At 64.3% G+C, this 56487-nt stretch carries 54 protein-coding genes and 2 tRNA genes (1 of these 56 only partly in view); 30 read left to right on the top strand and 26 right to left on the bottom strand.

What is annotated here, in order from left to right; all coding sequences use genetic code 11:
* Nucleotides 1-535 precede the first annotated feature (535 nt).
* A tRNA-Lys gene (locus LDH74_RS04330) sits at nucleotides 536-609 on the bottom strand.
* A gap of 167 nt (nucleotides 610-776) precedes the next feature.
* Here LDH74_RS04330 and LDH74_RS04325 point away from each other — a divergent pair.
* Nucleotides 777-2237 carry a DHH family phosphoesterase gene (locus LDH74_RS04325; RefSeq protein WP_226041305.1) on the top strand — a complete coding sequence of 487 codons (1461 nt, stop codon included), beginning with the start codon at nucleotides 777-779 and terminating at the stop codon, nucleotides 2235-2237.
* A gap of 18 nt (nucleotides 2238-2255) precedes the next feature.
* Here LDH74_RS04325 and LDH74_RS04320 read toward each other — a convergent pair whose 3' ends face one another.
* The 14 genes from LDH74_RS04320 to LDH74_RS04255 all read right to left on the bottom strand — a co-directional run bounded on the left by LDH74_RS04320 (nucleotide 2256) and on the right by LDH74_RS04255 (nucleotide 18629).
* Nucleotides 2256-2549, bottom strand: coding sequence for a PRC-barrel domain-containing protein (locus LDH74_RS04320; protein WP_226041304.1), 294 nt, complete (start codon nucleotides 2547-2549; stop codon nucleotides 2256-2258).
* A 117-nt stretch (nucleotides 2550-2666) separates the two neighbouring features.
* Nucleotides 2667-3815 carry a phosphotransacetylase family protein gene (locus LDH74_RS04315; protein ID WP_226041303.1) on the bottom strand — a complete coding sequence of 383 codons (1149 nt, stop codon included), beginning with the start codon at nucleotides 3813-3815 and terminating at the stop codon, nucleotides 2667-2669.
* On the bottom strand, nucleotides 3812-5938 hold the full coding sequence (locus LDH74_RS04310) for an acetate--CoA ligase (RefSeq protein ID WP_226041302.1): 2127 nt from the start codon (nucleotides 5936-5938) through the stop codon (nucleotides 3812-3814). Before LDH74_RS04310 ends, LDH74_RS04315 begins: the two co-directional genes overlap by 4 nt.
* A 57-nt stretch (nucleotides 5939-5995) precedes the next feature.
* Entirely contained in the window at nucleotides 5996-6631 is a 636-nt protein-coding gene (locus LDH74_RS04305) for an IS6 family transposase (RefSeq protein ID WP_226040268.1), read from the bottom strand.
* Nucleotides 6632-6868: 237 nt separating this feature from the next.
* Complete coding sequence (locus LDH74_RS04300; protein WP_226041301.1) at nucleotides 6869-8506, bottom strand: polysaccharide biosynthesis C-terminal domain-containing protein; 1638 nt, start codon at nucleotides 8504-8506, stop codon at nucleotides 6869-6871.
* 260 nt (nucleotides 8507-8766) lie between these two features.
* On the bottom strand, nucleotides 8767-10275 hold the full coding sequence (locus tag LDH74_RS04295) for a right-handed parallel beta-helix repeat-containing protein (RefSeq protein ID WP_226041300.1): 1509 nt from the start codon (nucleotides 10273-10275) through the stop codon (nucleotides 8767-8769).
* A 434-nt stretch (nucleotides 10276-10709) separates the two neighbouring features.
* Nucleotides 10710-11372 (bottom strand): helix-turn-helix domain-containing protein, encoded by a 663-nt coding sequence (locus tag LDH74_RS04290; RefSeq protein ID WP_226042498.1) that lies wholly within the window; start codon nucleotides 11370-11372, stop codon nucleotides 10710-10712.
* Between the two features lie 286 nt (nucleotides 11373-11658).
* Nucleotides 11659-13344: an alkaline phosphatase family protein gene (locus LDH74_RS04285; RefSeq protein ID WP_226041299.1), complete on the bottom strand. Its 1686-nt coding sequence runs from the start codon at nucleotides 13342-13344 to the stop codon at nucleotides 11659-11661.
* 186 nt (nucleotides 13345-13530) lie between these two features.
* Complete coding sequence (glmM, locus tag LDH74_RS04280) at nucleotides 13531-14868, bottom strand: phosphoglucosamine mutase (RefSeq protein ID WP_226041298.1); 1338 nt, start codon at nucleotides 14866-14868, stop codon at nucleotides 13531-13533.
* A gap of 203 nt (nucleotides 14869-15071) precedes the next feature.
* Nucleotides 15072-15174, bottom strand: a tRNA-Gln gene (locus tag LDH74_RS04275).
* Nucleotides 15175-15210: 36 nt separating this feature from the next.
* Complete coding sequence (locus LDH74_RS04270) at nucleotides 15211-15960, bottom strand: HNH endonuclease (protein WP_226041297.1); 750 nt, start codon at nucleotides 15958-15960, stop codon at nucleotides 15211-15213.
* 124 nt (nucleotides 15961-16084) lie between these two features.
* Entirely contained in the window at nucleotides 16085-17230 is a 1146-nt protein-coding gene (locus LDH74_RS04265; RefSeq protein ID WP_226041296.1) for a pyridoxal phosphate-dependent aminotransferase, read from the bottom strand.
* Nucleotides 17231-17237: 7 nt separating this feature from the next.
* Nucleotides 17238-17669, bottom strand: a complete 432-nt coding sequence (gene ribH / locus LDH74_RS04260; protein WP_226041295.1) for a 6,7-dimethyl-8-ribityllumazine synthase — start codon at nucleotides 17667-17669, stop codon at nucleotides 17238-17240.
* 132 nt (nucleotides 17670-17801) lie between these two features.
* Nucleotides 17802-18629: a DUF4097 family beta strand repeat-containing protein gene (locus LDH74_RS04255; RefSeq protein ID WP_226041294.1), complete on the bottom strand. Its 828-nt coding sequence runs from the start codon at nucleotides 18627-18629 to the stop codon at nucleotides 17802-17804.
* A 230-nt stretch (nucleotides 18630-18859) separates the two neighbouring features.
* On the opposite strand from LDH74_RS04255, the gene LDH74_RS04250 reads away from it, so the two are divergent.
* From LDH74_RS04250 to LDH74_RS04185, 14 genes are all read left to right on the top strand, one after another.
* Nucleotides 18860-20023, top strand: coding sequence for a 5-(carboxyamino)imidazole ribonucleotide synthase (locus LDH74_RS04250; protein ID WP_255680932.1), 1164 nt, complete (start codon nucleotides 18860-18862; stop codon nucleotides 20021-20023).
* Nucleotides 20024-20100: 77 nt separating this feature from the next.
* A complete protein-coding gene (locus LDH74_RS04245) occupies nucleotides 20101-20739 on the top strand; it encodes an AIR carboxylase family protein (protein ID WP_226041292.1) in 639 nt (212 codons plus the stop codon).
* A 362-nt stretch (nucleotides 20740-21101) separates the two neighbouring features.
* On the top strand, nucleotides 21102-21509 hold the full coding sequence (locus tag LDH74_RS04240) for an NADH-quinone oxidoreductase subunit A (RefSeq protein ID WP_226041291.1): 408 nt from the start codon (nucleotides 21102-21104) through the stop codon (nucleotides 21507-21509).
* Nucleotides 21506-22213: an NADH-quinone oxidoreductase subunit B gene (locus LDH74_RS04235; RefSeq protein WP_226041290.1), complete on the top strand. Its 708-nt coding sequence runs from the start codon at nucleotides 21506-21508 to the stop codon at nucleotides 22211-22213. Before LDH74_RS04240 ends, LDH74_RS04235 begins: the two co-directional genes overlap by 4 nt.
* Entirely contained in the window at nucleotides 22210-23871 is a 1662-nt protein-coding gene (locus LDH74_RS04230) for an NADH-quinone oxidoreductase subunit D (RefSeq protein ID WP_226041289.1), read from the top strand. The genes LDH74_RS04235 and LDH74_RS04230 overlap by 4 nt, the downstream gene beginning before the upstream one ends.
* A 1-nt stretch (nucleotide 23872) precedes the next feature.
* On the top strand, nucleotides 23873-24955 hold the full coding sequence (locus tag LDH74_RS04225) for a complex I subunit 1 family protein (RefSeq protein ID WP_226041288.1): 1083 nt from the start codon (nucleotides 23873-23875) through the stop codon (nucleotides 24953-24955).
* The gene (locus LDH74_RS04220; RefSeq protein WP_226041287.1) at nucleotides 24952-25413 is read left to right on the top strand and encodes an NADH-quinone oxidoreductase subunit I; all 462 of its coding nucleotides are present in this window, start codon (nucleotides 24952-24954) and stop codon (nucleotides 25411-25413) included. Before LDH74_RS04225 ends, LDH74_RS04220 begins: the two co-directional genes overlap by 4 nt.
* 39 nt (nucleotides 25414-25452) lie before the next feature.
* On the top strand, nucleotides 25453-25725 hold the full coding sequence (locus LDH74_RS04215; RefSeq protein ID WP_226041286.1) for an NADH-quinone oxidoreductase subunit J: 273 nt from the start codon (nucleotides 25453-25455) through the stop codon (nucleotides 25723-25725).
* Nucleotides 25722-26153: a hypothetical protein gene (locus tag LDH74_RS04210; protein ID WP_226041285.1), complete on the top strand. Its 432-nt coding sequence runs from the start codon at nucleotides 25722-25724 to the stop codon at nucleotides 26151-26153. Before LDH74_RS04215 ends, LDH74_RS04210 begins: the two co-directional genes overlap by 4 nt.
* Nucleotides 26150-26455, top strand: coding sequence for an NADH-quinone oxidoreductase subunit NuoK (nuoK, locus tag LDH74_RS04205; RefSeq protein ID WP_006181260.1), 306 nt, complete (start codon nucleotides 26150-26152; stop codon nucleotides 26453-26455). The genes LDH74_RS04210 and nuoK overlap by 4 nt, the downstream gene beginning before the upstream one ends.
* A 2-nt stretch (nucleotides 26456-26457) precedes the next feature.
* Nucleotides 26458-28506, top strand: coding sequence for an NADH-quinone oxidoreductase subunit L (nuoL, locus tag LDH74_RS04200; RefSeq protein ID WP_226041284.1), 2049 nt, complete (start codon nucleotides 26458-26460; stop codon nucleotides 28504-28506).
* Nucleotides 28503-30029, top strand: coding sequence for a NuoM family protein (locus tag LDH74_RS04195; protein ID WP_226041283.1), 1527 nt, complete (start codon nucleotides 28503-28505; stop codon nucleotides 30027-30029). Before nuoL ends, LDH74_RS04195 begins: the two co-directional genes overlap by 4 nt.
* Nucleotides 30029-31555, top strand: a complete 1527-nt coding sequence (locus tag LDH74_RS04190; RefSeq protein WP_226041282.1) for an NADH-quinone oxidoreductase subunit N — start codon at nucleotides 30029-30031, stop codon at nucleotides 31553-31555. The genes LDH74_RS04195 and LDH74_RS04190 overlap by 1 nt, the downstream gene beginning before the upstream one ends.
* Before the next feature lie 55 nt (nucleotides 31556-31610).
* Complete coding sequence (locus LDH74_RS04185) at nucleotides 31611-33107, top strand: DHH family phosphoesterase (protein ID WP_226041281.1); 1497 nt, start codon at nucleotides 31611-31613, stop codon at nucleotides 33105-33107.
* A gap of 89 nt (nucleotides 33108-33196) precedes the next feature.
* Here LDH74_RS04185 and LDH74_RS04180 read toward each other — a convergent pair whose 3' ends face one another.
* Nucleotides 33197-33973 carry a YihY/virulence factor BrkB family protein gene (locus tag LDH74_RS04180; RefSeq protein WP_226041280.1) on the bottom strand — a complete coding sequence of 259 codons (777 nt, stop codon included), beginning with the start codon at nucleotides 33971-33973 and terminating at the stop codon, nucleotides 33197-33199.
* 317 nt (nucleotides 33974-34290) lie between these two features.
* Between LDH74_RS04180 and LDH74_RS04175 the strand changes: the two genes are divergently transcribed.
* Nucleotides 34291-35118, top strand: coding sequence for a CBS domain-containing protein (locus tag LDH74_RS04175; RefSeq protein WP_226041279.1), 828 nt, complete (start codon nucleotides 34291-34293; stop codon nucleotides 35116-35118).
* 195 nt (nucleotides 35119-35313) lie between these two features.
* On the top strand, nucleotides 35314-37014 hold the full coding sequence (locus tag LDH74_RS04170; protein ID WP_226041278.1) for a methylmalonyl-CoA mutase family protein: 1701 nt from the start codon (nucleotides 35314-35316) through the stop codon (nucleotides 37012-37014).
* An 18-nt stretch (nucleotides 37015-37032) separates the two neighbouring features.
* Here the strand turns inward: LDH74_RS04170 and LDH74_RS04165 are convergent, their stop codons facing one another.
* Entirely contained in the window at nucleotides 37033-37299 is a 267-nt protein-coding gene (locus LDH74_RS04165) for a hypothetical protein (protein ID WP_226041277.1), read from the bottom strand.
* A gap of 669 nt (nucleotides 37300-37968) precedes the next feature.
* On the opposite strand from LDH74_RS04165, the gene LDH74_RS26425 reads away from it, so the two are divergent.
* Nucleotides 37969-38103 carry a hypothetical protein gene (locus tag LDH74_RS26425; RefSeq protein WP_255680931.1) on the top strand — a complete coding sequence of 45 codons (135 nt, stop codon included), beginning with the start codon at nucleotides 37969-37971 and terminating at the stop codon, nucleotides 38101-38103.
* A gap of 29 nt (nucleotides 38104-38132) precedes the next feature.
* Here the strand turns inward: LDH74_RS26425 and LDH74_RS04160 are convergent, their stop codons facing one another.
* The 3 genes from LDH74_RS04160 to LDH74_RS04150 form a co-directional block, all read right to left on the bottom strand.
* Nucleotides 38133-38381, bottom strand: coding sequence for a DUF6684 family protein (locus LDH74_RS04160; protein ID WP_226041276.1), 249 nt, complete (start codon nucleotides 38379-38381; stop codon nucleotides 38133-38135).
* 55 nt (nucleotides 38382-38436) lie between these two features.
* Nucleotides 38437-38856: a hypothetical protein gene (locus LDH74_RS04155; protein ID WP_226041275.1), complete on the bottom strand. Its 420-nt coding sequence runs from the start codon at nucleotides 38854-38856 to the stop codon at nucleotides 38437-38439.
* Nucleotides 38857-38993: 137 nt separating this feature from the next.
* Nucleotides 38994-40058 (bottom strand): polyprenyl synthetase family protein, encoded by a 1065-nt coding sequence (locus LDH74_RS04150; RefSeq protein WP_226041274.1) that lies wholly within the window; start codon nucleotides 40056-40058, stop codon nucleotides 38994-38996.
* 137 nt (nucleotides 40059-40195) lie between these two features.
* Between LDH74_RS04150 and LDH74_RS04145 the strand changes: the two genes are divergently transcribed.
* Nucleotides 40196-41518 carry a M28 family metallopeptidase gene (locus LDH74_RS04145; protein WP_226041273.1) on the top strand — a complete coding sequence of 441 codons (1323 nt, stop codon included), beginning with the start codon at nucleotides 40196-40198 and terminating at the stop codon, nucleotides 41516-41518.
* Nucleotides 41519-41720: 202 nt separating this feature from the next.
* The gene (locus LDH74_RS04140) at nucleotides 41721-42581 is read left to right on the top strand and encodes an NAD(+)/NADH kinase (RefSeq protein WP_226041272.1); all 861 of its coding nucleotides are present in this window, start codon (nucleotides 41721-41723) and stop codon (nucleotides 42579-42581) included.
* A gap of 103 nt (nucleotides 42582-42684) precedes the next feature.
* On the opposite strand, the gene LDH74_RS04135 is transcribed toward LDH74_RS04140, so the two are convergent.
* Together LDH74_RS04135 and nth are read right to left on the bottom strand one after the other, a co-directional pair.
* Nucleotides 42685-42945, bottom strand: coding sequence for a hypothetical protein (locus LDH74_RS04135; RefSeq protein WP_226041271.1), 261 nt, complete (start codon nucleotides 42943-42945; stop codon nucleotides 42685-42687).
* Nucleotides 42946-43034: 89 nt separating this feature from the next.
* Entirely contained in the window at nucleotides 43035-43718 is a 684-nt protein-coding gene (gene nth, locus LDH74_RS04130) for an endonuclease III (protein WP_226041270.1), read from the bottom strand.
* A 220-nt stretch (nucleotides 43719-43938) separates the two neighbouring features.
* Here nth and LDH74_RS04125 point away from each other — a divergent pair, with 220 nt between their 5' ends.
* Both LDH74_RS04125 and mvaD read left to right on the top strand, forming a co-directional pair.
* Entirely contained in the window at nucleotides 43939-44568 is a 630-nt protein-coding gene (locus LDH74_RS04125) for a hypothetical protein (protein ID WP_226041269.1), read from the top strand.
* 306 nt (nucleotides 44569-44874) lie between these two features.
* Nucleotides 44875-45858 carry a phosphomevalonate decarboxylase MvaD gene (gene mvaD, locus LDH74_RS04120; RefSeq protein WP_226041268.1) on the top strand — a complete coding sequence of 328 codons (984 nt, stop codon included), beginning with the start codon at nucleotides 44875-44877 and terminating at the stop codon, nucleotides 45856-45858.
* 280 nt (nucleotides 45859-46138) lie between these two features.
* On the opposite strand, the gene fen is transcribed toward mvaD, so the two are convergent.
* Nucleotides 46139-47116, bottom strand: coding sequence for a flap endonuclease-1 (gene fen, locus LDH74_RS04115; protein ID WP_226041267.1), 978 nt, complete (start codon nucleotides 47114-47116; stop codon nucleotides 46139-46141).
* 124 nt (nucleotides 47117-47240) lie between these two features.
* Here fen and LDH74_RS04110 point away from each other — a divergent pair, with 124 nt between their 5' ends.
* Nucleotides 47241-48614, top strand: coding sequence for a PQQ-binding-like beta-propeller repeat protein (locus LDH74_RS04110; RefSeq protein WP_226041266.1), 1374 nt, complete (start codon nucleotides 47241-47243; stop codon nucleotides 48612-48614).
* 1 nt (nucleotide 48615) lies between these two features.
* Nucleotides 48616-49473 (top strand): hypothetical protein, encoded by an 858-nt coding sequence (locus LDH74_RS04105; RefSeq protein ID WP_226041265.1) that lies wholly within the window; start codon nucleotides 48616-48618, stop codon nucleotides 49471-49473.
* A 16-nt stretch (nucleotides 49474-49489) separates the two neighbouring features.
* Here the strand turns inward: LDH74_RS04105 and LDH74_RS04100 are convergent, their stop codons facing one another.
* Nucleotides 49490-50044, bottom strand: coding sequence for a GNAT family N-acetyltransferase (locus LDH74_RS04100; RefSeq protein ID WP_226041264.1), 555 nt, complete (start codon nucleotides 50042-50044; stop codon nucleotides 49490-49492).
* 120 nt (nucleotides 50045-50164) lie between these two features.
* Here LDH74_RS04100 and LDH74_RS04095 point away from each other — a divergent pair, with 120 nt between their 5' ends.
* The 3 genes from LDH74_RS04095 (at nucleotide 50165) to LDH74_RS04085 (ending at nucleotide 52866) form a co-directional block, all read left to right on the top strand.
* Nucleotides 50165-50707 (top strand): hypothetical protein, encoded by a 543-nt coding sequence (locus LDH74_RS04095; protein WP_226041263.1) that lies wholly within the window; start codon nucleotides 50165-50167, stop codon nucleotides 50705-50707.
* A 231-nt stretch (nucleotides 50708-50938) separates the two neighbouring features.
* Nucleotides 50939-52099, top strand: coding sequence for an ATP-binding cassette domain-containing protein (locus LDH74_RS04090; protein ID WP_226041262.1), 1161 nt, complete (start codon nucleotides 50939-50941; stop codon nucleotides 52097-52099).
* On the top strand, nucleotides 52096-52866 hold the full coding sequence (locus tag LDH74_RS04085; RefSeq protein ID WP_226041261.1) for an ABC transporter permease: 771 nt from the start codon (nucleotides 52096-52098) through the stop codon (nucleotides 52864-52866). The genes LDH74_RS04090 and LDH74_RS04085 overlap by 4 nt, the downstream gene beginning before the upstream one ends.
* A 54-nt stretch (nucleotides 52867-52920) precedes the next feature.
* On the opposite strand, the gene LDH74_RS04080 is transcribed toward LDH74_RS04085, so the two are convergent.
* Entirely contained in the window at nucleotides 52921-54168 is a 1248-nt protein-coding gene (locus tag LDH74_RS04080; protein WP_226041260.1) for a sulfatase-like hydrolase/transferase, read from the bottom strand.
* 109 nt (nucleotides 54169-54277) lie between these two features.
* Between LDH74_RS04080 and LDH74_RS04075 the strand changes: the two genes are divergently transcribed.
* On the top strand, nucleotides 54278-54529 hold the full coding sequence (locus LDH74_RS04075; protein WP_226041259.1) for a hypothetical protein: 252 nt from the start codon (nucleotides 54278-54280) through the stop codon (nucleotides 54527-54529).
* Nucleotides 54530-54882: 353 nt separating this feature from the next.
* On the opposite strand, the gene LDH74_RS04070 is transcribed toward LDH74_RS04075, so the two are convergent.
* Nucleotides 54883-55224 (bottom strand): arsenic metallochaperone ArsD family protein, encoded by a 342-nt coding sequence (locus LDH74_RS04070; RefSeq protein ID WP_226041258.1) that lies wholly within the window; start codon nucleotides 55222-55224, stop codon nucleotides 54883-54885.
* A 229-nt stretch (nucleotides 55225-55453) separates the two neighbouring features.
* Here LDH74_RS04070 and LDH74_RS04065 point away from each other — a divergent pair, with 229 nt between their 5' ends.
* Entirely contained in the window at nucleotides 55454-55855 is a 402-nt protein-coding gene (locus tag LDH74_RS04065) for a metalloregulator ArsR/SmtB family transcription factor (RefSeq protein ID WP_226041257.1), read from the top strand.
* On the top strand, nucleotides 55848-56487 hold the 5' portion of the coding sequence (gene arsB, locus LDH74_RS04060) for an ACR3 family arsenite efflux transporter (protein ID WP_226041256.1). Its footprint extends 521 nt past the window's final position; 640 of the gene's 1161 nt are visible here — the first part of the coding sequence; its start codon is at nucleotides 55848-55850; its stop codon lies beyond the right edge, outside the window. The genes LDH74_RS04065 and arsB overlap by 8 nt, the downstream gene beginning before the upstream one ends.

Below are 56487 nucleotides of genomic sequence, written 5' to 3'. Positions count from 1 at the left end.
CACTGAGGGTACGGAGATATCTCCGAGATCTGCGTTCCCGACTGTTATTGCTGTAGGTCTTTTTATAATAAGATAATGGGCCCCTTTGATCAGAAGTGGGGTGCTCACGCGCGCGGAATTTAACCATTATTGAGACTAGCATAAGGGACTTGCATCAGAGTTATAAATATACCCTGACTTTGGATATTCTAATTCAAAGTTATGTAGTTGAGACCAGCTCAAATACCAAAGCTGGGCTTCCCTCTTGTTGCGCCTTATTGTCTGCGGTGACAGTACAACTACTCAAAAATAGACATCTCTGAGTAGGGCGGAATTTTGTCTATTGTCTGTTCGGAGGATCGATTGATCGCCTCAGAGAATAGAATGATAACGACCAACAGGGTGAAGTGGTGTGCGCGCGAACTATTGATAGATGCCAGGCGTGACGGGGCGTCGTTCACTGAATGACTCAACTCAACGGGGAGAATTGCTATTTTGGAGACAGACACGACGCAGTCTACCGATTAGCGTAACTCACAATCCAGAAGAAAGGAAGCGGGCCGGGCGCGATTTGAACACGCGACCGTCTGATTAAGAGTCAGACGCTCTGCCGAACTGAGCTACCGGCCCTGTACCTGCGACTTTCCCTCGGTCGTTCAAATACGTTTCCCTTGGCGGGCAGCGTGGCAGTGATCCACGGGCGAAACAGCCATCGCCCTCGAGTCATCCGAACTGAACCATCACTTTGTGCCACTCTTCGGGAGCGTTAAGTGCGGCCGGTCCGACCACTCGGGCATATGAGCACGGGGGTTACGATTTCGTCGATCTCTGACTACGCTATCTTGGGGTGTGGGAGCGTGGGCTACGCCGTCGCGGAGGAACTCGTCGAACAGGGGAAAGACGTCTTTATCGTCGATCAGGACGAGAGCCGCGTCGAATCGCTCCGCGACCAGGACCTGGACGCCCGGACGGCCGACATCCGGGAATCCGGCGTCGCCGACCTCGTGGCCGACCGCGATGTCATCCTCATCCTCGCCTCGGACGTCGAGTCCAACAAGCGCGCCGTCGAACACATCCGCGAGAGCGACGGCGACCAGTTCATCGTCGCCCGCGCGAGCGATCCCGTCTCCGGCGACGAGCTCTCCGAACTCGGGGCGGACATCGTCATCAACCCCTCCACGGTCATCGCTGAATCCGCCCTGCGCGCCCTCGAGTCGGGCGAACTCGAGTACAACGCGGGGAAGCTCGCCGAAATCGTCGAGCAGACGTCGACGCGGCTGGCGATCGTCACCCAGGACAGCCCGGATCCGGACTCGATCGCCAGCGCGGCGGCGCTGCAGGCGATCGCCGACCATCTCGGCATCGAATCCGACATCATCTATCTCGGGGACGTCGGCCACCAGGAGAACCGAGCGTTCGTCAATCTGCTCGGGATAGACCTCGTCCAGTGGGACGAGATCGAAGACCACTCGATCTACGACACCGTAGCCCTGGTCGATCACGCGACCTCGGGCGAGATGGACCTCCCGATCGACATCGTCATCGATCACCACGAATCCGAGACCGATGACGGGGTCGAACCCGAGTTCGTCGACATCCGACCGAACATGTCCTCGACGTCGACGATCATGACGAAGTACATCCAGGAGTTCGACATGAACGTCTCCGAGGAGGTCGCCACGGCCTTACTCTACGGTATCCGCGCGGAGACGCTGGATTTCAAACGCGACACCACCCCCGCCGATCTGACCGCCGCCGCCTACCTCTATCCGTTCGCGAACCACGACACCCTCGAGCAAGTGGAGTCGCCGTCGATGTCCCCCGAGACGCTGGACGTGCTCGCGGAGGCCATCACCAATCGCGACGTCCAGGGGAGTCACCTCGTCTCCAACGCGGGCTTCGTCCGCGACCGCGAGGCGCTCACCCAGGCCGCCAGCCACCTGCTCAATCTCGAGGGGGTCACCACGACCGCCGTCTTCGGGATCGCCGACGAGACGATCTTCCTCGCCGGTCGCTCGAAGGATATCCGCATCAATATCGGCAAGGTGCTCGACGACGCCTACGGGGAGATCGGCGAGACGGCCGGCCACTCCACGCAAGCCAGCGCGGAGATCCCGCTGGGGATCTTCACCGGGATCGAGATCTCGGAGGACACGCGGGAGACGCTACTCGAGTTGACCGAAGAAGCGGTCAAGCGGACGCTGTTCGACGCGATGGGCGTCGAAGGAGGGGGCAGCGAGGGCTCGAACGGGAGCTGAGAGGACCGTAGAATCGAGTTACGCTACCAGTTCGTCTTCTTCCTCGTCGGGTTCGCGAACGCGTTCGACGACGTCGTTGATGAGAATGACGTCGCCGACGGAGCGGACCCAGCGGTAGGGGACGATGATTCCCTGTCCGCTTCGGGCTTCGTCCGCGAACAGTTCGCTGTTCAGGTTCGCGAGCGCGAGACCGGAGACGGCCTCGCCGTCGATGCTCAGCCTGAGATCCTCGACTTCGCCGACGAAGACGCCGTTGTTCGAGTAAACCTCGCGGCCGACGAGTGACGTGATTTCTTGGGGAGTGTCGTCCATGTCTGGGCTCATGCGCGGCGGACTCTTAACTTTTAGTCAGACAGGATAGTCCTTGTTGTCGGATCCGACAGTCGTCGATCCGAGGACGAGCACGATCCCGAATCCCCACACTCGAGCCTACCCCAGAATCGAGTCGACGGCGGCGTGATCGGACAGCAGCCGTTGCATCCGGTCGACGGTATCAGCGTCTCGAGTCCGGCCGCTTCGGACGACGTCCTCTGCGCGCTCGACCGTCGTGAGCGTGTCCGTCTGCACCGCGAGGATCGGGACGCCCTTCTCGCTGGCCTGCCCGACGATCGCTCTCGGGGGCCGGTGGCCGCCGGTGAGGATGAGACAGCGGACGCCGGGAGCCTCGAGCGCGGCGGTGTGAATCTCGGCGCGGTCGCCGCCGGTGATGACGGCGGCGTCTCTCGTCCGGCGGAAGTGTCGCAGGGCGCTGTCCGGCCCCATCGCGCCGACGGTAAAGCGTTCGACGTAGCCGTCCTGTCCGTCATCGACGAGCACCGACGCGCCGAGTTCGTCCGCGAGTTCGGCGACCGTCACGCCCGACAGCTCCCGTTCGCTCGGGAGCACCCCGTGGACCGGAATCCCGCGCCCCTCGAGGAACGGGACGACGTCCGTCTCGAGCCCGTCGTAGGCCGCGTCGGGAACGTCGTTGAAGACGACGCCGGCGAGTCGGTCGCCGAACGCCTCGGCGGCGGCGATGACGTCGTCGACGTCCGCGGGGATCTCGTAGGGCGCGACCAGCAGCACGCGCGCGTCGAGGAGGTCGGCGATATCGGGGTCCGCGATGTCGACGATTCCGCCGACATCGTACCGGCCGCCGCCCTCGACGAACATCCGGTCGTGATCGGTTGCGAGCGTCTCGAACGCCTCTCGGACGCGCTCGCGCAGTTCGTCCGGATCCTCGCGCCCGCGGATCGCCTGCTCGATAAACGTCGGCGAGTAGACGACGGGCTCGAGGTCGTGCATCTCGGCCTCGAGCCCGAGCAGTTCGCGGGCGAGCAGCGGGTCCTCGTCGAGGGTCTTCCCGACGTTGCTCTGCAGCCGGGTGCCCTTCGGTTTCATGTAGCCGACGCTGTCCCCTTCGTCCCGCGCGAGACGAGCGAGCGCCAGCGTGATGGCCGTCTTGCCGGTGCTCTCCTCGAGCGAGCTGACGAGCAGCGTCTCGACGGGGGTGTCGCCGGACGTGCTATCGGTGCCGCTTTCGGTGTCAGTATCGGTTTCGATGTCCGTGGATTCGGGTTCTGGATCGGTGTCGGTCATGGTTCCTCCGTGTCGGGTTCGTCCGCGTCGAGTTCGTCCGGATCGACGGTCAGTCGAAGATCGATCGCCTGTACGCCCTCCGGGCCGGCCACGAGCGGGTTGATGTCGAGTTCGAGGATCGACGGGAAGTCCGTCACCAGCTGGGAGAGCCGCTGGATCGTCTCGACGACGCGCTCGACGTCCGCGGGTTCGCGGCCGCGAGCGCCGCGCAACAGCGGTGCCGCCCGAATCTCGTCGACCATGTCGCGGGCCTCGCCCTCGCCGATCGGCGCGACGCGGACCGACGTATCCTCGAGGATTTCGACGAAGATGCCGCCGAGTCCGAACAGCAGCAATGGCCCGAACTGCGGGTCGCGGTTCATCCCGACGATGGTCTCGGTCGCGGACTCGAGGTCGAGCAGCTCCTGGATCTGCACGCCGACGATCGTGGCGCCGGGCTGGTAGTTTCGCGCTCGAGCGACCACGTCCTCGTAGGCGTCGTAAACGTCCTCGTCCGCTACGCCGACTTTGACGCCACCGATGTCGGACTTGTGTGAGATGTCGGGGCTGACGATCTTCAGGACGACGTCGCCCGCGATCGATTCGGCGACCTCGCGGGCGCGGTCGGGATCGTCGACGATCTCCCCCCGCGGGGTCGGGATGCCGTAGGCCTCGAGCAAGTCCATCGACTCCACGCCGAGGCGGTTGTCGTCCCGACGCCGGACGCGCTCTAGAATCTCGCGGGCGCGTTCGCGATCGACGTCGAACGGTGCGGGCTCGTCGACCGTTCGCTCGCGAATATCGCGGAAGCGAGCGAGCGCGTCGAGTCCCGAGACCGCTCGAGCGGGATCGAAGTAGTTCGGAACGCCCGACTCGCGCAGCGTTTCCTCGGCGTCGCGAGCCCGTTTCCCGCCCATGAGACACGTGACGACGGGCGTTTCGTGGACCTCGAGCGTCTCGATCACCCGGTTGGCGAGGTCGTCGTACGACAGGACCGCGGTCGGCGCGGCGACGACCACGGCGCTGCCGACGTTCGGATCGTCGAGCGCGATCTCGAGGGCCTCGCCGAACCGATCGACGTCGGCGTCGCCGATGGCGTCGATCGGGTTGTAGACGTTGGCTTCGTCGGGCATCGCCTCGGCAAGTGCGTCGATCGTTTCGTCGGTAAAGGAGGCCATCTCGAGCGACGAGTCGCCGACGGCGTCGGTCGTCAGGACGCCGGGACCGCCAGCGTTAGTCACGACCGCGACGCCGTCGGTTTCGGGTTCGGGCAGCCCCGAAAGCGCCCGCGCGTAGTCGAACAGTTCCTGGACCGAGCGGGCGCGCAGGACCCCGGCCTGCTCGAGACCGGCCTCGTACGCCCGTTCGCTGCCGGCGATCGCGCCGGTGTGCGAGGAAGCGGCCTGCGCGCCGGCGGCCGTCCGGCCGGACTTGACGAGCACGATCGGGGTGTCCGCGGTCACCTCGCGGGCCGCTTCGATGAAGCCCCGACCGTCACCGATATCCTCTAAGTAGCCGATGATGACGTCGGTGTCCGGGTCGTCGCCCCACTCGCGGACGAAGTCCGTCTCGTCCAGAACGGTCTTGTTCCCCAGCGAAACCACGTCTCGAAACCCGATTCCCTGTTCGTTGGCCCAGTCGAGGACGGCGGTGATGAACGCGCCCGACTGGCTCATGAAAGAGATCGAGCCCTCGAGCGCGCTTTCGGGACCGAACGTGGCGTTCATGCCGTTCGACGTGGCCATGATCCCCAGACTGTTCGGTCCGACGACGTTGAGGTCGTGTTCGCCGGCGACGGCGCGGAGTTGCCGTTCGCGCTTGGCACCTTCGCCGCCGGTCTCCGCGAAGCCCGCGGTGATGACGACGACGTTCTCGGTGCCCGCCTCGGCGAGGTCGCGGGTCGACTCGATCACGATCTCGGGCGGAACCACGACCACCGCCAGATCGATCGGCGGCGCACTCGACGCGTCCGGATAACACTCGAGCCCGAGTACCTCGTCGCGCGACGGGTTGATCGGCACGACCTCGCCCGCGAACTCGTCGCGCAGGTTCTCGAGGATCGCCCGGCCGACCGCGCCCTCGCGGTCGGTCGCGCCGACCACGGCGACGGTCTCGGGATCGAAGAGTGCGGATAACCGTCCCATCGCTCGCAGGTTAGCGAAGTAGCGTGTTAAGCGTGTGGCGTGTTCCAGCGGTCGTGTTTAGTTTGTAGCATTGTGCCAGACGGCGAAGGCTTGGAGCCACGATTCGGCTGTTGATGGTTGTGCGTGACTGAAACAGTTTGAGAATGAGGAGGTACGTCGCTTTATCTCGCGGAAGACACGTTCCGCCGCGTTCCGATTTCCATGTTTTTCGTATCGAAAACGGAGCCCAGATCGACGGAGTGCAGTCTGGAGATGTTTCGCTCCATCAACGAGAAACACGGCATCATCAAGATCATGTTTCTCAGTGAGTTCGTGCAGGAACCGTTCTGTCAACGCAGTCGTAGTCGTCGAATACAGCCGTATATGGAGTATGTTGTTCGTTTCTGGATCGACAGCGGTGTACAGCCAATAGCGATGTTCGTTAAGTTGAATCACCGTCTCGTCAAGTGCGACGTGATTCGGTTCCTCGTCAACTGTCGGCTGTATATCGCATTTGTGAACCCAATCATGGACTGCTTTGCGACTGCGCTCGACACCGAACCTCTCTAATTCTCGAACGGTATTCGAAAGCGATAATCCAGCAAGATGGAGTCGAATACCGAGCTCCATCAGCCGACGCGGTGTCCGTTCTCGCTCCACAAAATCCAAATCAATCCAGTCGCTACTACCGCTGAGGCGTGCGATTTCTGCCATGAACCAGCTGAAAATCAGCACGCCTCACTTTTCACGATTAACTAAACACGGCCCGGTCGGGGATGCGCCGACGATGTCAGCCTCGAGAGGCCCGTGTGTGTCGATCGAGCGTCGGATCCGCGGGTTTCCAGCGCGCTGTAGTTAGCCGTTTCGTTCGGCTCTCAGCCCTTTTCTGTATTTCGTCCGTCGTCGCGACCGGCGGTCGACTCGAGCGGCAGCGTCGGATGACGGGCCGCGTCAGGGAGCGACGTTCTGCAATCCGGGATCGAGCATCCCGAATGCGAGTCCCGCGACGAGCAGGGACAGTCCGCCGACGAACAGGAACAGCTGCAACCAGTTCCGAGTCGCCCCCTCGCTCTCGCCGTTCGTGATCCGGTCGTGGATCGTACCCGCCGTTCCCCCGATCGGCTCGGGGAACAACGTCAGCAACTCGAACGGCTCGGCCGGATCCAGTGCGCCGACGAGCAGCGCGAACGTAATGAAGAGGAGGAATCCGACGGGCGGGACGACCGCGAGCGCGAGCCACGGGTTCGAGATCGCCGCCGAGAGGGCGACGATGGGGACGGCTGCGAGGACGGTAGTCAGTGCCGCTCGACCGAGCCGTGCGTCCTGGAGCGGATCGAAACCGACACGCCGAGCACTCAGACAGTGGAAGACGAACATCGATCCGTATCCGACGCTGGTCGCGACGGCCGCACCCCCCATTCCGAAACGGGGGATGAGCGTGACGTTAAGCACGACGTTAATCACGGCCGCGGCGCCGGTTGCCGCGACCGGATACCGGAGCGTTCCCTCGCCCTGCGATATCGCGAGGATCGGCCGTGCGAGCGCGAAGCCGAGAGCGCCGGGGAGCAACAGCAACAGCGGCGTGATCGCTGGCTCGGCCTCGGCACCGAAGTAAATCGGCACGGCGACGTTCGCCAGCGCTGCGAGTCCGACTGCCATAACTGCCGTCAGCAGAAATGAGTATCGCGTCGTCCGAGATGCGAGGGCCGAAATCTTTCGATAGCGGTTCTGCGACCACAGCTCCGACGTCGAGTGGACGAACACCGTCTGGATCGCCATCGGGACGAACCAGAGGAACTCGGCGAGCGTCAGCGCCGCCTTGTAGTTACCGACCGCCGCGTCCGACCGAAACCGGTTGAGCATGATGATGTCGATATGATAGAGCGACATCAGCAGGAAGATCAGCGCGATGCTCATCGAGTTAAACGTGAGCATCTCAGTCCGCGGGAACCGCTCCGTCGGACTGGAGAATACGGACGACAGGGAAATCCGTCGGTGAACGAGGAGGAGTCCGATCACACCGACGAGGAGGCTCGCAAACAGGTGACCTGCGAGCGCTCCCATCACGCCGAGGCCGACGTAGGTCAGCGGGAGTGCGACCGCGACGAAGCCGACCTTGTCGAGAACCTTGAGCGGCTCCGAGTACCGCTCGAGGCCGAATCCCATGAGCGTCTTCCGCGTGAAGTCCCGGAACTGCGCCGTAATAACGAGCGCCGCGAGGACGTAGAAGTAGATCGTCATCTCGGATCCGAAGGCGAGGCCGACGAGCCCGACTCTGGACGCGAGTACCAGCAGGAGCGCCCCGAGACCGGCCAGCAAGATCGCCAGCCGGAAGTAAAAGCCGACGACGTGTTCGCTCCAGTTCGCCGCGGAGCGATCCTCCGCGAGGAACTTTCGGACACCGTCCGTGATCCCCGAACTGACGAAGATCATATAGATCGCGAAGATAGACAGCAAAAACGCGTACTCGCCGAACGCCGATGCACCGAGAAATCGGTACAGCAGCGGCGTCGAAAGCGCAGTGACGACGAGGACGACGAGTTTCGCACTGACGACCGATACGATGCCGCTCGTAATACTCCTGTTCACGGTTTCCCCCTGGTTTCTTCGAGCTGCCAATCGACAGCTACCCCCGCCGACGATCGGTCACGATCCGACGTACTCACTGTAGCAAGATGGTTGCCACAGCGTGGCGTTATTATACGGGGGTTAAACGGGCTCGAGAGCCGAATTTGCGGCGATATAGAACGGTGAACGAATCGACGAAAAGTGACGAGAGACGGCGATGACGAAACGGAGCAACGGTGAGACGAAGCGATGAACTAGCGATGGCGGCCGTGTATCGCAGACTACTGGTACGTGTTCTCCCAGGTCGTAACCCCGCTCGCACCGAAGTCACGAATTCCGTCGACCAGCTCGTTCTTCTTGAACGTCGGATCTGAGGACGACGAGTAGAGGCAGACGGCCTCATCGTCTCCCGACGACTCGAGGGTCGAGTCGCGAACGAGCGCGTCGGAGCCGATGTCGACGAACGGGTATTGACTGGCGCGCAGCTCGCTCTGGTAGACCGTCAGGTCCGCGGCCGTGTTGACGAGTGCGTTTCGGTCCGCTCCGTTGCGTCCGCGCTGCGTGACATCGACGTTGTTGAAGCGACAGTTGTCGCGCTCACAGCGAATCCCGTCACGGAAACCGCTGGCATCGCCCGACTGTCCCGTGATCGTGACTGATTCGGCGAGTATTTGCTCCGACCTGTCGCTGTTCTGAATCCAGAGCGGATAGCCACCCGCGGTTTCGTGGGTAATCGACGTATCGACGATCGTTGCGTCCCCGCAGTTAGGAGAGAGAACGATTCCGTGATTCACCTCCGACCCGCGTATCTCCACGCGAGTGTTGTCGATCCGGGCGCTTTCGCAGGTGTTCATCACCGAAATCGCGTGACTGGTCGGTTTGGGCGACGTGATCTCGACGGCAGCACCGTAGATCTCCATGTTTCGACCGTTCTCGATCCGGATGCCGCGCTGAGTCCTGTCCTCCGGCCGCGTCGAGTCGACTTCGACGGTCGGCCACCGAATCTCGCTGTCTCGGCCACCGACGCGTATGTTCGCGCCGTTGCTGTTCCGGTACAGTCCGCCGTGGACGACGATCTTTCCGCTGTCGCTCGCCGCGTACAGTCCGTTGTTCGGGAACCCGCCGAGCTGGCAGTGTTTGAACTCGAGCGTCCCCTCGGTTTCGTTCGCTTCGATGCCGATCGGGCCGCGCCATCGATTGCCCGCATTCGGCGTGTTATCCACCCACGCAGCCCCGTCCGGCGCTCGAAACTGTTCGACGATCCCGTAGCCATCGGGGTCGGTGACGTTGAACAGTCCCGGGCCCCACGTCCCGCTGTCGTGGTGGCCGCGAACGGTGATATCGCGTACCTCGAGCCGGTCGGACGCGTAGGCCTCGATCGCCCTGATCCCCGTATCGGGGGCCGACTGATCGACGTCGAACCCCTCGAAGCGGAGACGCCGTCCGGGGCTGTACGAGACGCCGAGCCGGAACAGTCGGTACCGCGGTCCGTCGAACTCGTAGAAGTTCGCCGGAATCAGCGTCGCGTTCTCGCCGACGACGCCGAAGTTATCGAAGCCGGTGAATCTGAACTGCTCGTCCATGAAGTACTCCCCTTCGGGAAATACGAGCAGTGTATCGTCATCTCGGAGTCTCTCGAGCACGGGCGTGATCGATTCCGTGCCGGTATCGTCCGCTCCGGCCTCGGTCACGTCCACGACGGTTGCGTAGTCATCGTAGTAGTGTCCGTACCGATCTGTGGACGCACTGGCTGTCGACGTCAGTCCGATTCCGGCGGCACATGCCGCCACTGTTCCTCCCAGAAACCGACGTCTCGACTGTGTCTTTGAAATTCCTCCCTCGAGAGACGGCTGACCGTCATCCCCCTCGACCGACCGAGAGCCACGAGAAACGTCACGATTCGAGCACTGTGTACCACTTCTATCCGACATTGAAAGTCACTTCTTTGTGAGTGATGACGGGGTCCAGTATCTATGGATTCGGATAGAAAGCTTTTAAGTGATAAGTGCGGTTCCCGTTATCGATAAGGGCATACAAGTCCTATTTTTGAAATGGTTGCTCAACATACAGTTAGAGACGAAAACCGTCAGGGTGTAGACGGCTCTTCAGCGTTATATGGTTTTTAATACCTCTCTAAGCGCCACTAACGGGCTCGGCCCTTGTGCTGGATTTCTGTTATATATCGTGAATTACCAAATAATAGTATTGATGATGTCGACCAATGTTATCCGTATTCGTCTGACGCGCGGTCGTTCTCGAGCGTCGCGGCGATCAGTTCGGAAACGGCGCGCCGTATCCGCTGTGACACCGCCGAATCCGAGATATCGAGCCGACCGGCGAGATCATCCTGCGTGGCCTCGCGCGGTACCTCGAAGTAGCCGGCGTAGTAGGCCATCGTGAGGATCTCGTGTTGTCGTTCGGTCAGTAAGTAGGTCTGCTCATCGGACACCGACGAGTCGTACAGATGGTTCACGTGAAACGAGATGCCCCGATCGAGACACTGGTTCCGGAACGCCGACAGCACGTCGCGATCGGGGAGATGAACCCGTGCGCACCAGCCACCCTCCGCGCTCGTGATTCTGAAGGCGAACAGGCCGGCTTCGGCACAGCGATTGGGAACGATCTCGAGATCGGTCTCGACGACGACGCGATAGATTGACCGGTTCTCGAACGTCGCGACGCACGTCGCGTTCGCGACGGTCGGATCCGCAGCCATCACTTCCTCGAGAGCCTCGTGCTCGTCGCCGAACGCGGAGACGAACTGGAGGCGTTGCTCGCCGGTCGTCGCTCCGTACTCGTACCGGAGCGTCACGCCCGACCGTTCCTTGATCGTCGGCACTAACGGAAGTTCGTCGTGGACGAGGCGAACCGCTGCGATAAATCCCATTGAGAGATCGATGTCGTACACCGGTATCGGTCCCAATGACCCATACTTATAGCGCGGATAAGAGGGTTGTCGTAAGCAAAACCGACCCGCTCGATTCGGGAGGGCGGACGGACTCCTGTCAGTCAGCTCCGGCACACCCGCGACCCATACGGGTGCGCCAAGGACACAGTTCCAGTGGCCCGTCTCAGTGGGAGTCTCGGAGACGTTCAGAGCGTTGGAATACAGGACCGAGAGACGCGACCGAGTCGAGAATCACGAACCGTCCGGGTGGCGACGATACTCCCTCTCAATTCATGTACCCGAGATCGGCCAGCCGGTCCGTCACGTCTCCGTCCGCTGCCGGTCGGTTCGTCTCCTCCCCCTCCTCGTACTCCGGATAGGACGTCGACTCTCCCGAATCGACGACGGGGACGACGTTGCCGTCCATACGGTCGCTGTAGGGGACCCCCATTGCAGCCATGATCGTCGGCGCGACGTCGAAGAGGTGTGCCCGCTCGAGCGCGGCGTTTTCGTCGATTCCCTCGCCCGCCGCGACGAAGACACCGTCGAGCTTGTGGTTCCAGGGTTCGGCCGGGCTGAAGTAATCTCCCTCGCCCAGCTGCTCGGAGAGCATGTGTTCGAAATCCGCGGGGATCGTGACGACGTCGACCGTCTCGTCGATTTCGTCACCGTGGAAGTACTGCTCACGTGGCGCGACCGTCTCGAAGAACGGCTCACCATCGGGCGTCTCGACGGCCTGTAGCATTCGGATGAGGCTCTCGCGGAGTTCTTCATACTCCTCCTGTGGAACGACGCCGTTTGGCTCCCGGCCCTCGAGATTGATCCGGACGCCGAGTTCGGTCCGGGCGCGAACGTAGGCCTCCGATTCGGCGAAGTCGACCTGTTCGTTCGCCGTCCGAGTGACCCCGCCCGGCGCGTACTCGATGGCGACGTCCGCCAGCCCGACCCGCTCGAGCGCGGTCCTGACCCGTCGGGCGGTAACGCCGAATCGCGCGGCGACAGACGCCGCACGTGCGACCGTTCCCGGCTCCCACGTGTCGTACTCCTCGCCCTCGCGCAGGCGTCTGCGCATCGGGGTCCACGACGGCATTCCCTTGCCACCGGTCGTCGTCTCGAGGAAGCCCACGTCGCGGAGATACTCGTTGATCCGGAACTCGTAGCCATCGTACGTCCCCATCCCGTGGTCGCTCACGAGGAAGACGCGATCCGGGTCGCAGGCCTCGAGGATCGACGCGATCTGTTCGTCAGCCGCCTCGTAGACGGGATCGATGTGTCGTTTCTCGCCGCTGAGCTCGTGGAAGACCGTGTCCGTCTTCTGGAACTGGACGAAGCCGAAGTCCGGGTCGAACTCGTCGGCGAGATAGCGAAACGCCTCGCCGCGCATCCGGATGAGATTCTGATATTCCTCGATCTTCGCGCCGTCCGAGAGCGAGTCGTCGTCGCGCGTATAGTTCGGATAGACGCGATACTCTCCGATCGCGTCGCGGACCTCGTCTAGGAGCCCGTCGGGATGGCACGGCGGATCCTCGGGGCCGAGGAATCCCGGGATGACCGCGCCGTCGAACTCGTCCGGCGGGTGGGTGACCGGAGCGTTGACGACGACGCTCGAGCGGTCGTGTCGATCCAGCAGCGTCCACAGCGGATGCTCATGGACGTCGTCGTTGCTCGTCACGTGCCAGTCGTAGCCGTCGTACCCGACGAAGCCGACCACGCCGTGTTTGCCGGGATTAACGCCGGTATAGATCGACGGCCAGGCGCTCGGCGTCCACGGCGGGATCTGCGACTCGAGGGGCGCGGTCACTCCCGTCGAGCAGAGCCCCTCGATGGCCGGAATCCGATCGTCTTCGAACAGCCGCTCGAACACTGGCAGACAGCCCGCATCGATGCCGATGAGCAGCGTGTCCAGTCCGCTCGATTCGTTCGCAGTACTCCCCGTCGATGTCGCGTCATCACGACGAAACGCCCGAGTCATCGTTTCTGTTGTCTGTTTATAACCAATAGTTTCGTTCGACCGCTGCCGTCGTCCCACGGCAGCAGTGTTGTTCGTTGCACCACGTATCTACTCCCCACATAGGATACAGCACACTTCATTATCGATGCGTTAAACCCGACATAGAGGCCTGAACGCCGTGTATTTGACAACTGAACCGACCGATGGTCACGATCGGATTCCGGCCATGGTTGCGATCGCGGTCTCGAGAATGCCGACGGCATCGGCTTCCAGTCGTTCGGCCGTGGACTCGTCCCGTGCTTCGACCGTGAGCCGGACGACCGGTTCGGTGCCGCTCGCGCGCAGGAGGATCCAGCCGTCGTCGACGTCGACGTAGACGCCGTCGAGCGTGTCGACGTCGTCGTATCGTTCGCTAACGCGGTCGCGAACCTGGTTCATCACCGCGACTTTCTCTTCGACCGAGACCGACGCGCGACGGATCGGGTACGTCTCGATGCCGTCGACAAGTGACGAGAGCGGCCCGCGATCGGCGACGAGTTCCACGAGCTTACACGCAGCGAGCGGGCCGTCCGGACACAGCGTTTCGTCCGGCCAGATCCACGCGCCGCTCGGTTCGCCACCGAAGACCACGTCCGGCTGTGTCGCGCGGTCGGCAACGAACGTGTCGCCGACCCGCGTTCGGCTCACCGACGCGCCGACGGCAGCCAGCGCGTCGTCGACCGCCATGCTCGTATCGACCGGCGCAGCGACCACGTCGCCGTCCGTCGCGCTCTCGCGTGCGAACAGGGCCAGGAGCACGTCTTTCGGAACGAACGAGCCGGTCTCGTCGACGGCCAGCATCCGATCGGCATCGCCGTCGTGGGCGATTCCGACGCTGGCGTCCGTCGCTTCGACGAGCGCGGAGAGGTCGCCGAGGGTTTCTCGAGTCGGCTCGCTCGGTCTCCCGGGGAAACGTCCGTCCCGCTGTCCGTTCAGCGTGACGACGTCACAGCCCAGCTCCGAGAGCACGCGCGCGGTTATCCCCCCGGTCCCGTTCCCGATGTCGACGGCGACGCTCGGCGGGTCGTCGATCGACACGGACTCGGTTATCGCCGTCGCGTGTCGATCGGTCGAATCCTCGAGCGACTCGAGCGAGCCGTGTCCATCCCAGGGCCGTAGATCGTAGTCGTCCGCGTCGACTCGCGTCGCGATCGCGTCCCGCTGGTCGGAATCGAACGCCTTGCCCGACGCGGCCCAGAGCTTGATCCCGTTGTCCGGCGCGGGATTGTGCGAAGCCGTAACGACGATTCCCGCGTCCGCGTTCTCCCGCGGGACCGCCCTCGCGATCGTCGGCGTCGGCGCGACCCCCACCTCGAGCACGTCCGCACCACACTCGCGCAATCCAGCGGTCAATGCATCGGTCAGGACCCTGCCGCTCTCTCGAGCGTCTCGCCCGACGACGACGCGGTCGTAGCCGTCGGACGCGACGGCTCGACCGACCGAGAGCGCAAGCTCGGCCGTTACCTCCTCACCGACGGTTCCGCGGATACCACTCGTTCCGAACATAGTGACTATCCTCGAGACAGGAGGGATTACTATAGAGGTGTTAGACGAGTACGGGGTGTTCCCGTAAACGTTCTTGAACAGTGCCGTCTCTCGGTATACTACCGACGCGATGTCTGCGATGACGGCGATATACTGTCAATCGTGTGGTGGGCTGAGAAGGTATCTATGTGACTCCCGGTCAACTTAATATAAAATATTTGCCATAGTCCCGGGCGGATTCGAACCGCCGTCATGGGCTCGCTTCCGTGACGGAGCGTACCGGACACGTCCAAAGGCCCATATGATTGGCCACTACACCACGGGACTCCTCACTCCGAGATAGCAGACGGCATCACAATAGTGTTACTTTTCGGCGTGAGGGGAAACGGCTATCTGTCCCTCCTCGGCTCGTCGATGACAGCTCCGGCAGAGCGTAATGACGTTTTCCATCGTATGTGCGTCCTCGGGGTTGTCGTACGACCGAACTGGCTGAAGATGATGAACATCTGGATTCCGATCGAGTTCCGCCTTCTCTGCGCCACAATACTGGCACGTGTATCCATCTCGCTCGAGTGCTCGCCGGCGAATACGCCACCACGTACGGCCGTATTCGATCGTACCGCCCTCCCACTGATGGTGGTCCGGGCCGACGACGTTCTCCGAAAGCCAGTCGCCATAACAGTCCAACGTACAGAAGAAGCCCCGTTTCTGTTCGTCGACCTTCGCCGGACGAACCTCGAGGTCGTTCCCACACGACTGGCACCGTACCGTTATTCTGTCGCCTTTTACAGCGTAATTGTCCGGGAGCAGTCCCTCGGCAGCTTCGACACACTTCGAACAGTAGACGCCTTTCTTGGACGACGGATAGTACGAGAACGTCGATTCACAGCGTTTACAGGCCGCGGTTTCCGTGGCATCGCTCCAGTTTCCGTTGTGTTCGGCACCGTTCGGATTGCAGCTCTCGCAGTATTCTCGCCGTGCTTTCGGATCGTAGAACTCGGTTTCACAACCGCTACAGGTTCGGTTCGGAAGCGGATCGCCGTGCACCTTCGTGTGATGCTGGCGCATTCCTTGTGTCGTCCGGAGCGATTTCCCACACGACGGACAATCCATGCAGTGGGGTGGCCTCGGTATCGCATATAAACCTGCGGCTGATCGTGATTGTGACGACGCGCCGCGGCCAATGAAAACACGGTATACCCGAGTGGGGATACTGCCGATAACTGCCGGAAAGAGGTTACAGGTAGCCTTCCTCGGCCAATCGCTCGACCCCTTCCTCGAGCCGTTCCTCACTCGCCGCGTACGAGATTCGCGCGTAGCCAGGCGTGCCGAACGCACTCCCCGGGACGGTCGCGACGTGGGCGTCCTCGATAGCGCCCTCACACCAGGCTTGATCGTCGTCATCGACGGGAAGCATCATGTAGAAGGCCCCCTCCGGAACCGCCACGTCGACGTCGTACTCGGCGAGCAGGTCGACAACTAGATCGCGGCGCTCCTCGAACGCGTCGGTCATCTCCGTGACGGCGTCTTCGGTCTCGAGCGCCTCGAGACCGGCGTGCTGGACGAAGTTCACCGCGGAGGAGACCGAGTGGCTGTGAAGCTTCCCGGCCTGGTCGATCAGCCCTTCGGGGCCGGCGAAGTAGCCCAGACGCCAGCCGGTCATCGAGTACGCTTTCGAGAAGCCGTTGACCGTGATCGTGCGATCGGCCATCCCCTCGAGCGTGCCGAGACTCGTCGGTTCGACGCCGTAGGTGATCTCCTTGTAGATCTCGTCGGAGATGACGGTGATGTCGTGTTCGACGGCGAGGTCGCGGACGCCCTCGAGTGCGGCGTCGGAGTAGACTGCACCGGTCGGGTTCGACGGCGAGTTGACGATCAACAGCTTCGTTTCGTCGGAGACCGCGGCCGCGAGGTCGTCGAGTGCGGGCTCGAGCCGGAAGTCGGAGTTCGAAAGGTCGACGCGGGTGAGGTCGCCGCCGGCCATCTTGACCATCGCCTCGTAGGAGACCCAGGCGGGATCGAGCAGGGCGACTTCGTCGCCGTCCTGGATGAGCGCCTGCACGATCTCGTAGAGCGCCTGCTTCGCACCGGGCGTGACGATGATCTCGTCCGAGTCGTGATCGAGCCCGTCGTCGGCCAGCTTGTCAGCGATCGCCTCGCGCAGTTCGAGGATGCCGGCGGAGGTGGTGTAGCCGGTGTGGCCGGCGTCCATCGCGTCCTTGCCGGCCTCGACGATGTTTTCGGGCGTGGGGAAGTCGGGTTCGCCGACGCTCAGGTCGACGACGTCTGCGCCCTCGGCCTCGAGTTCGGTGGCGAGCGCGGAGATGGCAAGCGTTGCGGACGGTTCGACTCGGCTGACGCGGTCGGTAAATTCCATCGTCATTGTGGATCTAGTCTGAATCGGGAGCGGGACTGGGGTCGGGGAGTTCGTCGACGAGATCGAGCGCGCCGTCGACGGCTTTCGCCGCGTTTTCGATGCGTTCGCGCGCCTCGGCGGCGGACATTCCGGGGCCGGTCACGCCGAGGGTCACGGGCGTATCGCGCTCGAGACTCACGTCGGAGAGTCGCTGGGCGGTGGCGTCGGTGATCACCTGGTCGTGGTCGGTATCGCCAGTGATGACGGTGCCGATTACGGCGACTGCGTCGACTTCGTCGCGGCGAGCGAGCCGGTCGGCCGCCAGCGGCGCGTCGTAGACACCCGGGACGCGGACCGTCTCGTACACCTCGGCGCCCGCGGCGGTGGCCGCCTCGAGCGCTTCCTGCTCCATCTGCTCGGTGATCGGACGGTTGAATTCCGCGACCACCAATCCGAGCGTGGTCATAGGCGAGCGGTGGAGAGGGCGGGTAAAAGAGGTACCGTTCTCGGGTGACCGCGTCCCGACAGCGTGCCGACCGTCCGGGGCTCGGCGATCGACCGCAGCAATCGGTCCCGATCCACCGCCGGCCCAGCGGCGTTACGCCGCGTCATCGCTTCGAACCGTTACGTCGCCGTTCTCCGTCTCGAGACGGATGCGCCGCGTTCCGTCGCCGACCGTCAGCTCGAGTCCCCCGTCGCTCGAACCGTCCGAACCGTCGAATCCTTCGACTCCCACCTCGCCGTTCGTCGTCTCGATGCTGACGGTCGCATCGATCGATGCGGGTGCTCGAACGGTGATCTCGCCGTTGGTGCTCTCCGCGGTCACGTCGCCGTCCCCGTCCGTGAGCGTAACGTCGATATCCCCGTTCGTCGTCTCCGCGCGGACATCACCACTGACGTCGGCGACGCGAACGATGCCGTTGGTGCTCTCGGCACTCGCTCCGCCGTCGACGCCCTCGACATCGACGCGGCCGTTCGTTGTCTCGGCCGTCAGTTCACCGGTCGCGTTTCGAACGTCGACGTTGCCGTTCGTCGTCTCCGCCCGAGCGAGCCGAACTCCCGCTGGAACCGTCACTTCGAGGTCCACCTTCGGATCCGGGCCGAACAGGAACGGCGTCTCGTCCCGGTGCGTTTCGATCGTGAGATGCCCGTCGCTTCGCTCGGTTTCGAGCGTCAGCGACTCGAGGGAACCCTCGGTCGGTGCCGCTTTGTGGGCGCGTACTTCGATCGCGTCCGCCCGATTCCCGTCCACGGAGACCGAACCGTTTACACCTTCCAGCGAGAGTGCACTGAGTCCGTCGACGTCGTACGTTTTCGTCTCGGTTTCCGTTGCTCCCCTGCCGGTCGCGATACAGCCGGCGAGCGCGCTGAGAATCCCGAGACTTCCCCCAGCGAGTAGCCGCCGCCGCGAGATGGCCGTTCTCATGTTCGTGTCCGTGTGTTGCCATCGGTTTATGTACTACCACTGAGTTTCCGACGCGGGTATCCGCCACGAAGGTTTTTATACGAAAACGATTCGTCTCGGATCGAGACGGCTGGGAACCGGCGGCGGGCAGCCGATCCCAAGTGCAACGCATGCGAGGTGTTCAGCGGTCGATCGCGTCCCGAGCGGTCCGTTTGAGAATTCTTAAGCGCGGGCGACGAGAACCGGCGCGCATGACGACGCTACGGACGCCGGGACCGACGATCGGCGTAGTTGGCGGGGGACAGCTCGGGCGGATGCTCGCCGAAGCGGCCGCGCCGCTGGGCGTCGAGGTGGTCGTGCTCGATCCGACGCCGGACTGCCCCGCCGCACCGGTGGCTCGCGACCAGATCGTCGCCGGGTTCGACGACGAGGCGGGAATCCGCGAACTCGCCTCGCGCGCGGACATACTCACCTTCGAGATCGAACTCGCGGATCAGGACGTGATGGAGCGGGTGAGCGACGACACGGGCACGCCCGTTCACCCGAAGCCGTCGACGCTCGAGACGATCCACGACAAACTCGTTCAAAAGCGCGAACTCGAGGACGCCGGCGTTCCGGTGCCGCCGTTCCGCGCGGTCGAGGACGCCGACGACATACGCGGGGCGATCGACGACTACGGCGCGCCGGTGATGCTCAAGGCCCGCACCGGGGGGTACGACGGGCGCGGGAACGTCCCCGTCGAGTCGAAAGCCGACGCTGCGGACGCCCTCGAGTCGGTCGCCGGCCCCGCGATGGTCGAGTCGTTCGTCGACTTCGAGCGCGAGGTGTCCGTCATCGCGGTCAAAGGCGAGGACGAAATCGCGACCTTCCCGATCGGGGAAAACGTCCACGAGGACGAGATTCTCCGGGAGACCGTCGTTCCGGCGCGCTCGAGCGAGGACATCACCGAGCGCGCTCATGCTGTCGCGCGCGACGTGCTCGAGGTGATGGACGGACGGGGCGTGTACGGAATTGAGTTGTTCGAAACGCGCGAGGGGGAAATCCTGCTCAACGAGATCGCGCCGCGCCCGCACAATTCGGGTCACTGGACGATCGAGGGCGCCCAGAGCTCGCAGTTCGAACAGCACGCGCGGGCGGTGCTGGGTTGGCCGCTCGGTTCGACTAAGCTGCGTTCGCCGACCGTTCTGACGAACCTGCTGGCTGACGTCGACGAGGAAGGGCGCGCGGAGTTGAGCGACATCGACCGCATCCTCGAGACACCCGCCGCGCATCTCCACTGGTATGGCAAGCGGCAAGCCCGACCGCTACGCAAGATGGGCCACGTCACCGTCTCGGGCGAGACCGAGGACGCCGACGTCGAAGCGTTACTGGAGACCGCGCGCGACCTCGAGGAGCGCGTGACGTTCCGGACGTAGCCAGCCGACTGCGGGTCGTCCCGGTCGCTCGGTCCGTTTGCCACTGTTTCAAGTCACTCGCCCGACCACCACCAGCCATGAGCGACAGCGTCAGCGAACTGATCGAGCGCCTGCGCAGCGAGGCCGAACAGCATCGCCCGTCCGAGGAAACCCCGGACGTGGGGATCGTCATGGGCAGCGACTCCGACCTCGAGACGATGATGACCGGCGGGACGCGCCGAGGTGCCTACGACGCGTTCGTCGACGAACTCGGCTTCGCCGAGCAGACTGACTTCGAGAACCCGCCCGCGGAACGGTTCACGTTCGAGACCTACGTGACCTCGGCTCACCGAACGCCGGACTTAATGACGACTTACGCGGAGACGGCCGAAGAGCGGGGCCTCGACGTAATCATCGCCGGGGCGGGCGGGAAATCCGCGGATCTCCCGAACATGACCGCGTCGATCGCGTATCCGCTGCCGGTCATCGGCGTTCCGGTCCAGGAGAAGTCCGTCGACAGCGTCATCGGGATGCCAACGGGGGCGCCGCTGGTCGCGGTCGACGCCGGCAAGTCCTTTAACGCCGCGCTGTCGGCCGCCCAGATCCTCGCGCGCCAGTACGACGACGTTCGCGACCGACTCGTCGCGTATCACGAGGACCTGCGCGAGGGCGTCGGCGCCGTCTCTCGAGAACTCCACGACTCCGGGACGCCGGCGTTCCGGGACCGAGATCGGTAAGCCCCGGAACCGGGATCGGTAAGCGCTGGTATCGGGATCAGTACCGTCGCCTCGTACGGACGTGGAGGATGCCCCGCGTGTCTCCGAAACTGTGATCGGTGATCCCGGTCGCGCTTCCGGTCGGGCGACAGACTCGCGTGCGTGGCAGAAATTACCGCCACACGTGACGCGTCGCGGTCGATTTCGCCCTCGAGTAATCCCGTATTACCGATCCGTTCACTCTACACACAGCTATATATAGTATAAGGTGATTATTCACGAGGATCTATTCGCGTCGAACCTTCTCTCTGGCCCGTGTTCCCCCGGAAAACGAAGAATCAACCCTTATGTGCGTGCGGTTTGAAGCCTCGAACGTTACCGAGATGAATGATTGGATCGCTATCGGGGCGCTGGCACTCGTCGGGGTGTTGATACCGTTCGGGATGATGGCGGTATCGTATCTCCTGCGACCCACCGTGCCCGAAACGAGCAAACGCGCCACCTACGAGAGTGGCGAGATTCCGACCGGCGGAACGCGCATCCGGTTCAATATTCAGTACTACATGGTTGCGCTTCTGTTCGTCATCTTCGATATCGAGACCGTCCTCCTGTTCCCGTGGGCGGTCGCCTACCAGGATGCGCTCGCTGAACCGGAAATCTCACTCGTCGGTGCGCTCGGGCCGATGCTGTTGTTCGTCGCCATCCTGCTCGTCGGACTCGCGTGGGCGTGGCGCAACGGCGCAGTACAGTGGGCACAGACCACTCGCCAGCTGGAAACTGACAGACAATGAGTAGCGAACAACCACGCCAGCAAATCTACGACAGCACCGCACCGTCGTCGGACACCCGCGACTCGCGGATCGGTGAGGGTGCCGACGACCGCTTCAACTCTAGGCTTCGCGAGGCCTTCGGGTCGACCCCGTTCATCCTCACGAAGTTCGACAAGTTCATGAACTGGGTGCGGGGCAACTCGATGTTCATGCTCCAGTTCGGGATCGCGTGCTGCAGCATCGAGATGATGCACACGTACGCGATCAAACACGATCTGGACCGGTTCGGGGCCGGCGTTCCGCGCGCCTCGCCCCGACAGGCCGACGTGATGATCGTTCCGGGGACGATCGTCTCGAAGTTCGGGCCCCGCATGAAGCGGGTCTACGATCAGATGCCCGAACCCAAGTTCGTGGTCGGCATGGGCTCGTGTACCATCTCCGGCGGCCCCTTCCAGGAGGGCTACAACGTCGTCAAGGGTGCCGAGGAGATAATCCCCATCGACATCCACGTTCCTGGCTGCCCACCGCGACCGGAGGCACTCGTCTACGGCATCGCCAAACTGCAAGAGCGGATCCGCAACGGCGAGTCGACTCCGGTCGTCGTCAAGCCATACGAACTCGAGGAGTTCGGCGACCTGCCGCAGGACGAACTCGTCCAGAAACTCGCCGACGATATCGACGAGGAGGATCTCGTCATGCGATACAACTGGGCTGATTCGCCATGAGCACGGGACTCGAGCGAGGGCAGCAGCCACCGGTCGAGGTGTCGGAAGACGATCTCGCGGCGCTGATCGGTGATCGTGCGCTCACACGCGACGATCACCTGAACGCGCCGGGGTTCGTCATCCGGCCGGACGACGTCCAGGACGTCCTCACGGATCTGCGGGACGAGGCCGGGTTCGATCACCTCTCCTGTCTCACCGCCCAGGAGTACGCCGACCGATACGAGTCGATCTACCACCTCAAGAAGTACGCCGATCCGACACAGGAGGTCTCGATCGTCGTCCCGACGACCACCGACAACCCGGTCAGCCAGACCGCCGAGCCGGTCTTCCGGACGGCCGACTGGCACGAGCGGGAAGCCTTCGACCTCGTCGGCATCGACTACGAGGGCCACCCCGATCCGCGTCGGATCCTCCTGCCCGAAACCTGGCAGGGACATCCGCTCTCGCGGGGGTATGATCAGGAAAAACCACAGCTCGTAACCCTCTCGGAGCACGCCAACCCGGTCCAGCCGGACCACCACGACGACGAGTCGGACACGATGTTCCTCAACATCGGACCGCATCACCCGGCGACCCACGGCGTGCTCCACATCGAGACGGTGCTGGACGGCGAGACGGTCGTCGACGTCGACCCCGATATCGGCTATCTGCACCGCTGCGAGGAGCAGATGTGCCAGCAGGGGACCTACCGTCACCAGATCATGCCCTACCCGGACCGCTGGGACTACGTCTCGGCCGGTCTGCTCAACGAGTGGGCTTACGCGCGCACGGTCGAGGACCTCGCGGACATCGAGGTCCCCGAGTACGCCCAGGTCATCCGGACGATGAGCGCCGAGATGTGCCGGATCGCCGCGCACATGCTCGCGCTGGCCACGTTCGCACTGGACGTCTACGGCGACTTCACCGCCATCTTCCAGTACGGCATGCGCGACCGAGAGGTCATTCAGGACATCCTCGAGGACCTGACCGGCCAGCGGCTCATGTTCAACTACTTCCGGCTGGGCGGGGTCGCCTGGGACCTTCCGGAACCCCGCGAGGAGTTCATCGAGAAGACGCGAGACTTCCTCGACGGGCTCCCCGCGAAGGTCGACGAGTACAACGACCTGCTGACCGGCAACGAAATCTTCCAGATCCGGTGTCACGACACCGGGATCCTCGAGCCCGAGGTCGCCAAACAGTACGGCTGTACCGGGCCCGTCGCCCGGGGCTCGGGCATCGATTACGACCTCCGTCGCGACGACCCCTACGGCTACTACGAGAACCTCGAGTGGGACGTCGTCACCGAGGACGGCTGTGACAACTTCAGCCGCGTTCTGGTGCGCATGCAGGAGGTCGAGGAGTCCGCGAAGATCATCGAGCAGTGTCTCGACTTACTCGCCGAGTGGCCAGAAGACGAGCGGACGGTTCAGAGCAACGTCCCACGGACGCTGAAACCCGACCCGGATACGGAGGTTTACCGCGCCGTCGAGGGGGCGAAGGGCGAACTCGGGATTTACATTCGTTCGGACGGGACGGACAAGCCGGGTCGGTTCAAGATCCGGAGTCCGTGCTTCCACAACCTCTCGGCGCTGCCCGAGATGTCCGAAGGGGAGTACGTGCCCGATCTGATCGCGTCGCTTGGCAGCCTCGATATCGTGCTCGGGGAGGTGGATCGCTAGTATGTTCGGTGCGGTTGCTGCGTATCCGCTGCAGGACACGGTCTTGCTTCCCGAACGGATCGGCGAGCTGACCGGCCTCGACGGGTTCGGCCTCGGCGGCGAACTGCTCGCGACCTTTCTCGCGGCCTTCATCATCGGGAACCTGATGCTCGCGATGACCGGCGTCGCGGGGCCGTGGGCCAAACGGAAGATCACCGCCGCGTTTACGGACCGAATCGCGGTCAATCGGCTCGGACCGGCCGGGATCTTCATCATCGTCGCCGACGCCGTTCGGCTCCTGTCGAAGGAGCTGATTATCCCGGAGAACGCGGATCGTCCGGCCTACGACCTCGCGCCGATCGTCGTCGCGGCGTCGGCGCTGCTGGGCTTTGCCGTCATTCCGATGGGAAGCGGGATCCACCTCGCGGACCCCGAAGTCGGACTCGCGTACGTCTTCGCGGTCTCGGGGATCGCGAGTCTGGGCCTGGTGATGGCCGGCTACGCGTCGGCGAACAAGTACTCCCTGATCGGGGGGCTTCGCGCGGTGGCACAGAACATCGCCTACGAGATCCCGCTGGTCGTCACCGGGATGTCGGTCGTGATCTTCGCCGGCACGCTGCAGATGGGCGAGATCGTCGCGGCCCAACACGAGACGCTGATAGAGATCGCCGGGATCTCGATTCCGACGTGGTACGCGTTCGTCAACCCCTTCGCGTTCGTCCTGTTCCTCATCGCGAACTTCGCGGAGGTCGGCCGCAACCCCTTCGACACGCCGGAGGCACCGACCGAGATCGTCGCCGGCTACCAGACCGAGTACTCCTCGGTCTACTTCGTGTTGATCTACCTCGGGGAGTTCCTCCACATCTTCCTCGGCGGCGCGATCATCGCGACGATCTTCCTCGGCGGACCTGCCGGGCCGATCCTCCCGGGCATCGTCTGGTTCCTCATCAAGATCTGGGCGGTGTTCTTCGCGACGCAGTGGCTGCGTTCGGCGGTACCACGCGTTCGGATCGACCAACTGATCGAGATCGGCTGGAAGGGGCTGCTGGTCCTCTCTTTCGCCAATCTCGTCCTGACCGCGGTAATCGTGGGGCTGCTAGCATGATCGGGATACTCAAATCGATGGCAACGACGATGAAGCACGCACTGGACGGCTCCACCTTCACGGTGGAGTACCCGGAGACCGCACCCGACGTTTCGCCGCGATTCCGTGGCGTTCACAAGTTCAGTCAGGAGCGGTGTATCTGGTGTCGCCAGTGCGAGAACGTCTGTCCGAACGACACCATTCAGATCGTGACGAACGATCAGCGACAGGGCGAACAGTACAACCTCCACATCGGGCAGTGCATCTACTGCCGGCTCTGCGAGGAAGTTTGCCCCGTCGACGCCATCCTGCTCACGGAGAACTTCGAGTTCACCGCGGACACGAAACACGACTTCGTCTACAACAAAGAGCAGCTGAAGGCGGTACCGTGGTACAAGGACATCGACCCGCTCGCCGCCCGCGAACCCGACCGGGGCGCGTGGGTCGGCGAGGGTGAGGGGGATGTCGACTACCAGTAACGGGTCCGCCCGTCCCGCAAACGGGCACTATCAACAACCATGAACTACGAGCTGATCGCGTTCGCGCTGTTCGCCGCCGTGACGCTGGCCAGCGCGGTGGGTGTCGTGCTCATGCAGGACCCGTGGCATTCGGCGCTCCTGCTTGGCGTAGCGTTGCTCAGCGTGGCGGTCCACTACGTGATGCTGGCGGCCGAATTCGTCGCCATGATGCAGGTCCTCGTCTACGTGGGCGGGGTCCTCGTCCTCATCACGTTCGCCGTCATGCTGACCGAGCGCGACGACGCCGACGCAGACGAGGTGGTACAGGCATGACGACCGGTCCGAAACTTCGACTCGGCAAGACGCTGATCCCGGGGCTGCTCGCCGTCGGTCTGTTCGGCGTGATGGCGCTCATCACGCTGAACGCGGCCTTCGAGCCGATGACCCAGGCAGCGGGGGCCGGCTTCCCCGACGACGTCTCGATCACGGCCGAACTCGGCTACGCGCTGTTCGGCTTCGACGAACTCCAGACGATCGGCGGAACCGAACCCTTCCTCGCCGCCGTCTTGCTCGTGGCGATCGCGCTCGACGCCGCGCTCGACGCCTCGCTCGTCCTCGCGAAACGCGAAGAGGAGGGCGAACCCGTTGCTGCACTCTCGAGCACCGGCGAGGCCTCGAGCACCGAAACCGGTCCGGAACCAGCCGTTACCGATGGCGGAGCTGACGGTGGGACAGCCGAGACGGGAGGTGGGAATCGATGACCGTCGACGTGCAGTACTACGTGCTGCTGTCGATGGCGGTGTTCTGTATCGGTCTCTTCGGGGTGCTGACGCGTCGCAACGCACTGTTGTTCCTCATGTCCGTCGAACTCATGCTGAACGCGGCGAATATCAATTTGATCGCGTTCGCGTTCTATCACGGCAACCTCACGGGGCAGTTGTTCGCGCTGTTTACGATGGCGCTCGCCGCCGCCGAGGTAGCCGTCGGACTCGGGATCATTCTGGTGTTGTACCGCAACTTCCGTGACGTCGACGTCACGGTTCCGACGACCATGAGGTGGTAAAGATGGCCGCAATAGCAACAGATCCGTTCGGATTCGCACCGGCGATCGCAGTGTTCCCGCTCGTGGCCTTCGTGGTCACGCTCGTCTTCGGGACGTACATGCCGAAGAAGGGGGCGTTCGCGGGCATCATCGCGACGGCGGGCTCGCTCGTAATCTCGCTCGTCATGTTCGCGGCCGTCGCGGGCGGCGAGACGCATCAGACGACGCTCTACGAGTGGACGGCCGGCGCGGCCGCGAGCGCGACCGGTACCGAGGAGATCTCCTTCACGTTCGGGATTCTGATCGATCCGCTCTCGGCGCTCATGCTGGTGATCGTCTCGCTGGTCGCACTGCTCGTCCACGTCTTCAGTCTCGGCTATATGAACGCCGAAGGGGAGACGGGGCTCCGGCGGTACTACGCCGAACTCGGTCTCTTTACCTTCAGCATGCTCGCGTTCGTCTTCGCGGACAACCTGCTGATGGCGTTCATGTTCTTTGAACTCGTCGGGCTCTGCTCGTACCTGCTGATCGGGTTCTGGTTCCGCACGGAATCGGCCCCCTCGGCCGCGAAGAAGGCGTTCCTGGTCACCCGCTTCGGTGACTACTTCTTCTTGGTCGGGGTTGTCGCCATCGCCGCGACGTTCGGCACGGTCGGCTTCGCCGGCGAGGAGTCGTTCGTTACCGCCGCCGAGACGGCGATCGACGACGGCGCGACGCTGTTCGGCTTCGACGCCGAGACCTGGGTGACGATCACCGGGCTGCTCGTGCTCGGCGGGGTGCTGGGCAAGTCCGCGCAGTTCCCCTTCCACACCTGGCTGCCCGACGCCATGGAGGGCCCGACGACCGTCTCCGCACTCATTCACGCGGCGACGATGGTCGCGGCCGGCGTCTACCTGGTCGCTCGCATGTTCGGCTACTACGCGCTGAGTCCGACCGCGCTGGCGATCATCGCCTTCGTCGGCGGCTTCACCGCCTTGTTCGCCGCGACCATGGCCGTCGTCAAAGACGACATCAAGCAGGTGCTGGCGTACTCGACGATCAGCCAGTACGGCTATATGATGCTCGGACTCGGCGTCGGCGGCTACGTCGCCGGGGTCTTCCACCTCATGAACCACGCCTTCTTCAAGGCCTTGCTGTTCCTCGGTGCCGGTGCCGTCATCATCCTCATGCACCACGAGCAGGACATGTGGGAGATGGGCGGGCTGAAGGACGAAGCGCCCGTCGTCTACTACACGTTCCTCGCCGGCGCGCTCGCGCTCGCGGGGATCGTCCCCTTCTCGGGCTTCTGGTCGAAAGACGAGGTGCTGTTCGACGCGCTGGCCGTCGGCCTGGCGGAGCCGGTCATCCTCGCGGCCTACGCGATGGGTCTGCTCGCCGTCTTCTTCACCGGCTTCTACACGTTCCGGATGGTCTTCCTGACCTTCCACGGCGAGCCTCGCTCCGACACGGCCGAGGAACCCCACGCGGTCGGCTGGGCCGTCAAGGTCCCGCTGCTCGTACTCGGGACGCTCGCGGCCGTCGTCGGCTTCGCGAACCTCGCGCCCGTCGCGAGCCTGCTCGACCTCGACATCACCTACCTCGAGCACTGGCTCGACGGCGAGTACGGCTACGTCGAGGGACTGACCTATCACGCGTACCACGAGACGGTGGCCTTCGAAGAGAGCTACATCGGATCGGAGACCACCACGATGCTGTTGAGCGCCGGACTGTCGCTCGGTCTCGCACTGGCCGGCGCGTTCACCGCGCACACGCTGTACAACGTGTCCGAACCGTCGCGTCACACGCAAAAGCTCGGCGGCGCGTACCGCGTCCTCAAGCACAACTACTACCAGGACGAGTACCAGGTCTGGCTCGCCGAAGGCTTCACGCTCCCGCTGGCTCGAGCGGCCGATCGGTTCGATCAGACCGTCATCGACGGGGTCGTCAACGGGACCTCGACGATCAGTCTGTTCGGCAGCGATCGAATGAAACGGCTCCAGACGGGTATCGTGACTAACTACGCGGCGCTGTTGGTGGGCGGGTTCATCGGCTTACTACTCGTCCTCGGCTATCTCGGAGGGTGGTTCGCATGATGATCGAAGCACTGATCGCAGTCGCACTGGTCGGCGCACTGGTGACGTTCGTCGCGCCGAATCGCATCGCCGGCAAACTCGCCTTCGCCATCAGTCTCGTGCCGGCGGCCCTGTCCCTGTGGCTGTTCGCCGCCTTCGACGGCAGCGGGAACGCCCTGCTCGACGGCGAACTGGCGTTCGAATCGCAGGCGGCGTGGCTCGAGATCGGCGGGCGGTCGATTTCCTGGTTCGTCGGCGTCGACGGGATCAGCATGCCGCTGGTCGTCCTGACGACGATCCTCTGTACGCTGGCGATCGTGAGTTCGTGGACGCCGATCGACGAGCGCGAGTCCCAGTTTTACGGGCTCATCCTCTTCATCGAGGCGATGCTGATCGGCGTCTTCACCGCGCTCGACTTCTTCCTCTGGTTCGTCTTCTGGGAGGCGGTCTTGATCCCGATGTATCTGCTGATCGGGATCTGGGGCGGCCCGCGCCGGAAGTACGCCGCGATCAAGTTCTTCGTCTACACGAACGTGGCGTCGCTGGTGATGTTCGGTGCTTTCATCGCGCTCGTCTTCGGGCTCGGTGACTCGGTCACCTCCTTCGCACTGCCCGAGATCGCGACGGCGATGCTCGAGGGCGGCCCCGAGGGGCTCTTCGGCCTCGGCGGGACGGCGCTCGCCTCGGTCGTCTTCATCGCGATGTTCCTCGGTTTCGCGGTGAAGGTGCCCATCGTCCCGTTCCACACGTGGCTGCCCGACGCCCACGTGGAGGCGCCGACGCCGGCCTCGATACTGCTGGCCGGCGTTCTGCTGAAGATGGGGACCTACGCCCTGCTCCGGTTCAACTTCACGATGTTCCCGGAGCAAGTCGAGGCTTATGCGGTTCCGATCGCCACGATCGCCGTCATCAGCGTCATCTACGGCGCGATGCTGGCGCTCGCGCAGACCGACCTCAAACGGATCGTCGCCTACTCCTCCGTCTCGTCGATGGGCTACGTCATCCTCGGACTGGTGGCCTACACCCAGTTCGGGGTCGGCGGCGCGACGTTCCAGATGGTCTCCCACGGCCTGATCTCCGGGCTGATGTTCATGGCCGTCGGCGTCATCTACAACGCGACTCACACCCGGATGATTACCGACATGTCCGGGATGGCGGATCGGATGCCGATCGCGGTCGGGATCCTCATCGCCGGCGCCTTCGGCTACATGGGGCTGCCGCTGATGAGCGGCTTCGCCGCGGAGTACTTCATCTTCTTCGGCTCCTTCGGCTCCGAGCTACTCGAGTACTCGGCGCTGTTCACGTCGCTCGCGATGTTCGGCATCGTCATCGTCGCGGGCTACCTGCTCTTTGCCCTCCAGCGGACGGTATTCGGCCCGTATCAACTCGAGACCGACTACGAGGTCGGCCGCGCACCCGTCCACGACGTCGCGTCGATGGTCGTGTTGCTGGGGCTCGTCATCGCCCTCGGCGTGGCTCCCGACCTGATCTTCGACATGATAACCGACGCAATCGATCCGATCGTCCAGGGAGGTGACCTCTGATGGCGGTCCTCGAACTTCCCGAGTGGACGGCGCTCGCACCGGCACTGATCCTGGCGGGGACGGCACTCGTCCTGTTCCTGCTCGACAGCATCAACCCGCGCTCGACGAACCGCACGCTGCTCGCCGGCACCGCCGTCGCCGGGTCGCTGTCGTCGCTGGCCGTCGCCGTCTGGTTTACCGCCGCCGGCGTCGGGGCGACCGGCATCGACAACTACGGCGTCATCGATATCATGGACGGCCAGTTCGTCGTCGATCAGCTGGCGCTGTACTTCATGATCATCATCGCGGTCGTCACCGCCCTCGTCACGGTCGCGAGTTACGATTACCTGCGAGACCACACCTATCAGGCAGAGTATTACTCGCTGATCATCCTCGCGGCGACCGGGATGTCGATGATGGCCGCGTCGAACAGTCTCGTGACGATCTTCATCGCGCTCGAGCTAACGAGCCTGCCGTCGTACGCGCTCGTCGCGATCCTGAAGGACAACCGCGGCAGCGTCGAAGCGGGCCTGAAGTACTTCCTGATCGGGGCGCTCTCGTCGGCGATCTTCGTCTACGGCGTCTCGCTGGTCTACGGGGCGACCGGCTCGCTGCAACTCGAGGCGATCGCGGCCAACCTCGACGGTGCCGGCGAGATGGGCGGATTGCTCGGTCTCGGGATCCTCATGCTGATCGGCGGGATCGCGTTCAAGACCGCGAGCGTCCCCTTCCACTTCTGGGCGCCCGAGGCCTACGAGGGCGCGCCCGCGCCGATCTCCGCGTTCCTCTCCTCGGCCTCGAAGGCCGCCGGCTTCGTGCTCGCCTTCCGCGTGTTCACGACGGCGTTCCCGCTCGAGGCGACGACCGCCGTCATCGGCGTCGACTGGACGTGGGCGTTCGTCATCCTTGCAATCGTCACGATGACGGTCGGGAACTTCGCGGCGGCGACCCAGGAGAACGTCAAGCGGATGCTCGCCTACTCCTCGATCGGTCACGCCGGCTACGTCCTGATCGGGCTGGCGGCCCTTTCGACCGACGCCGGCGAGGTGGTCATGGGAGCAGCCATGATGCACCTGCTGGTCTACGGCTTCATGAACACGGGTGCGTTCCTGTTCGTCGGCCTGGCGGAATACTGGGGCGTCGGCCGCACCTTCGAGGACTACAGCGGCCTCGCGAAGCAAGCGCCGTTCGCCTGCGCCGCGATGGCGGTCTTCATGTTCAGCCTCGCGGGCATCCCGCTGTTCGGCGGCTTCTGGAGCAAGTACCTCCTGTACACCGCGACGATCGAGGCGGCCGCGGACAACGCGGCCCTGCTCCTCGTCGCCGCCGCGCTCGTCGTCAACAGCGCGCTCTCGCTGTACTACTACTCGCGGCTGGTCAAGGCGCTCTGGATCGAGGATCCGATCGTCGATCGGGATCGACTCGCCCAGCCGACCGGGCTCTACGCGGCGATCATCGTCGCCGCAGTGATCACGGTCCTGATCCTGCCGGCGTTCGGCCCGATCGCCGACGCCGCGACCGAGGCGGCAGCCGCGATCGTCGCGTAGTCGCCCCACGGGAGACCCGGTAGCTTTTACCCCTCGGGGTTGCAAGCCGCGACAAATGGTTTTCCGGCTCGTTCTCGGTTGCGGAACCGTCTGCCGTCAGGTGACCGACCAGGTCGCCGAGCGTGACGGCCGCGTGCTCGTCATCACCGACGACGAGAGCGTCGTCGAGACGTTGCGCGACGAGAGCGTGCCGGCTCGGAGCGCGGATCCGGCCGATCCCGACACCATCGCGAACGTCGACACGCCGGACGTGATCTTCGTCGGGAGCGACCGAACCGACGTCAATCGGGCCGCGCTCGAGGCCGCGCGCGAGCGATTTCCCGACGCCGTGATCGTGGCCTATCTGGGCGGTAACGCGACGGCCGCCGACCGCGACCAGTTCGCGGCCCGCGCGGATCGGATCATCGACCCGACGGACGCGATGGCCGACCGCGCGGTCGACGAGACGGCGAGCCCGTCCGCCGAAGCGGCGATCGAACTCCGGGAACGGCTGGGGCGGATCGATGGCCGGCTGGCGGTCGTGGCCCACGACAATCCGGACCCGGACGCGATCGCGAGCGCGGTCGCGCTCGTCGACGTCGCCGAGTCCGTCGGCGTCGCCGCCGACGCCTGCTACTTCGGCAACATCTCTCATCAGGAAAACCGAGCTATGGTCAACTTGCTCGAGTTGGATCTGCGAAATATGGCTCCCGACGACTCGCTCGCGGAGTACTCGGCGTTTGCACTGGTCGATCACTCCCGACCCGGCGTCAACGATCAGCTTCCGACGGACCTCCACGTGGATATCGTCATCGATCACCATCCGCCGCGCGGGCCGGTTCCCGGCGAATTCGTCGACCTCCGGGAGGGTGCGGGTGCGACCAGCACCGTCCTGACGGAGTACGTCGATCGCTTCGATCTCGCGTTCGACCCCTCGACGGCGACGGCGCTGTTGTACGGCATTCGAGTCGACACGAACGATTTCACGCGGGAAGTCTCGCCCGCCGACTTCAGGGCCGCGTCCACCCTGTCACCCCACGTCGATACGTCGATTCTGCGCCAGATCGAACACCCCTCGCTCGAGGGCGAGACCCTCGAGACGATCGCGCGCGCGATCAAGAACCGCGTCCAGCGCGATTCGGTGGCCGTCGCCAGCGTCGGGCGGATCGGGGATCGGGACGCGTTACCCCAGGCGGCAGATCAGTTGCTCGCGATGGAGGGCATCGAGACGACGCTCGTGTTCGGGTTCGACGACGAGATGGTGTTCCTGTCGGCCCGCTCGCGAGCCGCCGACGTCGACCTCGGCGAGACGCTCCGGGACGGGTTCGATCGGATCGGCAGCGCCGGCGGCCACGCGGACATGGCCGGCGCGCAACTCGAGATCGGGATCCTGGGCAGCGCCGACCACGAAGTGGAGGTCGAATCGATCGTCAGCGTCGTCGAGGAGGTGATCACGAACCGGTTCTTCGAGGCGATCCAGACGCGGCCCGGGGTCCCGGTGGGTGCCTACACGCAAACAAGCGAGTGGCTGTTCACCCAGCGGGGCGAGCCGGAAGACGGCGAGTCGGCGTGAGGCGGTAAGAACGCGATTTTCGGTGTTCAGAACCGATAGTGAACCCCATCGAGGGACGGGTGACCAGCGGTGGACGGGTGAGCGGGTACCTACACCGTCTCCGTTCTCGTCCCCCGACGAACGGCGTTGACCGCCGCGCCGAGCAGTATCACGATGCTGGCGAAGTACAGCCACGTGACGAACAGCAGGATGGCACCGATTACGCCGTACGCCGCGTACCGACTGGCGTTGGCCGCGTAGATCCGGAATCCGATCTGCAGAATTACCCAGCCGACTGCGGCGACGACCGTCCCCGGTATGACCCCACCCAGCGACACGTCCACGGGCGGGAGCACGTAGTATATCGGCAGGAATGCGATCGCGAGCACGGCGATCAACACGACCGTTCCGAGGACGTTGACGAACGGGATTTGTAATCGTAGTATCGAGAGTGCAGCGCCGATAGCGACGACGAGCGCGACGGCAAGTGCGATTCCGATGACGACGATGAGGGCGTTTCGGAGCTGGCCGAGCAGCGACGTGTCGACCTCGTCAGCGTACACCTCGTCGAACGCCTGGTCGAGGCCGCGAAAGAGCTTCAGGGCGCTCCACGTTAGCGCGAGGAACCCGATCACGGACGCGGCCGCTCGACCGGTGGTGTTGGTGAGTGCCTGCGTTACGATCTGTTGCCCCGAAGACGAGAGGTGCTGGCTGAGCAGACTCGTGACGCGATTGGCCAGGTCCTGCCCGCCGACGAACGACGCGACCGCCACGGCGAGCAGTATCAGCGGTAGTATCGACACGAACGCGTAGTAGGCGATACCCGCCGCCAAGAACGTGAGATTTCGATCCCTCGCGAGGGCGACTACGGATCCGACGAACGACATACACTCCGTACGACGGCTTCCCTGTTGAATCCGATGCCGGCAGCGGAATAGCGTCGCCGTGATAGCGGACGACTTCGTGCGGGCCGGAGCGAACCGAGTCGTTCAGCCCTCCCCTCCACGGTGGATACCGAACCCGTCGCACTCACCGCTGTGAGCGACCCCGAGGGCGAGACACGAGAGCGACGCGGCGGGAGGTCGCGGCGGCCTATCACCTGTCAGTCAGTGACGTGGAGTCGCCGATCGGTTTCGGTGACTCCCGCGGACGGAGACAGCCGGCAGTAACAGTACTTTTGCGCGCCGCTCCCGTGTTCCCGTGTATGGACGTCGTGTCGGACCGAACGAAACCCCAGGTCAAGGAGTACATGACGCGCGATGTGGCGACGGTGTCGCCGGACGAGACCGTCGGCGACGTCGCGACGCGGATCGCCGAGAGCGAGGAGCACAGCGGCTTTCCAGTCTGCGAGCGACGCCGCGTCGAAGGCTTCGTCAGTGCCCGCGACCTGCTGCTGGCCGACGACGGCGATCCGATCTTCAAGGTCATGGCCACCGAGTTGCTCGTCGCCCACCCCGACATGAAGGTGACCGACGCCGCCCGGGTCATCCTTCGCTCGGGCATCCAGAAGCTTCCCGTCGTCGACGACGCGGGCAATCTGGTGGGGATCATCTCCAACGCGGACGTGATCCGCAGTCAGATCGAGCGCGCCACCCCCGAGAAGGTCGGCAAGCTGATGCGGACCTTAGAGCAGATTCACGAGATCGATCTGACGGAGGAGCGCCGGACGGTTCCGCTCTCGGACCTGACGCCCACGCAGGGACGGGTCTACGCCGACGAACTCGAGGGGCGGCGCTACGAACTCGAGCGGGGGCTGGCCGAGCCGCTGGTCGTCATCGACAACGGCGGCACCCTCCTGCTGGCGGACGGCCACCACCGCGTGCTCGCGGCCGACCGGCTGGGAATCGACGAGATGGACGCCTACGTTATCGTCGTCGACACCGAAATCGATCTGGGAATGGCACGCACGGCCGAAAAGGAGGGCCTCGAGCGTATCAACGACATCGATGTCGTCGATTACGCCCGACATCCGCTTGTTCAGACGACGAAACGGCTGCAGTCCGACGGCGGAAACAGTGGGGAGACGAAGTAACGCCGTCGTTAGCCCGCCGCTCGCAGCGGTGTCTTACGCTCGTCTGACGCTACTTGCCAGGGCCGACGATCGTCTGACGATCGGGCCGTTCCGTTGCCGAACCCATCCGTCCGTCTCGGTTCGGAACGCTGGACATCTCTCACTCCGATCCATCCTCCCCGAACCTTCATTGCGTTGTCGGCAAATATTACGACCATGTACGACGACGAGGAGCTCGAGGAAATCCGCGAGGAAGGCCGGCGATGGGAGACTGAGTCGCTCGAGCCGGTTCTCGAGCGCCACGGCGAGCGGAAGGACCGGTTCGCGACGGTTTCGAACCACGAGGTCGATCGGCTCTATACCCCCGAGGACGTCTCGGAACTCGACTATCTCGAGGACCTGGGCTTTCCGGGCGAGGAACCCTACACTCGGGGACCGTACCCGACGATGTACCGCGGGCGGACGTGGACGATGCGCCAGTTCGCCGGCTTCGGTACCGCCGAGGAGACCAACGAGCGCTTCCACTACCTGATCGACGAGGGACAGACCGGCCTCTCGGTGGCGTTCGACATGCCGTCGCTGATGGGACTCGATTCGGACGACCCCATGAGTGAGGGCGAGATCGGTCGGGAGGGGGTCGCCGTCGACACGCTCCGGGACATGGAGATCCTCTTCGACGAGATCGACCTCGCGGACATCTCGACGTCCTTTACGATCAACCCCTCCGCGCCGGTGATCTACGCGATGTACGTCGCGCTGGCGGATCAGCGGGACGTTCCCCGCGCGGAGCTTCGCGGGACCCTCCAGAACGACATGTTCAAGGAGTTCATCGCCCAGAAGGAGTGGGTGATTCCGCCGGAGCCGTCGCTCGATCTCGTGACGGATGTCCTCGAGTTCAGCACGGCAGAGACGCCGAAGTTCCACCCGATTTCGGTGTCGGGCTATCACATCCGCGAGGCTGGCTCGACGGCGGTTCAGGAACTCGCCTTCACCCTCGCGGACGGCTTCGGTTACGCCGAGGATGCGATCGAGCGCGGGCTCGACATCGACGAGTTCGCGCCGCGACTCTCCTTTTTCTTCAACTGTCACAATTCCTTCTTCGAGGAGATCGCGAAGTTCCGGGCGGCCCGGCGAATCTACGCGCGCGTGATGGACGAGTGGTACGACGCCGAGGCCGAGGCGTCCAAACAGCTCAAGTTCCACACCCAGACTGCGGGCCAGTCGCTGACGGCTCAGCAGCCGCTGAACAACGTCGCCCGGGTGACGATGCAGGCGCTGGCCGGCGTCCTCGGCGGCACCCAGTCGTTGCACACTAACAGCTTCGACGAGGCGCTCGCCCTGCCTGGCGAGGATGCAGTCCGGGTCGCGCTGCGAACCCAGCAGATCATCGCCGAGGAGTCAGGTGCGGCGGACATCGTCGACCCGATGGGCGGTTCCTTCGCCGTCGAGACGCTCACGAACGAGATCGAGGAGCGGACGATGCGCTACATCGAGGAGGTCCGGGAGATGGGCGACGGCTCGGTCCGCGACGGCGTTCTCACGGGAATCGAGGACGGCTACTTCCTCCGGGAGATTCAGGACGCCTCGTACGAGTACCAGGAGCGCGTCGAGCGCGGCGAGGAGGTCGTCGTCGGCGTCAACGAGTACACGCTCGAGGAGGATACCAGTCCCGAGATCCTCCAGATCGACGAGACCACGGCTGAACGCCAGCTCGGCCGCCTCGAGGAGGTGAAATCGGATCGGGACGACGCGGCGGTCGCGGACGCGCTCGAGGCCCTGCGCGAGGCCAGCGAGCGCGGCGAGAACGCGATGCCGTACATCGTCGACGCGGTGAAAGCCTACGCGACGATGGGCGAGATCATGGCGGTCTTCGAGGAGCAGTACGGGGCGTACAGCGAGAATATCGGGCTGGCCTGAGTCGAGCTGTGGAGGAGGTTACAGCGCGTCGTCGTCGAATCGAGAGAACACGTTGACGACGATGCCGAGTGAGGCCAGCAGGGTGCCGACCGCGACGGCACCGTAAACTGCCAGCGTGAGCGGCGAGACGGGCACTGCGAGCGTATAGACGACGATTTCCTCGAGTCCGGTGTAGCCGGGCAAGGTCGCACCGAGTAGCGCCCCGAACGCGGCGGTCGCGGCGATCAGCGCGAGGCCGAGGCCGGCGACGGCGCCTCGGCCACCGATCGTTCGGTCGTCGATCACGACTCTCGATACGTCGCCTCGGATAGTGGGTTTTGTGCTGTAGCGAGGCCGGGTCGACTAGCGACGCCGGGACCACGAGTGAATCCTGCGCTCTGGCGAGCGATACACGTCCCGTGGCTGCTACCGCCACACATAATCCATTTGAAGCTCGTTTCACTGATGACACAACGCGTGCATTCCCCGCTGTTTCCCACCGGAAAGGGAGAGCCGCAAAACCTATGGTCCCGTTCTTGTCTTCTAGGTGTATGGTTCGGTATCCTGATGGAAGTTGTCCCGACTGTGGTGAGCGGCTATTTGCTCGAATCGCTGGTCCCGCTCGATGTTCGAACTGCGTCGATCCACGCACTGCAGAGCAGCTCGAGCGGGAGCCGACGATGTCTACTCAGTAGTATTTCTCACTACAGCTTGGACGCGCTCGATCGCACGATAGCTGTGCAATCGGTGGCAAACCGTTTCGGCCGATGCGAGCGATCGCTCTCGTCTACACTGCCGGTATCCTATTTCGGTTTGTCGTCTCGTGGGTCCAGCCGGTAGAGGGCTCGATCGAGTCTGCGGCCGAGTCTCGATCGGTGACACCCCCGCACGGCACCGGTCGCTTCTTCGTCTGCCGAGCCAAGCTGGGAAACGCTCTTCCCCGCCTGCCGTGTATCTCGCCGATAGTGGTCGTCTATGAGCTCCGATAAGACTGAGTCCGACCGACCGACACCACAGCGCCGGCTCTCAGAAAAGGAACTGTTCTTGCTCCTCCTGGTCGGAATCTCGAGTATGATGGCGGTGACCGGGTTCGTGCTCATCATCAACTGATCGCGACGGCGGTCGGCTCTCGGCCGCGATCAGGGCTCGCCGGTGTCGTATCGCGTCCGATCGTCGGTTTCGATCACTCGAGCCGCGAGGTAGGTCACGAACGCGAGCGTCCCCATCGTCGACAGCAGGACGGCGAACTGGATTGTCGACTGGAGCGGATCGAACCCCCACGGGTTGAACACCGCGAAGACCGCGACGAAGAACGCCATAATCAGGAAGGGGATCGTGTTGACTGCGAGGTCGAGCGCTACTTCCGCGTCGAAGGCAGGTCGGCTCATCGGTAGCTGTTAGATTGTGGTGTCTCGAGCGAGTCGTTCGGTGAACGGTTCCGATTCACGATTCGATTCCCCGGCTCTCGCCGCGCTCGGCTCGGCGGGACCGCACGAGGCCGGCCCCGCCGATCGTCACCACGCCGGCGACGACGAGCGCCGCGCCGCGACTCGCCAGACCGGTGAGGGGCTCGAGAGGGGCGATCGGCAGGGTTCCGGTGCCATGGGCGGCCAATATCGCGCCGACGAGGACGAACGCCGCGCCGAATTTGGCTGCGAACGCGAGCGGCCGGTCCACGTAGTCGGCGTCCGCGAGGATACCAGCGACGCTCGCGGCGAAGACGACGAGTCCGACGACGGCGACCGGGACGAGATCGACGACGATCCCGACCTCCGAGCCGACGAGTCCGAGGGCGACGAGGACTGGCCACGGTCTCGCGGCGTCCGTGCGATCGGTCTCGCTTCGCCTCGAGTGGTCGGCCATACCCGAGGTTCCACCTCGAGACTGTAGTATCTGCCCCTACTGTTCACCGTTCTTGACCTTCTCGTATCCTGATCCGAAGGATCAGAATATCACCTGCCGCCACCGCGTGAACGACTCACTCGGGTCCCGCGGGGTGACTACTCGTCGCGCTCGATGACGAACTCCGTGAACTCCTCGAGCTTCCGGGTCGTCTCCGCGTCGAAGTCCACGCCGTCGATCGCCGCGCGCGCATCGGCGGCCAGCTCGAGTGCGCGCTCGCGGGCGTACTCGATACTGCCGGCGGCCTCGAGGATTTCCAGGGCCTCGAGGATCTCCTCGTCGGTATTGTCGTCGGCCTCGAGGATCGCCTGCAGCCGTCGGGCGCGCTCCGGCTCGCTCGCCTCGATGGCGTGGATGACCATGAGGGTCTTCTTTCCCTCGCGGATGTCGTTACCGAACTCCTTGCCGAACGCGCCGGCCCGGCCCAGCGAGTGCTCGACGTCCAGGATGTCGTCGCCGATCTGGAAGGCGATCGCGGTCAGTTCGGCGTACTCGGCGATCGCTTCCTCGACGTCGTCGGGCTGGTTGGTAATGATCGCGGCGAGGCGAGCCACGATCCGGCCGAGACAGCCCGTCTTGCACGCGCACATCTCCAGATACTGTGCCGTGTTGATCCGGACGTCGCGTTCGTTGTGCCAGCAGATGTCCATCCCCTGGCCGAGGTGGGTGCGGTTGAGTTCGTCCATCAGCATCTCGTAGGCGGCCAGCCGCCGATCGGCAGGGAGGTCGGCCGGATTTCGGCTGATGACCTTCAACGGCAGGAAGTACATCGCGTTGCCGGCATTGAGCGCGATATCGCGGCCGTAGAGGCGGTGGAGCGCCCGTTCGCCGCGTCGAATCGTGGCCCCGTCCTCGACGTCGTCGACGATGATCGTCCCGTTGTGCAGTATCTCCGGAATGCAGGCGTAGGGTAGATACTCGGCCGGGTCCTCGCCGAACCCCTCGACGAAGACGAGAAAGAGTATCGCACGCCACCGTTTGCCGCCGCGATCGAGCAGATCCCACAGCGGCGTCGCCAGCGCGCGCTGGATGCCGTGGGGATCGTAGTCGTACGTCGGGGACCCGAAGAACGACTCGAGGTAGTCGGCGTCGATCTCGCGCGGAACCAGGTCGGCGATCGCTTCGTCGATGGCCGGCCGCCAGTCGGCTAGCGTCTCCCGCATATCGAGACCGAGAGGGAGCGGCGTGAAAAAGATTCGTAGTTTGTCGTGTCACCAACGGTTGCAAACCGTCGGACAGTTCTCGGAATCCGTTGCGATCGAGCGGTACAGTTACCAGTCCATCGGTCCACGTACCAGTCATGACCGCCTGGATCGGCTCCGTCTTCGAGAGCGACGTCGGCTGGGACCACCTCGAGGCCCTCGTCGACGTGGGGAATCGCATGGCCGGCAGCGAGGGCGAACGCGAAGCCGCCGAGTTGACGCGGGACGCGCTGGCCGACGTCGGCGCGCGAAACGCCCGACTCGAATCGTTCGAGATTCAGGGCTGGACCCGAGGCGACAGCGCGATCACGGCCGGCGACACCACGCAGGACTGTATCGCGCTGCCGCGCAGTCCGTCCGAACGCGTCGTCGCGCCGCTGATCGATCTCGGCTACGGCCTCCCCGCGGACTTCGAGGAGAGCGACGTCGAGGACGCCGTCGTTATGGTCCGCAGCGACGTGCCTGACTACTACGACCGGTATCTCCACCGCCGGGAGAAGTACTATCACGCCGTCGAGAACGGCGCGGTGGGGTTCGTCTACCGAAATCACGTCGAGGGCTGTCTCCCGCCGACCGGTAGCGTAGGAACGGACGAGGAACCCGTCGGTGAGATTCCGGCGATCGGCGTCTCGAGCGAGGTCGGGTCGCGGCTGGCCCGCCGGTTCGACGGGGAGTCGATCACGCTCTCCGTCGAAGCCGATATCCACTCCGCGACGAGCCAGAACGTTCGCGCCGAACTCGGTCCGGACACCGACGAGCGCGTCCTCGTGACGAGCCACGTCGACGCTCACGACATCGCCGAGGGAGCGATGGACAACGGGGCGGGAACCGCAATGATCGTCGAGATCGCGAACGCCCTTGCGGATCGCGAGGCGGAGCTCGAGACCCGCGTCGAGTTCGTCGGCTTCGGTGCGGAGGAGGTCGGACTAGTCGGCTCGACGCGGGCCGCCGAGCGGATCGATCACGAATCGATCAAAGCGGTGGTCAACAACGACGGCGTCGTCCGCGATCGGACGCTCTCGATCGTTACCCACGGATTCGACGCGCTCCGGAACGTGGCGAACGACGTCGCGGACCGGTACGACCATCCGATCGGCACCGTGCCGAAACTCGGCCCTCACAGCGACCACTGGTCGTTCGTGAAATGGGGTGTTCCTGGCTGTCACGTCAAATCCATGTCTGACGATGCGGGACGGGGCTGGGGCCACACCTTCGCGGACACGATCGAGAAACTCGAGTCCCGGACCCTGTCCGAACAGGCGATCCTCCTGACCGAGTACGTCGTCGCACTCGCCCGCGAGGACGTGACGATCGACCACCGGGATCCCGACGCGATCGCGGCCGACCTCGAATCGCAGGACCTCGCTGAAGGAATGCGGATCACCGGCGACTGGCCCTACGACGAGTCCGGGAGCAATTGACCGGCAGCGCACGCCCGATCGCACGAGGAGAGCGAGCGCGGTTCGGAGCGAACGCAGTGAGCGAGAACCGGGGACTGTGCCATCGCCGTGTGAACGGTTTTCGCTGCTCTGTGGGTATCGCCGCCGACTGCAATCGGCCGCCGGCGCGCGGTCGCCGACCGACAACCGTACGCTTTTGAGCGGGCCGCGTGAACTGCCGTCTATGGATGCCGCGTGGAGCGCGGGCGATTTACCCGTCGTCGGCGTCGTCGACCGCGAAGCGGATCCGAGCGATGCCAGCGAGACCGTCGAGGATCTCGAGTCGGTGCTCGCCGATACGGACGGGACGGTCGTCACCGGCGGTCTCGATGCCGTTCTCGCGGCGGAGCCGTCGGTGCTCGTGACGGTCGACGAAGCGGCGTTGTCGGCGGTCGCTCGCGCCGGCGTCGAAACGCCCGTTCTCCCGGTCGGCCCCGTCACAGGAATGGAGTCGGTCGACCGCGATCGCCTTCCCGATGCGGTCGGGGCGACGCTCGAGGGATGCGCCGTCCAGCGCTCTCGGCCCGTCTTCGGCGTTAGCCTCGAGTCGGGATCGACGCCCGAGACGGAACTCGATACCGAATCGGAGACCGATCGAACGGACTCGAGGACCGATCGGAACGACATCGACGGAGTCGAGCGCGCGCTGTTCGACGTGATGCTGGTCACCGAGGAACCGGCACGGATCTCCGAGTACGGCGTGCGAAGCCGAGACGCGTCGGTCGCGACCTTTCGAGCCGACGGGGTCGTCGCGGCGACGCCGGCGGGGAGTCACGGCTACGCGAGCGCGGTCGACGCGCCGTCCCTCTCGGCTGGCGTCGACGCGGCCGCGGTCGCACCGATCGGCCCCTTCGTGACGCAAACCCGTCGGTGGGTACTCCCGAACGACGACCTGGCGTTCACGGTCGAACGCGAGGAGAGCGACGTCACCCTCGTCGTCGACGGCCGAGCGGTCGGCACGGTTTCCGTCGACTCGCGGGTCGCCGTCTCCCTCGCCGGAACGCTCCCGACGCTGGTCGTTCCGGACGCCCGGCTCGAGGGGTAAGGAATCGGCAGAACGAGTTCGAAAACCGCGGTATCGGCAGTTGTCAGCGGTTGTCAGCGGTTGTCAGCGGGCGGAACCCGGATCGCCTCGACTCGATCCTCGCTCAGCTGTTGTGCGGCTCCTCGTCCCGGTGGTTATCCGGGTTCGTATTCTCGAGGGCGTCGTCGACTCGATCGTCGGACTTGTGTTCGATGTCCTGCCGACGCTGCTCCTCGTCCTGTCGCTCGCGGGCTTCCTTCTCTTCCTCGGTGAGTTCCTCTCCGTCCCGCGCTTCCTCGGGATCCGTTTTCTCGTGCTCGAGTTGCACGTCCCGCCCGTGTTCGTCCGTGCCGGTGTTCTCGCGCTCGTCAGTGTTGTCGGACATAGTGATCCCGGATGGGGATACCGTCGGTCGCTGAAAAGGAATTGGGCTTGCGACAGTCGGCATGTCGGTTATCTCACTATCTCGGACGATTACCAGGGTTCTCCGGAGGCGAGATCGATCTCGCCGTCGCCCTTCTCCGAGGGGCAGATATCCGCCAGTACGCAGTCGGTACAGTCGGGGTTCCGAGCCGTACAGGTCGCCCGCCCGTGATCGATACAGAGGTGAGTGAACTGCTGCCAGTCGTCCTCGGGGACGATCTCCATTAGCTCCTGTTCGATCTTCTCGGGACGCTCCTCCTCGGTCAGCCCCAGCCGGCGCGAGAGCCGCTGGACGTGCGTGTCGACCACGATCCCCTCGACGATGTCGTGAGCGTGCTGGAGGACGACGTTCGCCGTCTTCCGACCGACGCCCGAGAGCTCGGTCAGTTCGTTCATCGTATCCGGCACCTCGCCGTCGTGTTCCTCGAGGATCGTCTCGCAGGAGGTGCGGATGTATTCGGCCTTGCTGTTGTAGTAGGTGATCGAGTTCAGGTCCTCCGCGAGTTCCTCTTGGTCCGCGTTCGCGTAGTCTTCGGCTCCGTCGTATTTCTCGAAGAGGTGTTTCGTCTCCTCGTTCACCCGCTCGTCCGTGCACTGCGCCGAGAGGATCACCGCGATCAGCAGCTCCAGGCGATTCGCGTATCGCAGCGAAATCGTCGAGTCCGGATAGGCGTCCTCGAGGCGGTCGACGATCGCCTCGGCCTGGTCGGCGCGGGTCTCGAGGGGTGTTCCCATGCTGAAACCGTTGCGAGAGCGCGCATTTGAGCCGTTCGGTTCGAGACGGTCCGTCCGCGCCGCGGTGATCCGTCAGCACTCTCGATTTCGATGGCCGGCTGTATCGATGCCGAGCAGAGGCACGCGAGTTGGATACATCGGGAGGGCGACTGAAGGGATATTATTATCATGTGCCGGTGTACTAGTATGAAGAGAGTTCGACCGGGGTCGAATTTCGACAATGACAGGGGATGATGACACTCGTACGCAGTTCGACCGGACAGGGGAGGGGCGGAGCACCGGCCTTTTCGACGTACTGCTCGCCGAACTCGAGGCCGACGACGGACCGAACGCGGCGTCGCTCCGTCGGGCGCTCGACCTCGAGCGAACGGCCAATACGGACCGAGTCGCGGATATCGAAGACGATCTCGAGACGCTGCGGGCGGACGTCGACGACCGCGCGGCGGCCGATGCGGAGTTGCAGGCCGCGATCGAGAGCGACCTCGAACCGCGACTCGAGTCTCTCGCGCGTCGTTTGCAGGGATTCGACGACCGACTGACGGCACTCGAATCGGAGACGAGGGGGCTCCGATCGGAGCTCACCGCTGTCCGTGATTCAGTTACGGACGCGCACGCCGACACCGGCACCGATACCGACATCGATGCCGCCCAGTTGGACGCGCTCGCGGACGACCTCGAGGCCCTCGAGCGAACGATCGCGACCGCCTTCGACGCGGTCACGTCGGACCTCGAGACCGATCTCGAACGGTTACAGATCGCCCTGCGGGACGATATCGCGTCGCTCGAGCGGCGACTCGAGACGCTCGAGGAGGAGACGGAGGTCGACGCGAAACTCGAGACTGACGCGTAGTATCGTCCGATATCGCACGGCGACCATCGTACTCACCGAAACGATTTGTACGCTGATCGCATCGGTTTCGTGCGATCAGGGGGCAGTGACTTTCAGTGGGTACTATATTTCAGGGAGTGTCTCGGGAAACAACTCGAGGAGTCGCGCCGAGAATCCGGGGGCCGGAATCGATCGCCACGAATCGGATTCCCTGCCCGATGTCACGGCGGATATCCGACGAACCGGTGGGCGCACCGCTGCGCTTCCAGCTCTGTGGAATCGATAGGATGCGTGAGCTTTAAGCGGTCCTCAGCCACCTATGTGGGTATGAAAGCCACGGCGATGGCCCACCCGATTCAGGGGCTGGTCAAGTACCACGGGATGCGCGACGATATCAAGCGGCTCCCGTATCACGACAGTATCAGCGTCTGTACGGCCCCCAGCCACACCCGGACGACCGTCGAGTTCTCGATGGACTACGAGGAGGACACCTTCGTCGTCGACGGCGAGGAACTCGACGGCCGCGCGTACGAACGAGTCGAGGCCGTCGTCGAGAAGGCCCGCTCGCGCTCCGACGCCGCCCACACGGTGTATCCGGTGCGCCTCGAGAGCGAGAACAGTTTCCCCTCGAACGTCGGTCTGGGTTCGTCGTCGTCCGGCTTCGCAGCGGCGGCGATGGCGCTGGCAGAGGCCGCCGAACTCGACGCCAGCAAACAGGAGATCTCGACGATCGCCCGCGTCGGCTCGGCGTCGGCCGCGCGCGCGGTCACCGGCGCGTTCTCCCAGCTCTACACCGGGATGAACGACGAGGACTGCCGCTCGAAGCGGATTCCGTCCGATCTCCACGAGAACCTCAAGATCATCGTCGGACTCGTCCCCTATCACAAGGAGACCGAGGACGCTCACCGCGAGGCCGCCGACAGTCACATGTTTCAGGCGCGCAACGCCCACATTCACGGCCAGATCGCGGAGATGCGCGACGCGCTGCGAAACAACGACTTCGAGGGCGCGTTCGAACTCGCCGAACACGACTCGCTGTCGCTCGCGGCGACCACGATGACCGGCCCCTCGGGCTGGGTCTACTGGCAGCCGGCCACGCTCGCCGTCTTCAACAAAGTGCGCGAACTCCGCGAGGAAGAGGATATTCCCGTCTACTTCTCGACCGACACCGGTGCCAGCGTCTACGTCAACACCACCGACGAGTACGCCGAGGAAGTCGAGGAAGCGGTCTCCGACTGCGGCGTCTCCACCACCACCTGGAACGTCGGGGGTCCCGCGAAACTCCTCGAGGAAGACAAGCACTTGTTCTAAGAACGAAGTTTTAGCTCCGACGTTTTGCTCTGCGGGCGCGCCATAGGCGCGCCCTCGGCAAAACGTCGATGAAAAGCACTCCTCCTTCCTCTCCGTTCACGTTGTTCACTCCGAGTCAGTCGTCGGCCCGCTCGCTCGTTACACTCGCTCGCGGTTGTAATCGTTTAACCGCCTGCCCTTCCCCGGGTCGCGCGATCAGCCGCGTACTGCGGCTGATCGCCGCTCCCGGCCACGGTGATCGAACGCTTCTGTGCTGGACTGCCGAGTGTCATCCGTCGAGCTACGTCCAGCGGTCCAGCCCCGTCTGTGTGACGCTCTCCTCGATCCGCTCGAAGCCGCGTTCGACCTCGTCGGCGTCGACGCCCCACTCCTCCGTGACGTACGATTTCGCGGCCTCGAGATCCGGATCGACGGCCGCGTCGAACTCGTAGTCGTCGGTCACGTTCGGATCGCGGAACAGCTGTCTCACGCGGTCGCCGTACTCGATGTGCGCGCCGCGGGCCTCGAGCACGCTCCAGAGGTCGCCGTGTTCGGTGATCGCCGAGATAGCCGTCTTGGGGCCGATGCCGGAGACCCCCTCGTTGAAGTCCGTCCCGATGAGAATCGCCGCGTCGATCAGCTGCTCGAGGGTCAGCTCGTGGTGTGCGAGGGTGGCCTCGAGATCCATCAGTTCGGGATCCCCTTTGCTCGTCAGCTGGCGGAGGGTGAGCGGGGATCCGAAGAGCAGGGCATCGTAGTCCTCCGAGCCGACATAGTCGGCGTCGCCCCGCTTGACCATGTGGGCGGCCTGGGCTTCCCCCTCCGCGGGCGCTTCGACGATCGGCACGTCGAGCAGTCGCAGCAGTTCCCGGCTGGTTTCCTGAATCGTCGGCGTCAGCCGCTGGGTTCGCGACTCGAGTTGCGCGATTGCGACTGCATCACCTTCCTCGCGGGCGGTCTCGAGTTGTTCCTCGTAGCTCCGTCGCTGTTCGCGGCGGGATTCGATCTCGTCGTCCTTGAGTTCGGAGGGGCCGCCGTCGAAGACCATCACCGGCGTCACGTCGTTCTCGAAGAACTTGGGGAGCCCCTGGACGATGCCGACGAGGTTGGCGACCTCGGTTCCGTCGCCGGTCGTATATTTTGCGCTGTTGGTCCACTTGACCGTCGTGGTCAGATACCGGTAGAGCCAGTTGTGTGCGTCCACGGCGACGACGCCTTCGATGTCGTCGAAGGGAATCTCCTCGATGACGGCGATATCCCGAAGTGCAGCGTTTCCCATTGGAGGGTAGTTGGGCGGACCGGGATTTGAATAGTTGGCTTCGACCCGCCACCGCCCCGGGTCGTTCGACGGCGACACGAAGCATTTATTCCGATACTGAAATGAGTGTCTACTAACGTATTCGATGAATCGCGTTCCGAGATCGCGTCGCCGGACGGTGCTCGCCGGAGTGGGAACGCTGCTCGGCGCGGGCTGTCTCGGCGCCGACCGGACGCCGGCCGCAACCGAGGCCGACTGGCGAATGTACGGCCGCGATCCGGGTCGGACGCGGTTCGTCCCGGACGCCGATCTTCCCCGTGACGGCGTCGAGATCGCCTGGTCGCGCTCGGTCAGTGCGTCTGGGTGGCTCCCGCCGGTGGTCGCGAACGGGGCCGTCTACTGCCAGTACACCAACGGCCTGTTCGTCGTCGACGCGGAGACCGGCGACGGTGACGTTTCCGATACCCACGGTGGCTTCGGCCGGGGCGTCGGTCCGATGGCGTTCGCCTCAACAACGGTTTACCGGGACGGCGTGTTGCTCGTCCCCTACGGCGACGTGATCGCCGGCTACGCCGCCAAACCCGACGGCTGGCCCGAGAGCGTCTCGGGACTCGGCGAGGGCCGAGCGCGCTGGTGGATCGACGACGAGGGCAGTAGTACGGCGCCACCGGGTGGGCTCGGTTCGGAAGTGGCGTGGCTCGGCGCACCGGTCGTCGCGGACGGGGCCGTCGTTAGCCTCCATCCGCGGGGAACCGTTTCGGCCGTCGCGGCCGACGACGGTAGCGAGCACTGGCGATACAGGATTGCGGCCGCCAACCCCGACGACGAGTACTCGCTCGTTCCCGTCGGCCACGTCGTCGACGCCGCGACCGGGACCGTCGTCGTGAAAGGGCGCGTCCTCGGCGGGCCAGTACTCGTCGGTCTCGACCTCGCGGACGGCACTCGCGAGTGGACCGTCGGCGAGGGGCGGACCCTCGAGTGGCGAGTCGAGGCCGGAGACAGCATGGCGGCACGCGACGGGGCGGTCTACACCGTCGGACGGACGGAATCGAACTCGAGACGGGCGGTTCGGATCCGCGAACTCGACGCGTCGTCGGGGAATCGTAGCTGGACTCAGCTGCTCGAGCGCGACTCCCACGCCGGACTCGCCGTCGACGAGACGACGGTCTATCACGTCGGCACGATCGAGGCAGACGAGGGATCGGACCCGATCGGCGTCGCGGCCCTTGACCGCGGGGACGGCAGCGTTCGCTGGACGGAGACGGTCGACGATACGCCGGGACACTCCCTGTCGGGCGGCGGCCTGCCGCCGACGGTCGCCGGCGACCTCCTGCTCGTCCCAGGCGGTAAGGGGCTTCACGCCCTCGCGACGGCGGACGGCGGACGGCTGTGGACGTTCACCGAAACCGTCGGGACGGCCGGCGGCAGCGAGACCGAACGCGCCGGACTGACGCCGGCGGTCGTCGCCGGCGATCGAATCGTCATCGGAACGACGTTGACGCTCTACGGGCTCGGATAAGATGGCGACTGACGACTCCGATTCGGACTCGGCGAACGGAAGCCAGACGACATCGGAGTCGGGAGTCTCGAGTCCCAGTAGCGGTTCCGGTCTCACGTCGATCCTCGCGACCGCGCTCGCCCTGCTCCGCGGGCGGCCGCTGCTGTTCGTCCCGTTCGCCGTCGCCGGTGCGCTCGGCGCTGCGAGCACGGCCGTCAGGCTCGCGTCGCCCTATCCCGTCGGCCTCGCGCCGTTTCCCGAGGGCGGTCTGGTTCGGCTCTCGCTGCCGTTCATCCCGCAGATCGAGCCGACGGTTGAAATGGGTCCCGCGATTCTCACCGGAATGAAACCGCGGTTTCTCGTCGCCTTCGTCGGCTGGCAGGTCGCGATAAGCGCCGCGACGGCGGTCGCGTTCGCCGGCTGCCTGTGGCTGGCGGCCGCCGACACGGACGGGATCATGCCGCCGCTCGACCGGGTCGCCTGGCTCGTCGCGTACGTCGTCGTCATCGATAGCGTCCTGTTCGGCGTGCTGTTCCTGTCGGGCCAGTGGGCCAGTACCGGCGTCGGACTCGCGCTCGTGGCGCTGCTCGTGCTCGCTCCGTTCCTCGTCTGGCTGTTCGTCGCTCCGGCGCTCATCGTATTAGACGGGAAACGACCGATCGCGGCCGCGATCGAGAGCCTCGACTACGCGGTTGCGAGTCCCGGCGCCATTCTAGTGATGCTGGTCGGCCTCGGCTACGTCGGCTACGCGCTGACCGGCGTCTCGCGGCTCGCGTCGTCGCCGACCGTCGGGGCCGCGCTGGCGACCGTCGTCAGCGCGACCGTCGCGGGGACGGCCCACGCCGTCGCGGTCGCCGCGCTGTATCAGGTTGGATCGTAGTAGTCTCGCTATACACTCACTCACAGCCGGTCTCCGGCGGCCCGCTGCCCTCCCGCGACTCGAGGAACGCCTCCTCCTCGTCGGAGAGGTCGCGCTCGCGGAACTCCTCGAGACCGGCCTGATAGCGCTCGCGTTCATCCCAGTCCGCGTCGGCGTCCGGATCCGAGTTCGGGCCCGGATACTCGAGGATCAGTTCGGCGATGCCTGTCGTCTCGCCGGTGTAGGCGAAGCCGGTTCGGTAGAGCGCTTCGTAAGCGTAGGGGTTGTTGACGGCGATCCGAAGCCGGTCGTAGCCCCGTTCGACGGCGCGATCGCGGACCAGCCGGCAGAGGCGGGGGCCGATCCCCTCACCGCGCAATTCTCGGTCGACGGTCACGTAGCGCAGCCACAGCGTGTCCGCGTCGGTGCGATCCTCGTTGAACGCCACCGCTGCGACGATCCGGCCGTCGGGGGCTCGAGCTACCGCCTTGCCCGTGTTCGTCATGACGAACTTGCCGGCGTAGCTGAACCGTTCGTGATCGAGCCGGAGTGTGGGGCCGTCGGGCGGCCAGCCGAGCAGTTCGTACTCCACGAGATCCCTTGGCGGGCAACCCACTACAATGTCCGGTTTCGAACGGTCCACGACGGGTGAGTGTTCCGAATAGCTACCGTGACGAACACTTTTGGACTCGTTCATGATAGCCTGCCCACGATGAGCGGCGAATCCGACACGACGGCTGCGTTCGGGTTGGGCGGCACCACCGGATGGTTCGTCGGCGGCGCACTCGGTGGTGCGATCGGCGCGATCGCCTTTGGCATCGTCATGGTGCTCCTTGAGCCGGGCGTCCTCGAGGCCGCCATCCCCGCGATCTACGGCCTCGAGCCTGCCGGCCCCCTCGGCTGGGGGATCCACATCGCCCACGGAATCGTCCTCGGGCTGCTCTTCGGCCTGCTCGTCACGCGCCCCTGGATCCTCGGGGTGCTCCGGACCGACGTCGAGACCGATGCGCTCTCTCGTACCGGAATCGTCATCCGGCTGATCGGAGCCGGACTCGTCTTCGGACTCACGGTCTGGGCGATTCTCCCGCTGATCGTCCTCCCCGTCTGGGTGTCCACGCTCGGCGTCGGCGAGCAGACCTTCTCGTCGGTCGCCGCCGGCAGCCTGCTCGGGCACGCGCTGTTTGGCGTCGTCCTCGGAGCCGTCTTCGCCGCAGTCGTCGATCTCCGCGATCGCACTCCCGAGACGCCGCTGTAGCGGGACGGCACCGCTGTCTCGCCCCGCCTGTCGTCTCCTCTCGACCGGTGCGTTTCGTCTCGTCACGCTGGTCCCCTTCGACTGTCTGCCGCGACCGTTACTACCCGCTACCGGCTTCGAACGTCGCCCCAGTAACCGTCTCGGCGTGTGGCCGGTTGTAACAGCTGACAGTCTCCCAACCGATGACTGTTTATCGACTGACCAGCCATTCAGTAGTAGAGCTGACCCGCTATGGATGCGATACGTGTCGACGGCGTTACCAAGGAATTTGGCGGCGTTACCGCGGTCGACGATCTCTCGTTTGCGGTCGAGCGCGGCGAACTGTTCGGACTGCTCGGCCCGAACGGCGCGGGCAAGTCCACGCTGATCAACATGCTCGTGACGCTTCTCCCGCCGAGTGCCGGCACGGCGACGGTCAACGGCCACGACATTCGAACCGAGAAAGGAGCGGTTCGGTCCAGTCTCGGCATCGTCTTCCAGGAACCCGCTCTCGACGAGGAGCTCACCGGCGCGGAGAACCTCGCGTTTCACTCGCGACTGTACGGGCTCGATCGGGCCAAACGCGCCGAGCGAATCGACGAGGTGCTCGAACTGGTCGGGCTCTCCGCCGAGCGCGACGACCCCGTCGGCACTTACTCCGGGGGGATGAAACGCCGCCTCGAGATCGCCCGCGGGTTGCTGCACGAACCCGCCGTCCTCTTCCTCGACGAGCCGACCGTGGGACTCGACGCGCGCACCCGCCGCGACACCTGGGAGTACATCGAACGACTGAACGCGGAGGCCGGCGTCTCGATCGTCCTGACGACCCACTACATCGAGGAGGCCGACCACCTCTGCGATCGCGTGGCGATCGTCGACGACGGCGACATCGTTTCGATGGACTCGCCGTCGGCGCTCAAAGCGTCGCTCGGCGGCGACGTCGTCGCCCTCGAGTTCGCGAGCGACGACGAGCCGACAGCGCTGTTCGATCGGCTCGAGGAGCAGTCGTGGAGCCGCGAGTACACCGCGAGCGACGACGGCGTCCGGGTCACGGTCGACGACGGTGACGCACGGATCGCCGACCTCGTTCGACTGGCCGACGATGCGGGCGTCCGCATCTCTTCGGTCGATCTCCGCGAACCGACGCTGGAGAACGTCTTCCTCGAACTGACCGATCGTTCGGCGGCGGGCAGCGACCGGAACGGGGCGGCCACCGGGGATCGGACCGTGATGGCGAGCGGTGGCCGGACGGGGAAACCGCTCGAGTCCGGCGACGGCAGTGAGGCAGGCGGAGGGACTGCGAGCGATTCGATGGACTCGAGCGGTCGCTCGGGGGGAAAGGGAGGCGACGACCGCTCGAGTGCAGAGTTAGACGACCGCTCGAGCGCGGTTTCCACGGAGGAGCGGCCATGAAGCTGGTCGACGGACAGGCGATCTACGGGCTCTGGCTGCGCGATACGAAGCGATTCCTCCGGTCGCCGTCGCGTCTCGTCGGCTCGCTGGCGATGCCGCTGCTGTTCCTCGTCTTCATGGGGTTCGGGTTTCAGGGCGCAGCGATCCCGGGCCTTCCCGAGGACGTCGACTACCTGCAGTACCTCGTGCCCGGAATCGTCGGCTTCACGATGCTGTTCGGGGCCTCGTTCGCCGGCCTCTCGATCCTGGCGGATCAGGATGTCGGCTTCCTGAAGGAAATCCTCGTCGCGCCCGTGAGTCGCACCTCGATCGTCCTCGGTCGGATCGCGGGCGGGTCGACGACGGCGCTCGTGCAGGCTCTCCTGATCCTCGGACTTTCGATTCCGCTCGGGTTCGCGCCCGTGAGCCTGCTCTCGCTTCCGATCGCGGCCGTCTTCCTCGTGCTTCTCGCGATCACGTTCGTCGGCTTCGGGATCGCGCTCGCCTCCCAGTTCAGCGACAGCGAGGGGTTCGGTCTGATCGTTCAGTTCGTCATCTTCCCGATTTTCTTCCTCTCCGGGGCGCTGTACCCGCTCGAGGGGCTCCCGAGTTCGGTGCGGTATCTGGCGTACGTGAACCCGCTGACGTACGGGGTCGACGGCCTGCGAGGGGTGCTGGTCGGCACCTCGTCGTTTTCGGTGCTGTTCGACCTCGGCGCGCTCGTCGTCTCGTCGATCGCGATGGTCGCGATCGGCGCGGCGCTGTTCCAGCGCGTCGAGGCGGTCTGAGCGCCATCTGCTGTTTTATCACTCAATTAAATGCGCGATGTCGCTCGAGGTTGCCTACACTTTGTCGGCGATCGGGAGATCGTCGACGGCCCCGAGGATCCGTTCGCGCTCGGACTTCGCCTCCTCCCAGTCGTCGACCAGTTGACGGCCGATCGCGCGCAGTTCCTCGTTCTCCAGTGGCTCTTCCCCCGGCAGCGCTCGAAGCCGCTCCTCACCCGTGTGCGTTCTGCCGTACTTCCAGTTCGCACCGCGAACGCACGTGGTCGGATTCCGGTTCCGCGCGACTACCCAGGGATCCGTCAGCGCCTCGTAGTCGCCGCCCGCCGCCAGCGTCGAGACGAGTTCTGGCAGCCGGCGCAGGGAGAACGGCTCCGTCACGGTATCGGTCGGCCCGTTGGCGACGACCAGCGGGACCCGGGCGAGGTCTTCGTGCGGGTACCCGCCGTGGCCGTATCGGCCGTGTTCGCCGAACAGTTCTCCGTGATCCGCGTGGATCACGATCAGCGGATCCTCGTCCATCTCGTCGAGATCGTCCAGCAACTGCGAGAGGAACGCGTCGGTGTGTCGAACCGTGTCCTCGTACGCGTCCAGGAGCGCCGCGCGGAACCGCTCGTCGAACCAGTCCGGACGGCCGGCGTACATCCACATGTTCGCCAGATACGTCATCACTCTCGAGCGCGAGCGATACTCGTCGCCCGGGATGTAGGGGAGGTGTGGATCGACCAGGAACGACCACATGAAGTACGGCTCGTCGGCGCTCTCGAGCCACGACGCCATCTCGTCGTAATACGTCTCCCACGACATGAACATGTCCTGGCCCTGCCACCAGTTGAGGGCCTGGACGAGCGCGTAGCGGATCGAGTTATCCGGCTTCCCGCCCTCGATGAGCCCCGACGAGAGGTCCTCGTCCATGAAGTCCTCGAAGCGGTCGAAACCGGCATCAAAGCCGAAATGACTCGAGGTCCACGGATTCGCGGTGAACCCTGCCGTGTCGTACCCGGCCGCCGACAGCTGCTCGGCTATCGTCCGCTGCGAGCGGAGGTGCGACTGGATGTGGGTCCGCATCTGCGCTTTAGTTAATTCGGTGCTGCCCGGTCGCTCGACGGCGTGCGATCCCGTCATGAACGTCGTCGCCGACTCGTGGGTCGCCGGCCCCGTCGCGATCGCGTTCTCGAACGCGAGTCCCTCGTCGGCGAGTCGCTCGAGGGTCGGCATCGATCCCGACGAGTCGTCCGCATAGCCACAGTAATCGAGTCGAAGACTGTCGACAGTCAGTAGGATAACGTTCCGTTGATCGCCCATTCTGTCGGGACGTTATTCGGCCACGGTGATTAATACAGGTGTCGTATTCGGCAGTTTCAACCGTTTATACGCCGGGTAATAATCTAGCTCGTGCTCCGATAGTCGCGTCATGGCTTCGAATCAGACCGTTGGGCTGGACCGCGACGACCACGAATCGATCGCACTCCCGTCGGAACTCGTCTCCCGGATCGAATCTCGAGTCCCCAGAAGCGACTTCGACTCGGCCGCCGAGTACGTGACGTTCGTCGTCGAAGAAGTCCTGGCCACCGTTGAGGCCGAAACCGAAACGGACGACTACGAGGCGGAAGCGCAGGACGAAGTCGAAGCGCGCCTCGAGTCGCTTGGCTACCTCGAGAGCTAGCGATTCGTCACTGCCGGTGGCCCCGTTCGGGGCCGAGTCGGTTGAAGTCTGCTCGAAGACGGTCGCGTTCGCTCGCGGCCCTGCCGTGGATCGACGATTCTGTCGACTGAGCGGGATTCACAGCGGAACCCGTTCGTCGTCCACATCGTCACGGTAGTTGGCAGAAACTCCGCACGAGAGAGACAGAACGTATGCAGCATGGTGGTTGCAGTATTCGGTCGACCGATCCCGCTTCACGGGAAGGCGGAGGTATGCGCTCTATTCTGTGTCACAGCCCCGTCGTGGCCTCTTTGCGTCCGGTGAGCGTCTCTGGAACGAGCCGATAGAACGAAACGTCGACATCTGCGGGTCGATCACCGAATAGATCCACGAACGGAATCGTGACTCCTTCGAGTCCCTCGAGCGCTTCTATGGCGGTCTCGTCGTTCGTCGTCCGTTCGAGCGAGCCCTGCGTCGTCGAGAACCGTAATCGGAAGAATCGAAGGTCCGTGTTCGTCGACCAGATCGGCGATACGCTCGGTTTCGAGGAATCGGTCGATATCGTGTTGCATGTTCGCTCTCGATACCTCGATATCGAACGCTTCTTCCAGTTGGTCGAGCGCGGCGCTGACCTCGAGGAGTTCATCGTCGTGATCAGGACCGCAGACGCCCGTCGAGCAGCACATTGCCTCTTCGTACAGTGTACGTTCCGTCATTCGTGATAGCCTCGATTGTCGTTCTGACTAACAGCGGCGTGGTGGTCAGCGCACACCATCTTCGGTTCACTCACAATCCAATTGAAAGTCTACTCAGGTGAGTCCACGAATACTTCGAAGCGAAATATGCACACTCCTGCACGCCAGACTCTCTATTTGGGGGCGAATCGGTATGTCTTCCGGGCATCTTCCGCAATAGTTAATTGATGATATAGTCAAGTGGCTGTTGATGGCTCAAGCGACCGAACGACTACAGCGGTACCTCGACGACGAACTCGGGGAGTGTCGCGACGAGGACGTCGAGCGCCGACTCGATGAACTGTCCACGCTCGAGGCCGGACTCGGGACGGCACAGGCTGCGGCCGAACTCGACGTCTTATCGGCGCTCTCTAACGAGACACGCTACACGCTTGTCCGCGTTCTCGTCGCCGCGCAGGAAGAACTCTGCGTCTGTGAACTGAACGCGGTCGTCGACGTGACCGAGAGCGGGCTCAGTCACGCGCTCTCGTCGCTCGTCGACGCTGGCCTCGTCGAGAGCTGGAAGGACGGCCGCTGGAAGAAGTACCGGGCGACCAACCGCGCGGTGGCACTCGTCACTGTCCTCGAAGGCAGTGTAACCACCGATGAGTAACGTCGAACACGAGCACGGACCGGACTGTGACTGTCCGGACTGTGGAGATCCGCGGTCGATGGACTTTCTGGACAAGTACCTGACCGTCTGGATCTTCGTCGCGATGGCGCTCGGGGTCGGCCTCGGCTTCGTCGCCCCGTCGGTGACCCAACCGATTCAGGACTTCCATCTCGTCGAGATCGGCCTCATCGCGATGATGTATCCGCCACTGGCGAAGGCCGATTACTCGCAACTCCGGACCGTGTTCAGCAACTGGCGCGTCCTCGGGTTGAGTCTCATCCAGAACTGGCTCATCGGCCCGACGCTGATGTTCGGGCTCGCGGTCGTCTTCTTCAGCGGGCTCGTTCCCGGCCTGCCGGCGCGTCCCGAATATTTCCTCGGGCTCGTGTTCATCGGGATGGCTCGCTGTATCGCGATGGTCCTGGTCTGGAACGAACTCGCCGAAGGGTCGACCGAGTACGTGACGGGGCTGGTCGCGTTCAACAGTCTCTTCCAGATCATCACCTACGGGGTGTACGTCTGGTTCTTCGCGCTGTTCCTCCCACCGCTGCTCGGTATGGAGTCACTCGCCGCCGGGATCACGACGTTCGACATCACGCCGATGCAGGTGTTCGAGGCAATCGTCATCTTCC

It is taken from the genome of Natrinema sp. DC36 (assembly GCF_020405225.1).
In the GTDB taxonomy this organism is placed as follows: domain Archaea; phylum Halobacteriota; class Halobacteria; order Halobacteriales; family Natrialbaceae; genus Natrinema.
Note: the sequence above shows the minus strand (reverse complement) of the source record. Positions and strands in the feature narration are given on the sequence as shown.

Coding starts and splice junctions, on each gene's coding strand:
- glmM (WP_226041298.1), bottom strand. CDS start 14,868: ATGTTCGGAACGAGTGGTATCCGCGGAACCGTCGGTGAGGAGGTAACG.
- LDH74_RS04150 (WP_226041274.1), bottom strand. CDS start 40,058: ATGCGGGAGACGCTAGCCGACTGGCGGCCGGCCATCGACGAAGCGATC.
- mvaD (WP_226041268.1), top strand. CDS start 44,875: ATGAAAGCCACGGCGATGGCCCACCCGATTCAGGGGCTGGTCAAGTAC.
- LDH74_RS04175 (WP_226041279.1), top strand. CDS start 34,291: ATGGACGTCGTGTCGGACCGAACGAAACCCCAGGTCAAGGAGTACATG.
- LDH74_RS04065 (WP_226041257.1), top strand. CDS start 55,454: ATGGCTCAAGCGACCGAACGACTACAGCGGTACCTCGACGACGAACTC.
- ribH (WP_226041295.1), bottom strand. CDS start 17,669: ATGACCACGCTCGGATTGGTGGTCGCGGAATTCAACCGTCCGATCACC.
- LDH74_RS04185 (WP_226041281.1), top strand. CDS start 31,611: ATGGTTTTCCGGCTCGTTCTCGGTTGCGGAACCGTCTGCCGTCAGGTG.
- LDH74_RS04285 (WP_226041299.1), bottom strand. CDS start 13,344: ATGACTCGGGCGTTTCGTCGTGATGACGCGACATCGACGGGGAGTACT.
- LDH74_RS04235 (WP_226041290.1), top strand. CDS start 21,506: ATGAGTAGCGAACAACCACGCCAGCAAATCTACGACAGCACCGCACCG.
- LDH74_RS04320 (WP_226041304.1), bottom strand. CDS start 2,549: ATGGACGACACTCCCCAAGAAATCACGTCACTCGTCGGCCGCGAGGTT.
- LDH74_RS04245 (WP_226041292.1), top strand. CDS start 20,101: ATGAGCGACAGCGTCAGCGAACTGATCGAGCGCCTGCGCAGCGAGGCC.
- LDH74_RS04190 (WP_226041282.1), top strand. CDS start 30,029: ATGGCGGTCCTCGAACTTCCCGAGTGGACGGCGCTCGCACCGGCACTG.
- LDH74_RS04250 (WP_255680932.1), top strand. CDS start 18,860: ATGACGACGCTACGGACGCCGGGACCGACGATCGGCGTAGTTGGCGGG.
- LDH74_RS04095 (WP_226041263.1), top strand. CDS start 50,165: ATGAGCGGCGAATCCGACACGACGGCTGCGTTCGGGTTGGGCGGCACC.
- LDH74_RS04225 (WP_226041288.1), top strand. CDS start 23,873: ATGTTCGGTGCGGTTGCTGCGTATCCGCTGCAGGACACGGTCTTGCTT.
- LDH74_RS04310 (WP_226041302.1), bottom strand. CDS start 5,938: ATGGGACGGTTATCCGCACTCTTCGATCCCGAGACCGTCGCCGTGGTC.
- LDH74_RS04145 (WP_226041273.1), top strand. CDS start 40,196: ATGACCGCCTGGATCGGCTCCGTCTTCGAGAGCGACGTCGGCTGGGAC.
- LDH74_RS04135 (WP_226041271.1), bottom strand. CDS start 42,945: ATGTCCGACAACACTGACGAGCGCGAGAACACCGGCACGGACGAACAC.
- LDH74_RS04090 (WP_226041262.1), top strand. CDS start 50,939: ATGGATGCGATACGTGTCGACGGCGTTACCAAGGAATTTGGCGGCGTT.
- fen (WP_226041267.1), bottom strand. CDS start 47,116: ATGGGAAACGCTGCACTTCGGGATATCGCCGTCATCGAGGAGATTCCC.
- LDH74_RS04215 (WP_226041286.1), top strand. CDS start 25,453: ATGAACTACGAGCTGATCGCGTTCGCGCTGTTCGCCGCCGTGACGCTG.
- LDH74_RS04085 (WP_226041261.1), top strand. CDS start 52,096: ATGAAGCTGGTCGACGGACAGGCGATCTACGGGCTCTGGCTGCGCGAT.
- LDH74_RS04195 (WP_226041283.1), top strand. CDS start 28,503: ATGATGATCGAAGCACTGATCGCAGTCGCACTGGTCGGCGCACTGGTG.
- LDH74_RS04155 (WP_226041275.1), bottom strand. CDS start 38,856: ATGGCCGACCACTCGAGGCGAAGCGAGACCGATCGCACGGACGCCGCG.
- LDH74_RS04290 (WP_226042498.1), bottom strand. CDS start 11,372: ATGGGATTTATCGCAGCGGTTCGCCTCGTCCACGACGAACTTCCGTTA.
- LDH74_RS04105 (WP_226041265.1), top strand. CDS start 48,616: ATGGCGACTGACGACTCCGATTCGGACTCGGCGAACGGAAGCCAGACG.
- LDH74_RS04270 (WP_226041297.1), bottom strand. CDS start 15,960: ATGGATTGTCCGTCGTGTGGGAAATCGCTCCGGACGACACAAGGAATG.
- LDH74_RS04170 (WP_226041278.1), top strand. CDS start 35,314: ATGTACGACGACGAGGAGCTCGAGGAAATCCGCGAGGAAGGCCGGCGA.
- LDH74_RS04255 (WP_226041294.1), bottom strand. CDS start 18,629: ATGAGAACGGCCATCTCGCGGCGGCGGCTACTCGCTGGGGGAAGTCTC.
- LDH74_RS04180 (WP_226041280.1), bottom strand. CDS start 33,973: ATGTCGTTCGTCGGATCCGTAGTCGCCCTCGCGAGGGATCGAAATCTC.
- LDH74_RS04325 (WP_226041305.1), top strand. CDS start 777: ATGAGCACGGGGGTTACGATTTCGTCGATCTCTGACTACGCTATCTTG.
- nuoL (WP_226041284.1), top strand. CDS start 26,458: ATGGCCGCAATAGCAACAGATCCGTTCGGATTCGCACCGGCGATCGCA.
- LDH74_RS04080 (WP_226041260.1), bottom strand. CDS start 54,168: ATGGGCGATCAACGGAACGTTATCCTACTGACTGTCGACAGTCTTCGA.
- LDH74_RS04305 (WP_226040268.1), bottom strand. CDS start 6,631: ATGGCAGAAATCGCACGCCTCAGCGGTAGTAGCGACTGGATTGATTTG.
- LDH74_RS04265 (WP_226041296.1), bottom strand. CDS start 17,230: ATGACGATGGAATTTACCGACCGCGTCAGCCGAGTCGAACCGTCCGCA.
- LDH74_RS04315 (WP_226041303.1), bottom strand. CDS start 3,815: ATGACCGACACCGATCCAGAACCCGAATCCACGGACATCGAAACCGAT.
- LDH74_RS26425 (WP_255680931.1), top strand. CDS start 37,969: ATGAGCTCCGATAAGACTGAGTCCGACCGACCGACACCACAGCGCCGG.
- LDH74_RS04070 (WP_226041258.1), bottom strand. CDS start 55,224: ATGACGGAACGTACACTGTACGAAGAGGCAATGTGCTGCTCGACGGGC.
- LDH74_RS04240 (WP_226041291.1), top strand. CDS start 21,102: ATGAATGATTGGATCGCTATCGGGGCGCTGGCACTCGTCGGGGTGTTG.
- LDH74_RS04075 (WP_226041259.1), top strand. CDS start 54,278: ATGGCTTCGAATCAGACCGTTGGGCTGGACCGCGACGACCACGAATCG.
- LDH74_RS04230 (WP_226041289.1), top strand. CDS start 22,210: ATGAGCACGGGACTCGAGCGAGGGCAGCAGCCACCGGTCGAGGTGTCG.
- nth (WP_226041270.1), bottom strand. CDS start 43,718: ATGGGAACACCCCTCGAGACCCGCGCCGACCAGGCCGAGGCGATCGTC.
- LDH74_RS04110 (WP_226041266.1), top strand. CDS start 47,241: ATGAATCGCGTTCCGAGATCGCGTCGCCGGACGGTGCTCGCCGGAGTG.
- LDH74_RS04210 (WP_226041285.1), top strand. CDS start 25,722: ATGACGACCGGTCCGAAACTTCGACTCGGCAAGACGCTGATCCCGGGG.
- LDH74_RS04125 (WP_226041269.1), top strand. CDS start 43,939: ATGACAGGGGATGATGACACTCGTACGCAGTTCGACCGGACAGGGGAG.
- LDH74_RS04220 (WP_226041287.1), top strand. CDS start 24,952: ATGATCGGGATACTCAAATCGATGGCAACGACGATGAAGCACGCACTG.
- nuoK (WP_006181260.1), top strand. CDS start 26,150: ATGACCGTCGACGTGCAGTACTACGTGCTGCTGTCGATGGCGGTGTTC.
- LDH74_RS04160 (WP_226041276.1), bottom strand. CDS start 38,381: ATGAGCCGACCTGCCTTCGACGCGGAAGTAGCGCTCGACCTCGCAGTC.
- LDH74_RS04140 (WP_226041272.1), top strand. CDS start 41,721: ATGGATGCCGCGTGGAGCGCGGGCGATTTACCCGTCGTCGGCGTCGTC.